This window comes from Pseudonocardia charpentierae (assembly GCF_031845345.1).
GTDB classification, from domain to species: domain Bacteria; phylum Actinomycetota; class Actinomycetes; order Mycobacteriales; family Pseudonocardiaceae; genus Pseudonocardia; species Pseudonocardia charpentierae.
In genome coordinates, this window is record NZ_JAVREJ010000031.1 from 1 (window position 1) to 49,167 (window position 49,167).

At 70.6% G+C, this 49,167-nt stretch carries 41 protein-coding genes, 1 other RNA gene and 2 pseudogenes; 18 read left to right on the top strand and 26 right to left on the bottom strand.

The window, feature by feature from the left end:
• From RM445_RS28125 to RM445_RS28135, 3 genes and pseudogenes are all read right to left on the bottom strand, one after another.
• A pseudogene (locus RM445_RS28125) lies at nucleotides 1–298 on the bottom strand (alanine dehydrogenase); the annotation flags it as partial.
• Nucleotides 299–351: 53 nt separating this feature from the next.
• Nucleotides 352–1,746 (bottom strand): aspartate aminotransferase family protein, encoded by a 1,395-nt coding sequence (locus RM445_RS28130; protein ID WP_311559894.1) that lies wholly within the window; start codon nucleotides 1,744–1,746, stop codon nucleotides 352–354.
• 36 nt (nucleotides 1,747–1,782) lie between these two features.
• A complete protein-coding gene (locus tag RM445_RS28135; RefSeq protein ID WP_311559895.1) occupies nucleotides 1,783–3,315 on the bottom strand; it encodes a CoA-acylating methylmalonate-semialdehyde dehydrogenase in 1,533 nt (510 codons plus the stop codon).
• 90 nt (nucleotides 3,316–3,405) lie between these two features.
• Between RM445_RS28135 and RM445_RS28140 the strand changes: the two genes are divergently transcribed.
• Nucleotides 3,406–5,019 (top strand): PucR family transcriptional regulator, encoded by a 1,614-nt coding sequence (locus RM445_RS28140; protein ID WP_311559896.1) that lies wholly within the window; start codon nucleotides 3,406–3,408, stop codon nucleotides 5,017–5,019.
• On the opposite strand, the gene RM445_RS28145 is transcribed toward RM445_RS28140, so the two are convergent.
• The 3 genes from RM445_RS28145 to RM445_RS28155 form a co-directional block, all read right to left on the bottom strand.
• Nucleotides 5,012–5,689: a GntR family transcriptional regulator gene (locus tag RM445_RS28145; RefSeq protein WP_311559897.1), complete on the bottom strand. Its 678-nt coding sequence runs from the start codon at nucleotides 5,687–5,689 to the stop codon at nucleotides 5,012–5,014. The genes RM445_RS28140 and RM445_RS28145 overlap by 8 nt on opposite strands.
• A 119-nt stretch (nucleotides 5,690–5,808) precedes the next feature.
• Nucleotides 5,809–6,495 (bottom strand): short chain dehydrogenase, encoded by a 687-nt coding sequence (locus RM445_RS28150; RefSeq protein WP_311559898.1) that lies wholly within the window; start codon nucleotides 6,493–6,495, stop codon nucleotides 5,809–5,811.
• Between the two features lie 595 nt (nucleotides 6,496–7,090).
• Nucleotides 7,091–7,705 carry a class I SAM-dependent methyltransferase gene (locus RM445_RS28155; RefSeq protein ID WP_311559899.1) on the bottom strand — a complete coding sequence of 205 codons (615 nt, stop codon included), beginning with the start codon at nucleotides 7,703–7,705 and terminating at the stop codon, nucleotides 7,091–7,093.
• 79 nt (nucleotides 7,706–7,784) lie between these two features.
• On the opposite strand from RM445_RS28155, the gene RM445_RS28160 reads away from it, so the two are divergent.
• Complete coding sequence (locus RM445_RS28160; RefSeq protein ID WP_311559900.1) at nucleotides 7,785–9,023, top strand: PP2C family protein-serine/threonine phosphatase; 1,239 nt, start codon at nucleotides 7,785–7,787, stop codon at nucleotides 9,021–9,023.
• Nucleotides 9,024–9,515: 492 nt separating this feature from the next.
• Nucleotides 9,516–9,980, top strand: coding sequence for an SRPBCC family protein (locus tag RM445_RS28165; protein ID WP_311559901.1), 465 nt, complete (start codon nucleotides 9,516–9,518; stop codon nucleotides 9,978–9,980).
• Between the two features lie 318 nt (nucleotides 9,981–10,298).
• On the opposite strand, the gene RM445_RS28170 is transcribed toward RM445_RS28165, so the two are convergent.
• Nucleotides 10,299–11,264 (bottom strand): GlxA family transcriptional regulator, encoded by a 966-nt coding sequence (locus RM445_RS28170; RefSeq protein WP_311559902.1) that lies wholly within the window; start codon nucleotides 11,262–11,264, stop codon nucleotides 10,299–10,301.
• A 185-nt stretch (nucleotides 11,265–11,449) separates the two neighbouring features.
• On the opposite strand from RM445_RS28170, the gene RM445_RS28175 reads away from it, so the two are divergent.
• The 5 genes from RM445_RS28175 to RM445_RS28195 all read left to right on the top strand — a co-directional run bounded on the left by RM445_RS28175 (nucleotide 11,450) and on the right by RM445_RS28195 (nucleotide 14,888).
• Nucleotides 11,450–12,856 (top strand): DJ-1/PfpI family protein, encoded by a 1,407-nt coding sequence (locus RM445_RS28175; protein WP_311559903.1) that lies wholly within the window; start codon nucleotides 11,450–11,452, stop codon nucleotides 12,854–12,856.
• Entirely contained in the window at nucleotides 12,853–13,290 is a 438-nt protein-coding gene (locus RM445_RS28180; protein WP_311559904.1) for a hypothetical protein, read from the top strand. Before RM445_RS28175 ends, RM445_RS28180 begins: the two co-directional genes overlap by 4 nt.
• Before the next feature lie 12 nt (nucleotides 13,291–13,302).
• Nucleotides 13,303–13,791, top strand: coding sequence for a hypothetical protein (locus tag RM445_RS28185; RefSeq protein ID WP_311559905.1), 489 nt, complete (start codon nucleotides 13,303–13,305; stop codon nucleotides 13,789–13,791).
• A gap of 102 nt (nucleotides 13,792–13,893) precedes the next feature.
• On the top strand, nucleotides 13,894–14,202 hold the full coding sequence (locus RM445_RS28190; protein ID WP_311559906.1) for a hypothetical protein: 309 nt from the start codon (nucleotides 13,894–13,896) through the stop codon (nucleotides 14,200–14,202).
• A 161-nt stretch (nucleotides 14,203–14,363) separates the two neighbouring features.
• Nucleotides 14,364–14,888 carry a pyridoxamine 5'-phosphate oxidase family protein gene (locus tag RM445_RS28195; RefSeq protein ID WP_311559907.1) on the top strand — a complete coding sequence of 175 codons (525 nt, stop codon included), beginning with the start codon at nucleotides 14,364–14,366 and terminating at the stop codon, nucleotides 14,886–14,888.
• Between the two features lie 144 nt (nucleotides 14,889–15,032).
• On the opposite strand, the gene RM445_RS28200 is transcribed toward RM445_RS28195, so the two are convergent.
• Together RM445_RS28200 and RM445_RS28205 are read right to left on the bottom strand one after the other, a co-directional pair.
• Entirely contained in the window at nucleotides 15,033–15,398 is a 366-nt protein-coding gene (locus tag RM445_RS28200) for a DoxX family protein (RefSeq protein ID WP_311559908.1), read from the bottom strand.
• A gap of 275 nt (nucleotides 15,399–15,673) precedes the next feature.
• Entirely contained in the window at nucleotides 15,674–16,339 is a 666-nt protein-coding gene (locus RM445_RS28205; protein ID WP_311559909.1) for a PPOX class F420-dependent oxidoreductase, read from the bottom strand.
• 486 nt (nucleotides 16,340–16,825) lie between these two features.
• Between RM445_RS28205 and RM445_RS28210 the strand changes: the two genes are divergently transcribed.
• Entirely contained in the window at nucleotides 16,826–16,981 is a 156-nt protein-coding gene (locus RM445_RS28210; protein ID WP_311559910.1) for a hypothetical protein, read from the top strand.
• Between the two features lie 36 nt (nucleotides 16,982–17,017).
• Complete coding sequence (locus tag RM445_RS32575; RefSeq protein ID WP_397469414.1) at nucleotides 17,018–17,383, top strand: DJ-1/PfpI family protein; 366 nt, start codon at nucleotides 17,018–17,020, stop codon at nucleotides 17,381–17,383.
• On the opposite strand, the gene RM445_RS28215 is transcribed toward RM445_RS32575, so the two are convergent.
• The 6 genes from RM445_RS28215 to RM445_RS28240 all read right to left on the bottom strand — a co-directional run bounded on the left by RM445_RS28215 (nucleotide 17,357) and on the right by RM445_RS28240 (nucleotide 25,075).
• Nucleotides 17,357–18,262 (bottom strand): MOSC domain-containing protein, encoded by a 906-nt coding sequence (locus tag RM445_RS28215; protein ID WP_311559911.1) that lies wholly within the window; start codon nucleotides 18,260–18,262, stop codon nucleotides 17,357–17,359. The genes RM445_RS32575 and RM445_RS28215 overlap by 27 nt on opposite strands.
• A 300-nt stretch (nucleotides 18,263–18,562) precedes the next feature.
• A complete protein-coding gene (locus RM445_RS28220; RefSeq protein WP_311559912.1) occupies nucleotides 18,563–19,687 on the bottom strand; it encodes an epoxide hydrolase family protein in 1,125 nt (374 codons plus the stop codon).
• Nucleotides 19,688–20,342: 655 nt separating this feature from the next.
• A complete protein-coding gene (locus RM445_RS28225) occupies nucleotides 20,343–21,272 on the bottom strand; it encodes an NAD-dependent epimerase/dehydratase family protein (protein ID WP_311559913.1) in 930 nt (309 codons plus the stop codon).
• Nucleotides 21,273–21,451: 179 nt separating this feature from the next.
• A complete protein-coding gene (locus tag RM445_RS28230) occupies nucleotides 21,452–21,982 on the bottom strand; it encodes a hypothetical protein (RefSeq protein ID WP_311559914.1) in 531 nt (176 codons plus the stop codon).
• A 65-nt stretch (nucleotides 21,983–22,047) separates the two neighbouring features.
• The gene (locus RM445_RS28235) at nucleotides 22,048–24,894 is read right to left on the bottom strand and encodes an ATP-binding protein (RefSeq protein WP_311559915.1); all 2,847 of its coding nucleotides are present in this window, start codon (nucleotides 24,892–24,894) and stop codon (nucleotides 22,048–22,050) included.
• A gap of 10 nt (nucleotides 24,895–24,904) precedes the next feature.
• On the bottom strand, nucleotides 24,905–25,075 hold the full coding sequence (locus RM445_RS28240) for a hypothetical protein (RefSeq protein ID WP_311559916.1): 171 nt from the start codon (nucleotides 25,073–25,075) through the stop codon (nucleotides 24,905–24,907).
• A 154-nt stretch (nucleotides 25,076–25,229) separates the two neighbouring features.
• On the opposite strand from RM445_RS28240, the gene shbA reads away from it, so the two are divergent.
• The gene (shbA, locus tag RM445_RS28245; protein WP_311559917.1) at nucleotides 25,230–25,859 is read left to right on the top strand and encodes an RNA polymerase sigma factor ShbA; all 630 of its coding nucleotides are present in this window, start codon (nucleotides 25,230–25,232) and stop codon (nucleotides 25,857–25,859) included.
• Nucleotides 25,860–26,360: 501 nt separating this feature from the next.
• Nucleotides 26,361–27,125, top strand: coding sequence for an alpha/beta fold hydrolase (locus RM445_RS28250; RefSeq protein WP_311559918.1), 765 nt, complete (start codon nucleotides 26,361–26,363; stop codon nucleotides 27,123–27,125).
• A gap of 253 nt (nucleotides 27,126–27,378) precedes the next feature.
• Here RM445_RS28250 and RM445_RS28255 read toward each other — a convergent pair whose 3' ends face one another.
• Nucleotides 27,379–27,888, bottom strand: coding sequence for a DinB family protein (locus RM445_RS28255; protein ID WP_311559919.1), 510 nt, complete (start codon nucleotides 27,886–27,888; stop codon nucleotides 27,379–27,381).
• A gap of 39 nt (nucleotides 27,889–27,927) precedes the next feature.
• Nucleotides 27,928–28,024: signal recognition particle sRNA small type (gene ffs / locus RM445_RS28260), an RNA gene on the bottom strand.
• A 302-nt stretch (nucleotides 28,025–28,326) separates the two neighbouring features.
• Between ffs and RM445_RS28265 the strand changes: the two genes are divergently transcribed.
• Together RM445_RS28265 and RM445_RS28270 are read left to right on the top strand one after the other, a co-directional pair.
• Nucleotides 28,327–29,475 (top strand): cytochrome P450, encoded by a 1,149-nt coding sequence (locus RM445_RS28265; protein ID WP_311559920.1) that lies wholly within the window; start codon nucleotides 28,327–28,329, stop codon nucleotides 29,473–29,475.
• 577 nt (nucleotides 29,476–30,052) lie between these two features.
• Nucleotides 30,053–32,866 carry an AfsR/SARP family transcriptional regulator gene (locus RM445_RS28270; RefSeq protein WP_311559921.1) on the top strand — a complete coding sequence of 938 codons (2,814 nt, stop codon included), beginning with the start codon at nucleotides 30,053–30,055 and terminating at the stop codon, nucleotides 32,864–32,866.
• A 37-nt stretch (nucleotides 32,867–32,903) separates the two neighbouring features.
• On the opposite strand, the gene RM445_RS28275 is transcribed toward RM445_RS28270, so the two are convergent.
• Nucleotides 32,904–33,401 (bottom strand): DUF1269 domain-containing protein, encoded by a 498-nt coding sequence (locus RM445_RS28275; protein WP_311559922.1) that lies wholly within the window; start codon nucleotides 33,399–33,401, stop codon nucleotides 32,904–32,906.
• A gap of 171 nt (nucleotides 33,402–33,572) precedes the next feature.
• On the opposite strand from RM445_RS28275, the gene RM445_RS28280 reads away from it, so the two are divergent.
• The 3 genes from RM445_RS28280 (at nucleotide 33,573) to RM445_RS28290 (ending at nucleotide 36,462) form a co-directional block, all read left to right on the top strand.
• The gene (locus RM445_RS28280) at nucleotides 33,573–34,199 is read left to right on the top strand and encodes a hypothetical protein (RefSeq protein WP_311559923.1); all 627 of its coding nucleotides are present in this window, start codon (nucleotides 33,573–33,575) and stop codon (nucleotides 34,197–34,199) included.
• A 430-nt stretch (nucleotides 34,200–34,629) separates the two neighbouring features.
• The gene (locus tag RM445_RS28285; protein ID WP_311559924.1) at nucleotides 34,630–35,376 is read left to right on the top strand and encodes a hypothetical protein; all 747 of its coding nucleotides are present in this window, start codon (nucleotides 34,630–34,632) and stop codon (nucleotides 35,374–35,376) included.
• A gap of 483 nt (nucleotides 35,377–35,859) precedes the next feature.
• Entirely contained in the window at nucleotides 35,860–36,462 is a 603-nt protein-coding gene (locus RM445_RS28290) for a DJ-1/PfpI family protein (protein WP_311559925.1), read from the top strand.
• A gap of 321 nt (nucleotides 36,463–36,783) precedes the next feature.
• Here RM445_RS28290 and RM445_RS28295 read toward each other — a convergent pair whose 3' ends face one another.
• From RM445_RS28295 to RM445_RS28310, 4 genes are all read right to left on the bottom strand, one after another.
• Complete coding sequence (locus RM445_RS28295; RefSeq protein ID WP_311559926.1) at nucleotides 36,784–37,944, bottom strand: acyl-CoA dehydrogenase family protein; 1,161 nt, start codon at nucleotides 37,942–37,944, stop codon at nucleotides 36,784–36,786.
• 423 nt (nucleotides 37,945–38,367) lie between these two features.
• A complete protein-coding gene (locus RM445_RS28300; RefSeq protein ID WP_311559927.1) occupies nucleotides 38,368–39,378 on the bottom strand; it encodes an amidohydrolase family protein in 1,011 nt (336 codons plus the stop codon).
• Nucleotides 39,375–39,773: a metal-sulfur cluster assembly factor gene (locus tag RM445_RS28305; protein ID WP_311559928.1), complete on the bottom strand. Its 399-nt coding sequence runs from the start codon at nucleotides 39,771–39,773 to the stop codon at nucleotides 39,375–39,377. The genes RM445_RS28300 and RM445_RS28305 overlap by 4 nt, the downstream gene beginning before the upstream one ends.
• Nucleotides 39,774–39,851: 78 nt before the next feature.
• Nucleotides 39,852–40,595, bottom strand: coding sequence for an IclR family transcriptional regulator (locus RM445_RS28310; RefSeq protein ID WP_311559929.1), 744 nt, complete (start codon nucleotides 40,593–40,595; stop codon nucleotides 39,852–39,854).
• 974 nt (nucleotides 40,596–41,569) lie between these two features.
• Here RM445_RS28310 and RM445_RS28315 point away from each other — a divergent pair.
• Nucleotides 41,570–42,100 (top strand): annotated as a pseudogene (locus tag RM445_RS28315) (magnesium chelatase domain-containing protein); the annotation flags it as partial.
• Here the strand turns inward: RM445_RS28315 and RM445_RS28320 are convergent.
• From RM445_RS28320 to RM445_RS28335, 4 genes are all read right to left on the bottom strand, one after another.
• Complete coding sequence (locus RM445_RS28320; RefSeq protein ID WP_311559930.1) at nucleotides 42,101–42,967, bottom strand: alpha/beta fold hydrolase; 867 nt, start codon at nucleotides 42,965–42,967, stop codon at nucleotides 42,101–42,103.
• 67 nt (nucleotides 42,968–43,034) lie between these two features.
• Nucleotides 43,035–45,785: an ATP-binding protein gene (locus RM445_RS28325; RefSeq protein ID WP_311559931.1), complete on the bottom strand. Its 2,751-nt coding sequence runs from the start codon at nucleotides 45,783–45,785 to the stop codon at nucleotides 43,035–43,037.
• Nucleotides 45,786–46,133: 348 nt separating this feature from the next.
• Nucleotides 46,134–47,036, bottom strand: coding sequence for a hypothetical protein (locus RM445_RS28330; RefSeq protein ID WP_311559932.1), 903 nt, complete (start codon nucleotides 47,034–47,036; stop codon nucleotides 46,134–46,136).
• A 45-nt stretch (nucleotides 47,037–47,081) separates the two neighbouring features.
• Nucleotides 47,082–48,803 (bottom strand): protein kinase domain-containing protein, encoded by a 1,722-nt coding sequence (locus RM445_RS28335; RefSeq protein WP_311559933.1) that lies wholly within the window; start codon nucleotides 48,801–48,803, stop codon nucleotides 47,082–47,084.
• Nucleotides 48,804–49,167: the final 364 nt, after the last annotated feature.

The following is a 49,167-nucleotide window of genomic DNA, read 5'->3' on the forward strand; positions in this document are numbered from 1 at the left end:
GGTGGAGGTAGGTGAAGAGCTGCTGGCCGGGGCGGAAGCGGTGGTACTCGGCGGGCACCGGCTCCTTGACCTTGACGATCAGGTCGGCCGCGGCGAACACGTCGTCGGCGGTGGGGAGGATCTTGGCGCCGGCGGTGGCGTACTCGTCGTCGGGGAACCGGGATCCGATGCCGGCTCCGGTCTGCACGACGACCTGGTGGCCGTTGTGCACCAGCTCCGTGACGCCGTCCGGGGTGAGTGCCACCCTCTTCTCGTTGTCCTTGATCTCGCTCGGAACTCCGACGACGAGCGTGCTCATGATGTGTCTCCTACCGTTCGCAAGTGTGTGCCCAGGTCCGACTAACCCGGGCGTCAGAGCAGTCCCTGCGCCTCGGTCAGGGTGTGGCGCAGGATCTGCTCCATCTCGTCGAACTCGGCCTGGCCGCAGATCAGCGGCGGCGCGACCTGCACGACCACGTCGCCGCGGTCGTCGGGCCGGCAGTACAGGCCGTTGTCGAACAGCGCCCCGGGCAGGAACCCCCGGACCAGTCGCTCGCGTTCGGCGGCGTCGAAGGTCTCGCGGGTGGTCTTGTCCTTGACCAGCTCGACGGCCCAGAAGTAGCCGTCGCCGCGGACGTCACCGACGATCGGCAGGTCCAGCAGCTTGCCCAGGGTCGCGCCGAACGCCGCCTCGTTGTCCAGCACACGCTGGTTGAGCCGCTCGTTCTCCATGATGTCCAGGTTCGCCAGCGACAGCGCCGCGGCTACTGGGTGCCCGCCGAAGGTGTAGCCGTGCGGGAACGCCACGCCGGGGCGCAGGAACGGCTCGATCACCTTCTCCGAGGCGATCATCGCCCCGATCGCGCCGTAGCCCGAGCTCATGCCCTTCGCGCAGGTGATGATGTCCGGGGTGTAGCCGAACTTCTCGCACGCGAAGGTCGCGCCATGCCGGCCGAAGGCGCAGATGACCTCGTCGGAGACCAGCAGCACGTCGTGGCGGTCGCAGATCTCGCGGACGCGTTCGAAGTAGCCGGGCGGCGGGGTGAAGCAGCCGCCGGAGTTCTGCACCGGCTCGAGGAACACCGCGGCAACGGTGTCCGGGCCTTCGAACAGGATCGCCTCCTCGATCCGGTCCGCGGCCCACTGACCGAAGGCCTTGGGATCGTCGGCGAACTCCGGGTGGCGGTAGAGGTTCGTGTTGGGTGCCCGGAATCCGCCTGGTGCGACCGGCTCGAAGTCCTTCTTCATGTTCGGCAGGCCGGTGATGGCCATGGCCCCGTGAGTGGTGCCATGGTAGGCGACCGCCCGGCTGATGACCTTGTGCTTGAGCGGCTTGCCGATCAGCTTGAAGTACTGCTTCGCGGCCTTCCATGCCGACTCGACGGCTTCGCCGCCGCCGGTGGTGAAGAAGACCCGGTTCAGGTCGCCGGGGGCCAGGGTCGCCAGCCGCTCGGCGAGCTCGGCCTGCACGGGGGTGGTGTAGCCCCACACGGGGAAGTAGGCCAGCTCGGCGGTCTGCTTCGCGGCGACCTCGGCCAGTTCGCGGCGGCCGTGCCCGACCTGCACGACGAACAGGCCGGACAGGCCGTCGAGGATCTTGCGGCCGCGGTTGTCCCAGATGTAGGCGCCCTCGCCGCGGGTCACGACAGGTACGGGAACCTCGGGGTGGCGGCCCTGGCGGGCGAAGTGCATCCACAGGTGGTCGGCGGCCCTGGATGTGGTCTCGTCCGGGACACCGGCCGGGTACTCCTCGATGGCGGTGGTCATCTTCAGCTCCTCGTTCGGCTCGGTGGGGGAGGGTGGTCAGACGTTCTGGGGGAAGCCCAGGTTGATGCCGCCGTGGCTGGGGTCGAGCCAGCGTGAGGTGACAACCTTGCCGCGGGTGAAGAAGTGAACGCCCTCGGTGCCGTGGGCATGGGTGTCGCCGAACAGGGAGTTCTTCCAGCCGCCGAAGGAGTAGTAGGCCATCGGCACCGGAACGGGCACGTTCACGCCGACCATGCCGACCTCGACCTCGTTCTGGAACCGCCGCGCGGCGCCGCCGTCGTTAGTGAAGATCGCGGTGCCGTTGCCATACGGGTTGGCGTTGATCAACTCGAGGGCGTCGTCGTAGGTCGCGACGCGCAGGACCGACAGCACCGGGCCGAAGATCTCGTCGGTGTAGATCGACATGTCCGTGGTGACGTTGTCGAACAGGGTCGGGCCGACGAAGTAGCCCTCGCCGTCGGCGTCCGCGGTGATCCCGCGGCCGTCGACCACCAGGGTCGCACCCTCGGCCTCACCGGCGTCGACGTAGCCGGCGACCCGGTCGCGTGCCGCGGCCGTGACCAGCGGGCCCATGTCGCAGCTGCGCCGGCCGTCGCCGGTGCGCAGGCTGACCGCTCGCTTGGCGATGCGGTCCACCAGGTCGTCGGCGATTTCGCCGACGGCGACCACGGCCGAGATGGCCATGCAGCGCTCGCCTGCGGAGCCGAACCCGGCGTTGATCGCCTGGTCGGCCGCCAGGTCCAGATCGGCGTCGGGCAGCACCACCATGTGGTTCTTCGCCCCGCCCAGCGCCTGCACGCGCTTGCCGTGCGCGGTGCCGGTCTCGTAGACGTAGCGGGCGATCGGGGTCGAGCCGACGAACGACACCGACTTGATGTCGGGGTGGGTGAGCAGACCGTCGACGGCCACCTTGTCGCCGTTGAGCACGTTGAACACCCCGTCGGGCAGGCCTGCCTCGGTCCAGAGCCGGGCCAGCCACAGGGCCGCCGACGGCACCTTCTCACTCGGCTTGAGCACCACGGTGTTGCCGGCGGCGATGGCGATGGGGAAGAACCACATCGGCACCATGGCCGGGAAGTTGAACGGGCTGATGATCGCCACCGGACCCAGCGGCTGCCGGATGGACGACACGTCGACCTTGGTCGAGGCGTTCTCGGTGAAGCCGCCCTTGACCAGGTGCGCGATGCCGCAGGCGAACTCGACGACCTCCTGGCCGCGTGCGACCTCGCCGCGCGCGTCGCTCAGGACCTTGCCGTGCTCGGCCGTGATCAGCTCGGCGAGCTCGCCGGCCCGAGCGTTGAGCAGTTCGCGGAACCGGAACACGATCTGCGTCCGCCTTGCGAGGGAGGTGTCGCGCCAGCCCGGGAACGCCGACTTCGCTGCAGCGACGGCCGCCTCGACATCCGCCTCGGACGCCAGCGCAAGACGCGCAGTGACCTCGCCCGTCGCCGGATTCGTCACGTCGGAGAAGCGGCCACCCGAGCTCTCGCGGTCGGAACCCGCCACCCAGTGATGCAGGGTGCGCAGGCCGGAGCCGTTCGTGGTCGCTGCGGTGGTAATCGTCGCCATGGAAATGAGTGTGCGGATACGCCACCGCGGAGTCACGCTACGATGTGTATCGCCGTTCACCTCCAGCTTGACAATCCGTTAAGGTTCGACATGTACCCCACGCTGGCCGAGGTACTGGATCTGCCCGTGCTGAGGCAGGCAGCTCCCCGGGTGCGCGCCGGGTCGGCGGGCTTGGACGTGCCCGTGCGATGGGTACATGTCAGCGAGCAGCGCAACCCGGCCGGGACCCTGTCGGGCGGCGAGCTCGTTCTGTCGATCGGCGTGGCCGTGGCCGACCCGGGCACCGACCAGGCAGCCTACGTCGCCGCGCTACGGGACGCGGGCGCGGTCGGACTGGTCATCGAGTTGGGCCAGCACATCCGCTCGCTGCCGACCGGACTCGTCCAGGCGGCCCGCGCCGAGAGGTTTCCGCTGGTCGAGCTCGCCCGGGCAGTGCGCTTCGTCGAGGTCACTGAGATCGTCCACGCCCAGATCGTGAACAGCCAGTACGCCCGGATGCAGTTCATCCAGCGGGTCCATGAAGCCTTCCGGACGCTGACGGTGGAGAGCGGCGAGGTGAGCCGCGTGCTGGCGGAGGCGGCTGCGCTGACCGGGTTCCCGGTCGTGCTCGAAGATCTCGCGCACCGTGCGCTGTCGTTCGCCGGCGACTTCCCGGCTGCGACGCTGCTCAAGGACTGGACCGCCCGGTCGCGCCAGGTGTCCGCCGCGGCAGAACCGTCGGCGACCGGGCCGGAGGGATGGACGACCGCTCCGGTGGGGCCCCGGAGCCGCCGCTGGGGACGGCTCGTGGTGCCCCGGCGGGTGGTGGGCGACGACGTGGCCGAGGACGTGGCGATGGTGCTCGGGCATGCCGCCGACGCGCTGACCATCGGCCGCCTGCTGGGTGACGATTCACTCGGGCTGGAGCTGGAGGCGCAAGGTGAGCTTCTGCAGGACCTGCTGCACAGCACGAGGCTCGACGAGCCGGCCCTGCGCGCCCGCGCCCGGGCGCTCGGGCTGCCCACCGGCAGCACCCTGACCGCGGTGGTGGTGGGCGGCGCCGCCGCGGACCCGCACGACCGGGAGCTGTTGGAAGCCGCGGTCGCCGCGGCCCGCACACTGCAGACACCGGTGATCGTCGGTCGGCTCGCGTCCGGCCGCGTGGGACTGGTCCTGGGCCTGCGGTCACGGACAGCCGCAGCAGGAGTGCCCGAGCGGATCCTCGAACTGCTGCCTCGCGAGTTCGTCACGACGGCCGGCGCGGCCGCGCCGGTGACGGCCTTCTCGGACCTGTCGGCCGCCCTGGCCGAGGCCGCGTTCGTCGTCGATGTGGCGGCGGCGACGGGACCGCCGACGCCCACGCGGGTGTGGCGCAGCTCCGACCTCGGCGTGCGGGGGCTGCTGTGGCAGCTGCGTTCGGATCCGCGGCTGTTGTCCTACATCGACGCCCAGTTGGGCCCCCTGCTGCGGCTGGACGACCGGATGCGCGGACAGATGCTCGACACCCTGTCCGCATACCTGGAGGCCGGGGGCCGGATGACGGCCTTCGCCGAGATGATCAATCTGAGCAGGCCTGCGGCCTACGCACGCCTCACCCGGCTGCGGGACGTTCTGGAGTGCGATCTGGAGCAGCCGCGGATCCGCTTGTCGCTTCACCTGGCGATGCTCGCCCTGCAGCAGGGCCGGAACGCAATGGCGACGGACGGTGCACCACGGGTCACGTGAGGCGGCGCAGCACCTCGTCCACGCTGCGTCTGATGTGCTCCTCGACCTCAGCGACGATCGTCGCCTCGTCGCCCTCCTCGATGACCTGCACCAGCCGACGATGCAGCACGGCGTCGCGTTCCGGATCGTGCCGCACCGCCTGGTCCAGAGTCAGCGCGATCTGGACCTGGGTACCGACCAGCGGCCAGATCTTGCGCAGCGTCGGGCTTTCCGCGAAATCCCAGATCGCCTGGTGCAACGCGAGGTGGGTGACGTGAGCCTGGAGGTCGTCCCCGGAGTCGATCGCGGCGAGGTGCACGTCCAACGCCTCCCGGACTCCGCGCATGGCCGGCCCGTGCGGGTCACGTGCCAGGCGCAACGCCGCCATCGTCTCAAGCGGCATCCGGACCTCGGAGACGTCGCGGAGCTCCTCGGCGGTGGGCTGTGCGACGTGAACGCCCTTGTAGGGCACCTGGACGAGAGATCCCTCGTGGATCAACTGCTGGAGCGACTCCCGGAGGGTGGGACGGCTGACGCCGAGCGCCTCGGCAAGGTGGACCTCCTTGATGCGCTGGCCCGGTCGCAGCTCGCCGGTGAGCAGAGCGCGCCGGATCCGCGACGACACCTCCTCACGCCTCGTGGACGTGACGACCGCGCCACCACTCAACGTCACGGCCGCTGTGTCCGGCATGCCCACTGACACCACTCCTGCAGATTGCCTGGCGATCTACAGCAGTGTCCCACAGTTGCTGCTCCATGCGGCGCGCACAACGATCTTCGAGCCGGAGTCGACCCGAGGTGGCAGCGGGCTTACACGGGCAGACGGAAGATCTTGCCGGTCTCGCCGCCCTCGACAGAACGCACGTACGCCTGGGCCGCTTCGGCGAGCGGCACCGGTGGGTACCCGGGGAAGAAGTCGCCGTACTGGTCGAGACTCTCGGTGAAGACGGTGGGGCTCACGGCGTTGATCCGCTGCGGCGCGATCTCCAGCGCGGCGGCGAGGACGAACGACTCGACTGCGCCGTTCGCCAGGGCGGCAGCGCTTCCCGTCACGATCGGTTCACGGCTCAGCACCCCGGTGATCAAAGTGAACGAGCCCCGCGCAGCGATGCGCGAGGTGCCCTGACGGACCAGCTCGATCTGGCCGGCCACCTTGCCGCGATAGGCGCTGAGGTAGTCCTCCGGCGTCATCTCGGTGAGGCGCTTGTAGGGCACGCTGCCCGCAGCCGACACCACGGCGTCCAGCGGGCCGGCCTCGTCGAAGACGCGACCGACCTCAGTGGGATCGGTCATGTCGGCCTGAAAGTCTCCGGACTTGCGACCCACGGTCAGGAGCTCGTGACCGCGCGCGCGAAGTGTCTCGCCCACGGCCGTGCCCAAGGTGCCGGTCCCGCCAACCGAGAGAATCCGCATGTTGTCTGACAATAGACACTTTCTGACCTGAGGTGAAGGTCGAAGGGCATCGTGCTCAGGAGAAGCCTGGGCGCGGCGAGGCATTGGTTCCGCCCTCGCTCGGCAAGCGCGGCTACATAGCGAGGGCGGCGACGCCGATGAGAGGCTGCATAGGCCTTCGAGGTCCGGAGCTCCGGACGGGCAGGATCCGCCAGATCGTCGAGACCGCTTCAGACACCTCGGGATAGTCTGCGGCGCGACGGTTGACGTGGCCGGAACCGCGACTGGGACGACCGCGATGGCTGCGATCCTTCGCTAGTACGGAAGGCGATGCGGGCGGACTCGGTGTTGGTCGTCGTGAAGGCGATCGCAGCACAGTCAGGCCACCTCGATGCCGAACGTCGCGTGTCCGAGCGCGCAAGCCCGCCGCGGCCGCCTGCTGCGGCGTGCACGCCTGCTGTACCGCCGACGAGCGGGCCGTCGACCCGGACACGACCGCCGTCAAGGCCAAGGCGGCCAGCGGCTGCGGGTGTGTCTCGTGATCGGCTACGCCTGTTGTCGGCGAGCGCGAAGATCGGTCAGCCGGCGCTGACCGCTCCGGCGAGTTCGAGTCGGCGACGTTTGTCGAGAACCGCAGATGTCAGGCGACCGCACGTCGCCCACGGCGAACGGGCCCGTCTCGATCTGGGATACGGCCAGTTCAGCGGCTCGCATCACCCTGCTCGGCGGCAGCCGGCCGCCGTCGGCCCGGTGGAGGAAGTCCCGCGCGACCTCCGGGTGGCCGCATCAGGGTGTCGACGTCGACGCAGCCGACCCCGTCGACATCGACAGGCCGCTCGACGCGGCGCGCGGCGACGATGCGAAGCCCGGCGAGGTCCGCGGCCACGACATCGGGGGCGTAGAGCACCGCGGGTTCGAACGGGCCGCTGTGCCCCTCGGTGAGGTGGCACAGGTCGTGACCGACGACGAGGACCGTCCTCCCGGGGGCGACGGCCTCGGCTGCCCGCCGAAGCAGCGCCGATCGCTGCGGGGGAGGCAGGTGCAGGTAGGTCACGAGGACGAGGTCGAACGCCCGGTGGTCGAGAGGGTGGTCGACGACGTCCGCGACGACCCACCGCGCGTGGGCTCCTCTGTTCTCGGCAACCGCGTGGGCATTCGCGATCGCGGTGGCGGAGGGGTCGATTCCTGTGACCTGCCAGCCGTGTGTGATGCGGTCGCCTTGTGCACACAGCGCCGGCGACCGAGAACAGCGGATCCTCCTGCTGGAGGGTCTCGGCGGACTCGGCGCCTGAGCCCATCCCGACGGAGGTTTCATTGCGGTCACCTCAGTCCGGCGTGGTGACGCATGTACTGCCGTGGATGGCAGGGTGAGCGAAGTGACTCAGGAGATTGCGGTGGCTCGCCCAGGAGTCGGGGCGCTGCTGCGGGAGCTGGATCAGGCGCCCCCCAGCGAACTGGTCGATGTCTGCTCAGGCTGGTTGGCCCGGCACGTGTCGGCGCAGGCCTGTGTTCTGCTGCTGGCCGACTACGCCGAAGCCAGCCTGGAACCGGTCGTGAGTGGTCCGGCCCTGGCACACGTTCGTCCGCAGGATCTGATGGACAGCGCGGCGGGGGAGGCCTACCGCGAGCAACGCCGGGTCACCGTCGCACTCGACCATCCCGGGGACGCGGCAGCGGTCGGGGCTTCCGCCGGCGGCGTGGGCGGACCGACGCTGGTGGTGTATCTGCCGGTGTCGATCCGCGCCGAGCGCCTCGGAGTCCTCGCCGTCACCCTGAGTGGCCATGACCTGGATCCTCAGATGGGGGAGCTCCTCGACGACGTCGTCCGAATCGTGGGGTACGTGTTGACCGGGGCGCGTCGTTACACCGATCGGTTCGAGATGTTGCGGCGCCGTCGTGAACTCGGGCTCGCGGCGGAGATCCAGTGGGAGCTGCTGCCCAGCCTGGCCTTTGAGTTGCCGGCGTTCTCCATCGCCGGCACGGTCGAGCCCGCGTACGACATCGGCGGGGACAACTTCGACTACGCCATCAGTGCGCACCGGCTGACGGTGTCGGTCAGCGACGCGGTCGGCCATGGTATCCGTGCGGCACTGCTGGCCAGCCTGGCTGTCACGGCCATGCGCAACGCCCGCCGCGCGCACTGGCCGATCGAGGAGCAGGCCGCCGCGGCGAACCGGCACCTGGTCGAGCAGTTCCCCGGTACCGACTTCGTCACCGCGCTGATTCTCGAGCTCGACGTCGACAACGGAGCCGCGACGATCCTCAACGCAGGACACCCACCGCCGCTGCTGCTTCGCGACGGTGGGGTCAGCGAACTCCTCGTCCCACCCGGACTGCCCCTCGGGCTCGTGGACGCGGCGCAGCACCCGCTCCATTCGATCCAGCTCCATCCCGGTGACCGGCTGCTGTTGTTCACCGACGGGATCACCGAGGCTCACCGACGCGGTGAGCGGGAGTTCGGCTACCGCCGAGTGGCCGCCATACTCGCCGAACAGTCCGGCCTTGAGCCCCCCGAACTCGTCCGGCACCTCACCCGCGCGGTCACCGAGTCCTGCAACGGCGAACTCAACGACGACGCCACCGCGGTCTGCCTCGACTGGCACCCACCCCAGGCGACCAGCCCCACGAGCTGACCGAAGCGAGAGTCCGGACAGTTGGGACTGCCCGCCAACAGCGGCGAAGCCATCAGCCGTCGCAGTAATCCACACTTGCAAGGCGGGGTTCGGCCCTCGACCTCCCCGAGGGGCTTGCGGTTGGATCTAGGGCTGCGGCCCCCGAACCGCCGCGCGGTCGGGTTGCGCCAGGCCGACGCGATGTCACGCGAGTGTCGGCACCCTAGGTGGTCCGCGCGTGACGGCCTCGACCGCGGCCGGCCGGCCAGACGAGGCGGTCGCTGATCTCCTCGGCAGTGAAATGCTCCCATCGCCGCGGTGAGAACTCGGCGCGGCGGGGAGTGACGGCCGGCGAGCGACGGCCGCCGTAACGCAGCGGCGGCCCTGCCGCTCGAAGATGCGCGATGTCCGATTCCCGCTAGCACTACCGACGAACAGGACTCAGGCTGGAGGGAGTTCCGGTGCGGCGGGCCTCCGACTCATCGCACCCCGACCCGAGGAGGAGATGCCGCGATGCCTAAGGCCTACTACAGCACTGTGCTCGAACAGCCAGCGTCGATGGTCTGGGCCGCGATCCGAGCTTTCGACGAATACGCCTGGGCCGGGGCAGGCGCCGATGCCGAGATGGAGGACGGACGGCCCGGCGACGCCGTCGGCGGGATCCGCCGCGTCACCACACCGGAGCGACCGATCCGGCAACGTCTGCTCGCCCACTCCGACCTCGACCGCAGCTACACCTATCAGCTCTGCGATCCGGTCCCATATCCCATCCACGACTACCGGGCCACGCTGCGCGTCACCCCGGTCGTCGACGGGAACCGGGCGTTCGTGGAGTGGTGCGCCACCTTCGACTGCGCTCTCGACGAGCGGGAGCACTGGATTGAGCACTTCGTGCACGCCGGCTTCGCCACTTGGCTCAGCTCACTACGCACCCAGCTGCTCGTCGCCGCACAGCTCGGCGGGACGTTCAACCGGTGACCGGCAGCGGGCGCATGCGGGCAGATATAACGACGCCGTTCGGGTCAGCAAACGCCAGGAAGGTCACACCGACCACGCGGGGGTCGGTCAAAAGAATGGCTCTTGCTCAGATGAGGTGGTGTCGGCGGTCAGGTGAGCAGAATCCGCTGGCGGAGCAGGGCGAAGCCTGCGCGTCCGTACATCAGTCGCTTCAGGAGTTTGATCTTGGTGCCTGCGACTCATCGAGGCTTGTTCGTGTGGCGGCGCGGTGGGTCTCGATCCGCTGGCTGTCCATCGGATGGCGGTCACCGGCACCCCGAACGATGCTGGGCCTGAGGCTCATGCGTGCGCGGCGTGCGCGACCCGGAATCGTGATGGCGGGATGCCGAACTGCGCCACGAATGCTTGACGGAGCGCCTCGGCGGAGGAGAAGCCGCAGCGGCGGGCGATGGCCGTCAGCGGTTCGCGTGTGTCGGCCAGAAGCCGCGTGGCGGCCTCCAGCCGGGCGTCGCGCACCATCCTCGCGGGGGTGCGGCCGAGGTGCTGGGCGAACAGCCGGCTCAGGTGTCGTTCGCTGACGCCGACGAGCGCGCCCAGATTGGCCGCGCCGAGGTCGGCGTCGAGGTGGCTGACCACGTGGTCGACGACGCGGCGGACGAGGACCTGATCGGGTCGCGGGATGCTGGTGAACATGCTCATCTGCGCCTGGTTTCCGGGGCGCTGCAGGTAGGTGACCATGCCCATCGCCACCCACCGGGCCAGTTCGGGGCCGTGATCCTCTTCGACGAAGGCCAGCGTGAGGTCGAGGGCGGCCGTAACGCCACCGGAGGTCGCCACCGTCCCGTCGCGGATGTAGATCGGCGCGGCGTCGACGTGCACCCGCGGGAAGCGCTCGGCCAGCCGGGCAGCGTGATACCAGTGGGTGGTGGCGCGGCGGCCGTCGAGCAGGCCCGCGGCAGCTAGCACCGTCGCCCCGGTGCACACCGACGCCACCCGCCGGGACGTCGCAGCCAGGCGCTTGACCTGCCCGAGCAGGCGGGTGTTGGCGGCGGCGTCCTCGTGGCCGAGTCCACCGGAGACGACCAGGGTGTCGATCTGACCGGTGATGGTGTCGAGACGGCCTTGACCGCGCAGCTCGAGTCCGGTGTCGCTGCGAACCGGCCGCCCCACCGGCGTCGCAAGCACCACCTCGTACACCGGTTCCGCGCCCAGCCGGTTCGCGTGCTCGAACCCGCTGGTCACGCAGGCGACATCGATCATCTCGATCCCGTCGTACCCAACCACGACGACGCGCCGACCGCCCACGGCACCACGGTAGTGCCGGCCGACGACGACTGGCAGACAGGAAACCCAGAAAACCGGACGCGCTGACGCGCCGGCGGGTCCGCCGAGCCCGCGTCTCGCGAACATCGCAGCGAAGCGGCAATACCGGTCGGCCGGGCAGGTCGACCAGCTGGTCGCCGGGACACGAGCTCAGAGGTCGGGTGGTCATGCGGTTGCGGGCGGTAGGGCGGGTCACCGTCGCGGTACTTGTCGGGTCGCTGGCTGTGGTCGTGGTGGGCGCAATCGGGGTCGCCGACGCCGCGGGTGAGGTCTACACGTTCCGCGGCGGCGACGCGCCGCTGGTCCCGCGCGATGCTGCCGCCGCGCCGGCACACGACCTGGCCAGGCCGACGGCGGTGATCGTGCTCGGGTCGTGGGGAGCGAACGTCGCGGATGCGCTGGCTCCCTACGAGGTGCTGGCCCGCACGGAGGCGTTCAACGTCTACACCGTCGCCCCGCAACGCCGTCCGCTGCCCATGACCGGCGGCTTGGACATCCTCCCCGACCTCACATTCGACGAGCTCGAGCAGCGACTGGGTGGAGCACCGGACGTCATCGTGATTCCGCAGTTGCCCGACAGCGGCGAGCCGAGCTCTGTTCCGATCGAACGGTGGCTGCTGCGCCAGCGCGCAATGGGCGAGCCGCTGCTGGTCAGCGTGTGCGTCGGCGCCGAGGTGCTGGCGTCGGCCGGCGTGCTCGACGGCCGACCCGCCACCTCGAATTGGTTGGGTCTGATCGGGCTCCGTCGGAGTTACCCGGGCGTGCAGTGGCAGGACGGCGTCCGCTTCGTCGACGACGGCGAGGTGATCACCACCGCCGCTGTCCTATCCGGAATCGATGGCGCCCTGCGGGTCGTCGAACGGATGCAGGGCCCGGACATGGCAGCTCGAGTGGCGCGGGAGGTGAACTGGCCTGATTACGTGCCCGACCGGCCGGCACTGATCCCACGGGTACGGCCGGCACCGCCTGATGTCGTCGGGCTGCTTAGCGCCGCCTACCGGTGGGACCGGCCGACCACCGGTGTCCTGCTCACCGACGGCGTCGGGGAGATCGAGCTGGCCTCGGTGTTCCGGTCCTACACCGAGCTCTCCTACCTCGCTCGGCCACTCGCGGTATCCGTCGACGGACGGCCGATCCGCTCCCGGCACGGGCTGACCTTCGTCCCACGCGCCGACCTTGTCACGGCTGCACCACGGCTGGATAACCTCATAGTGCCCGGCGCCGACGCGGCGCGGCGGACCGTCACCACCGGGCTGCCCCTGCCCGGGCACCTCGCGCCGGTGTACCTGCACGACCGGCCGGGCTTCGCCTTCGACGCCGCCCTCGACGACATCGCGCACACCCGCGACGTCGCCACCGCCCGCTGGGTGGCGAAGACCTTGGAATACCCCACGACGAACCCGGAGCTGTCCGGACCGGCCTGGCCCTGGGACCTGACGCTGCGCCCGATCCTGGTCGCCGTGGCCGCCATCAGCGCCGTTCTGGCCATCCAGATCCTGCTCGGAAACCGGCGTGCACTGTCCCGTACCACAGCCGACGGTCGTTCTGATCCCGCTAAAGGAGACGCGCCATGACGACCCCCCGCTCCCCCTGGACCTACCCGGCCGTGTGGCGCTTCGTACGCCACTTCCTGGAAATGGTCCTGGTGATGCTGCTCGGGATGATGATCCTGGGCCCCGCGGAGTCCGTGGCGTTGGACCCGCTGGGCTGGCAGGCCGTGCTCGCCGTTCCTGAGCTCGGGGCGCTGGTCATGGCCACCAACATGACTGTTCCGATGGCAGCGTGGATGCGCTACCGGCGGCACGGCTGGGCGGCGACCGGCGCCATGGCTGCGGCGATGTACCTGCCCTTCGTCGTGCTGTTCCTGCCGCTCCGGCTGGGCATGCTGACCCCCGCGGAGATGCTCGTCGGGGGGCATCTGCTGATGCTGCCCGCGATGGCGGTGGCGATGCTCCTGCACCGCGCCGAGTACCTCGGCCACCCGGCACACAACGACCGTTGTCCTTGAGGAGACCGAACAATGGACACCACGTCGCTGCGGGACGCCTACCGCACGCTTCTCGACGCTGCGACGACCGTGGCCGACGCCGCCGACCCGCCTCCCATACCGCCAGCCGGCGAGTGGAACGCCGCTCAGATCCTGGCGCACGTCTCCCTCGTCACCGCCACCACCATCGCCGCCGCCGCCCGCATCGCCTCGGGCGCAAACACCACGTACGACAACCGCATAGCTCTCGACATCTGGACCATCGACCGAGTCATCGCGCTCGCCGGCGGCGAGGCAAGGCTTCGGGAACGCATCCGCACCCAAGGAGAGGCGCTCTGCGGCCTCGGCGGGCCAGTGCTGAGCGACGCCGAGCTCGACACACCGGTGCCCACCCTGCTCCTGTCCAACGGAGCGGTTCTCGTCGACCAGCCCTTGCCGCTGAGGGACATTCTCGCCGGCCTCGCCAAGGTGGAGCTGCCCGGCCACGCCACGCAGCTCCTGGCCCTGCTCGGCCGACGATGAATGCGCAAGAACGGTCGGGCGACCGGCCTCGGCGATCCGTCACGCTGTTGCCCGTGACCGAGACGACGCCCGGAAGACGCCACAAGAAACGACGGGCAAACCGTGTACTACACCACGACCACGCTGGACGGGTTCATCGCCGACCCCGCGGACTCGCTGGACTGGCTGCTCGTCCAGGACGTCGACCGGGACGGCCCCCTGCACTACGACACCTTCATCGCCGGCGGCGGCGCCCTGGCCATGAGCGCAACCACCTACGAGTGGATCCGGGCCCGGGTCGCCGTCGGCCGGGACAAGTGGGGCCTACACCGCGCCCACCTGGGTGTTCACCCACCGAACCTGCCGACGATTAAGGGTGCTGACGTGCGGTTCGTCGCGGGGAGACCGCCGCTGCGCATCCCGAGCTGGTGACCGAGGCAACCGGCCGAGTCGTGTGGGTGGTCGGCGGTGGCGGGCCCGACAAACGACGGCGACCCGATCGAGTGGCAACGCCGGCACGCGCCGTAGCCGCACACGACCTCGCCGTGCCAACGGCACGACATCGCAATCGAAGGTCGAGACCGAAGGAAGCGATGGCCGAGCAGCGCCCACCACAACTACCACCACGATTCGACGACATCGCCGAGGAGTTCCTGCGGATCGTTGCTGACACCGTCATCTGCACGACGAGCACGGTCGACCGCCGAGGCAGACCACGCAGCCGAATGCTCCACCCCGTCTTCACCGTCAACGCGGGGCAGCCGGTCGGTTGGGCCCTGACCAGCCGGGCGTCGGCGAAGGCCCGTGACCTCGCGCAGCAGCCGTATGCCTGTTGCTCGTACTGGAACCCTCACCAGGACGTCGCGATCGTGGACTGCCGGACGGCATGGGTGACCGACGAAGCTGAGAAGGCGACCGTCTGGGACCTCTTCCGGGACACCCCGACACCGCTCGGATGGGGCCCGGAGGCCATGACCGCCTACGGCACGTCGCGCTGGCACAACCCCCTGTTCACACCGCTGCGCCTCGACCCCTGGCGGATTCGGATCGTCGCCGGCACCGAGTACCCCCGCGGCGACCTCGCCGGACAAGTCTGGCAGAGAAGCGCGACCCCATGAGCCGACCCGACACAGACAGGAGCGGAACTCCATGAAGACACCCCGATCGTCTCCCCGCAGGAATGGCAGGCCGCCCACCGGCACCTCAACGCAGGTGTTTGGCAGCGACGACTCGGGTAGCGCGCTGATGATCGCACGTCCTGCTCATCGGGCGGCGTTGTGGTCCATCGCGTAGAGGCCGCTGGTGTGCACGAGGACCCACGCGCCCACCATGTTCGCCGCCATCAGGACGCCGACGATGGGCACCCCGAGACCGAGGATCATGGCGAGGCCACCGACCGACTCCAGGAGGACATTGGCTGGCCCGCTGATTGCGGGCAGCGGAACGTCAGACTGCTCGAAGAGCGTCCCCACGCCGGCCAGGCTGCCGCCGCCGAAGTCGTATTCGAGCTTGGCGTGCGCCAGCATCAGCACGCCGAGTCCCACTCGACTGATCAAGAGGACGACGTCGCGGGTGGTCCGGACCACGGTCGAGCTCGGGCGGATCACGCTAGTGTCCTCCGTGGTCATGATCTTGGCTCCTTTCGGACGTATGAGCAAGTGTGTGGCCGAGAAGTCGAGGCAGGTCGCTTGGCGGTGAGGACGGCGGCGCCGTGCAGATTCGTCCTCGCTCGGCTGCAACAACGACGGTCCGGGGGCGTCCGCAGCGCAGAATTCGGTTGTCGGGATTTCGCCCCGCCGTCCTAATCCGCCCGTCCCTGCAATTAGAGGTGATGGTCCTCGAACTTCCGCAGCAGCGGCCGCGCACCGTCGTCGGTGCTCACCCGCGTGCGGCGATTCACGCTCTAGGTGTTCGGCCAGCTCGTGGCGACCTTGTCAGGCGTGATTCTCGCGGTGACCCACTGCGGGTTCGGTCCGGCGTAACCGGGATACGGGCCGCCGGTGTACTTGTGTGACAGCTGATCGATCAACACGCCGTCCGGGTCGTCCTGGAGGGACGCTGTGCCCTGTACCTGGGCGCTCTCGTAGGGACGAGCAGCATCGAAGATCACCACAGCTACTCGTGGGTCTCGGTACAAATTTGCCGTCTTGCGGCGGCTCTTGGGCAACGCGAACAGGATGTCATCTCCGTCGCGCTTGACCCAAACCACCGTCGAATGCGGCTTGCCGTCCGGTTCGAGCGTTGAAAGGACAGCGAAGTTCTTGCCGTCGAACAGCGTGCGTACTTCGTCACTGAGTAGCGCCATCAGCTTTTCCCTCCTGCTCGACGAAGAGCGCCACGAAGGTCGGGCCATGACCGTCTTGACTGCATGACGCTTTTCCGGCGAGGTCACTACCGGTTGGTAGGGCAATACATTGCGCCACTTAGGCCGCTGAGCGTCTCTGGTTCGGGAGCTGTCGTGCATCGCCCCCGAGGAGACAGTCCGCGTAACCCGAGGGGAGTACGTCGGCCGCGCGGCAATGACCACGAGCTGGTCGAGCTCGACCAGCAGACCGGCGAACACGACCACGAACGACAAGGGGACCCACGCCCATGCTGTCCAGGGCAGCGAGGATGCCGCCGCGACCACGTATCAGGTCGCGGCGATCGCGAGCACGAGCGCGACCGACGCGCGGTCCGCCCCCTGCGAGGAGCCCTAAGGCGGTGCGCCATCGCGGCAAGCCGAACGGCGGGACGGGTCGAATTGCTGTGTGGTCATGGCCGGGAGCATGGCTCGGACATGTACGCGGAGGGCGGTATGTGTGGGCGTCTGGTCCGGAATCCTGGGAGACCGGTCCGGTCGGACACCTGCGCCGTATGGTCCACGTCATTGCCGTCGCCACCGCCGGTTGTCGGGTACGACGACGCCGAGCTTCTCGACATCGCCTGCTCACCGCGACGCTGGCTACCGCCACCAGCTTCCTGGCCGGGCAGTACACCACCCACTCCGATTCCCCGCCCGACACCGCGTCGCCCGACACTGCATCCGCCGGCACCCGATCCCGGCGGACGGCCGGTGACCGCGCGGCCGGGGCTGCGGCTCGAGGCACACGGCGCGTTGGAGCGCGACAAGGGCCCGGTCGACACGCTCGTCGTGGTCTGCGGTTACGGCCACCCGCGCGCGGCGCACGACGACCTGCTCGTCGCTCACGTGCGGCGCCTTGCCCGGTGAGCCCGCTGAATCGCGTCAGTGTGTACCGGGGCGAGCGTGCTCGCCGCCGCCGGCTTGCTGGACGGGCGGCGCGCCACCACGCACTGGGCGTTCGCCGACGGCCTCGCGCGACCATCCGGCGGTCACCGTGGACCCCCAACCGATCTCATTCGTGACGGCCGGGTTGCGACGTCGGTGGGCGTGACCAGCGCGCTGGACCTGATTCTCTCGTTCGTCGAGGAGGACCACGGCCCCGAGATCGGCCGCCGGCTGGCGCGCGCTGGTCACCTACCTGCAGCGGCCGGGCACGCAGTCTTGTCCGCTAGTAGAGGACGTCGGAAGGGTTACCTGCCGCGGCGCGCCTTGACGTCCATGAGCTGGCCGCAGGAGAGCAGCTCACACCGGCTGGATGGGCGCTCCTAGCCGGAGTTCGCCGTCGGTGAGGATGTCGGCGCGCAGGCCGCCCTTGTGGATGAGTGGGCGGAGTAAGCCGGGACCGCTGAGCCGGTCGAGGTGTACGCACGGTTCGCACAGGCGGCGCCCTTGGCAGAGCACGTCGCCGATGCGGAAGGTGCGCCCGACGAGGGCGTTGACCTCGATGCCACGGGTCAGGACGTTGCGCCGGGTGGCGGCGAAGTCGACGGTGTGGCCGGCGGCGCTGAGCTCGTCGAGCACTTCGGCGGCGATCAGGGTGAGGTCGTAGCCGGGTCGGCGTTCGGCGCGGGGGCTGAAGGTGCCGGCACCGGCGGCGTACCGGTCGCCGTCGAGGCCGCGGCCGACGCGCGCTGAGGCGACCTTGAGCAGCCGCATGTCGGCCTCGGCGGCGGGTGCGACGGCGAGGCCTTCGATGGTGCCGTGCAGGTCTGGCGTGGCCGGCGCTGGCCGGAGCACCGGGTCGAGGGAGGCGACGGCGTAGGCGGCGGTGATCGGCAGGTCGGCGGTGGCCCGGCCGAGGAGCGCGGGGACCTGCGGGCTGAGCACGACACCGGGAGGCGTGCCAAAGGCCAGCGTGGCGGCCTCGGTGACGTCGGCCTGTTCTGCGCCGTTTCGGTCGCTCCCGGAGGTCCGCACGATCGCGATCCACCAGCCGGCCCATTGGAAGCTTGCGGGGTCGGCGATGGGTACCAGACCCGAGCCGTGTTCGGCCAGCCAGGACCGCCACGCGCCGAGGGCTTGGTGCAGGTCTCCGGAGGGCAGCGGCAGCTCGGTCACCGCCCTCTCGACGACCGAGGCCAGGCAGGCAGCGAATCCACGGGCCAGAGGGCTGGCCGACGGGGTCGTGGGAAGTTCGGTGTCGATCATGGGTGTCTCCGGGGTCGGCGTTCGGACCGGTGGCAGGGGCTGCGGCAGCGTCGAACGCGGTGGTGAGGTCGGCCCACAGATCCTCGACGTGCTTGCAGCCGACGTTCAGGCACAGCAGGTGAGGTTCCCCCGCTTTGCCGGAGTCCGGGTTGTCTGTGGGGGTCGTGCTGGGCGCGATGGTAGGCGTCCTCGTACTCGTCGGGAGACAGTCCGCCGAGGCCGAGGCCGCGGTGGACCGGGAGCAGTCGGGTGAGGGCGGCGATCAGGGCGCGAGCGGCCGCACGCGCATGCCGCCTCTGCTCAGCTCGGCGGCAGCAGGAAGGCCCGGAGGTCGGCGGCGAGCAGCTCGGGCTCCTCCCACGCCGCGAAGTGGCCCCCGCGGGGCATGGCGGTCCACCGGCGCAGGTCGAACCACCGCTCCGCGAACTCCCGTGGCGCCGTGACGATGTCGGCCGGGAAGATCGCCACCGCGGTGGGCACGGTGACCGGGGCGTTCGGCGTGTCGCTCCCGCCGATTGCGCTCATCATCTCCTGGTAGAGGCGGGCCGCCGAGCCGGCGGTCTCGGTGACCCAGTAGAGGGTGAGGTTGGTCAGTAGCCGGTCCGGGGTGAACCGGGACCAGACGTCGCCCCCGCAGTCGCTCCAGGCGCGGAACTTCTCCAGGAACCAGGCCGCCAGCCCGGCCGGGGAGTCGTTGAGCGCCGTTGCCAGCGTCTGCGGCTTGGTGCCCTGCACCATGACGTAGGCACCTTCCTGCTGCGACCACTGCTGGCCGCGCCGGAGGAAGTCCTGCTCGGCAGGGGACAGCGTCGCGGGATCGGCGCCGAACAGGTGCCAGTAGGGCACGTCGGTGAGGTGCAGGGCGGTCAGGCGTTCGGGGTGGCGGAACGCCAGCTGCTCGCCGATCCAGCTGCCGAGGTCGCCGCCGTGGAAGGCGAATCGGTCGTGGCCGAGGGTGCTCATCAGGGCCGCGAAGAGGTCGGCGATCCGCGCGGGGTTCGTCCCCGGCTGAGTGGGACGGTCGGACAGCCCGTAGCCGGGGATGCTGGGGATCACGAGCTCGAAGTCGTCGGCCAGTAGGGGGATCAGATCCTCGAACCGGAGGAACGAGTCGGGCCAGCCGTGCACGAGCAGCAGCGGCGGGCGTCCCGGCGTTCCGGCTCGCAGGTGGTGCAGCCCGACCCCGTCGACCGTCGTGCGGTGGTGATCGAGCGCGTTGATCCGGGCCTCGGCGGCGCGCCAGTCGTACCCGGTGCTCCAGTGCTCGACGAGCTTCCGGAGCGCACTGGGTGCGGTACCCCGCTGCCAGTCGTCGGCGACGGCATCGGGGAAGCGGGTCCGGGCCAGCCGCTGGTGCAGTTCGTCGAGGACGTCCTGGGGAACGTCGAGGACGAAGGTGGTGTCGTTCGGCAGATCGATGGTCATGGCGTCCCTCCACAGCGTCGGCGGCCCACATTCGTGCGGCCATTCAGCCCTTGAGCCCTTGAGCCCTTCCACTTTGATCAGCCAGCCAGGATCAGGGTCTGAACGGCCTTGACCAGGGTCGTGGCGCGGCTGGAACTGGAGCGGATGTTGCGCAGGATCTTCCAGCGCGGGACCGGACGCCGGGCTTGGTGTTGATCGGGTGAAGTGCAAGTGGACGGTCTTGACCGACGGCATCATCTCGGTCGCCACTTCCCGTTGGTCCTCCCCGTGGCCAGGAGCGCCGCGACGGTGCGTTCGTGGTCAATGCGCGGGTCCGCGCGCTCCGGGCCGGTCTTGAGCGCGCGGTCCCCAGGACGAGCCGGACCACGATGACCGCTCTGGCCGAGCTACTTCGCGTCCTCGCCAGCGAGTTCGTGAACGATTCGCTGGGACGACTGGTGATCCAGGGCCGGACGCCCGGCTCGTCGAGATCCCCGCGGCCACGACCGCCCCGTGTCTGCTGCGGTGAGCGTGGCGGCGCACTGCACCTTGCGACGGTCGGTCTAAGCGCTCAGCGCGGGGTGCGGAGTCGGCTCGGATCGGTGCCCGGGCGAGAGGCGACCGAGGCCCAGCAGGGCCGGGGGCTCGTCCGGCCGTTGCCCTGCGCCGCGGTCGCTTACGCGAACAATCCCTGTCGCCAGCTCGGGTGCGCCGGGCGCCACCCCAGCTCACGCTTCGCCTTGGCGTTGGAGGCACCGCGCAGCTCGGTCATCATCACCACGCCCGCCTCGCCGGCGAACAGCCGACCGAGGAGGCGCGGCACGTGCACCGGCCTTCTGGCGCCCAGTGCCTGTGCCATCGTCGGCAGCCACTCCGCGACCGGCGCCGGGTCGTCGTCGACGACGTTGTAGACCCCGCGCCTACCGCGCTCGATCGCGGCCACCGTCGCCTCCGCGGCATCGGCGACGTGGACGAACGACCACACACCGCCACCGTCGCCGACCAGCGGGAACTTGCGCTTGCGGATCAACTCGGGCATCTGCTCGCCCGGCGCCATCGAGGTGCCCGGCCCGTAGAACCCGCCGTAGCGCAGGACGATCCCTTCCGTCCAGTCGGCACCCAGCACCGCCTCCTCCAGATGGCGGATCGCGGCCACCGAGCGGCGCATCTCCCGCGCCGGCGAGGGGTCGAGCGGGTCCTCTTCGGTCTTCACCGGCCCGCCGGTTCGTGCGTACGGCATCGTGACGCTCTGCGCCACGAACCGGCGCACCCCTACGGCCCGCCCGGCCGAAAGCAGATGATCCGTACCCTCGGTGCGCAGGCGGTTGGTGTGCGCGAAGGCACGATCGAAGTGACGCATGTCCGGCTCACCGATCGCGGTCAGCTCATGGACGATGACCTCGGGCTGCGCCCTGCCGACCGCCTCGGCGACCCGATCGCGGTCGAGTGCGTCCGCCACCACCGGCACCGCGCCCAACTCGTGCAGCATGGCATGCTTCGCCTCGCTGCGGGTCATGCCGTGAACCTCATGGCCCGCCGCGACCAGACGCGGCACCAGCTGCTGCCCGATCGCTCCGGTCGCTCCTGCCACGAACACTCTCATCATCAACTCCCTCGGTCGGGGACACCCTGTTCACCTGAAGACGACGCAGCAGCCCTGGCTGTGACACCTCCGCGCACCGGAGCACGAGGCGCCGACCCCCCGGCGACGCCGGCGTGACCGGTCCGCAGAGCGGACATTGGCATGTGCGCACATCCCGCGGACGTCGGCGCGCAGCGAACGCGTCACGTCCACGGTCGGCTTCCGTCACGCGAGCGGCCGAGCGACAGGCCTGCGGCGAGTGCACAGCACAGGCCAGCGGTCTTGACCGCACTGATCGCGATGTGGCCGGCTTCCCACCGGTGGCGCACGGCTGCGAAGTCGTCCGGAATCGGCCCCGGCACCCACTGCGCCAGAATCGCGTTCACTGGCGCGACAACGGAGATCCAGATGGCCAGGCTCACCGCGAACAGGACGGTCCCGGCCATCGCCAGCCGGAAGGCCGGACGTCGGCGGCGAACCACCACGGTCATGATCGCGCCGAGGGCGATCGCGCCCACGTCGAGTGGCGCGCCGACGATGGCGAAGTAGGCGAACTGACCGTGGAACACCGTCGCCTCGCGCCAGAGCTCCGGTGGCCACGCGGTCAGTCGCGGCGGGGCTTCGAGCAGATGGGCGAAGGACGGACCGAGGCTCAGCGCCATGACGAGTATGGCGAAGAAGCTCGAGACGACAGCGGAGCGCGAGGAAGCCTCCCGCCGCAGGTTCTCCGCCATTCCTCCAGCGTGTGCTCGGACCCCTCGGGAGACATCCGCCAGCCGGCCGACATCGAGCTCCCGGGTTAGCGCTGCGGATGGGCCGCGCGGCGGGCGGCCTCGGCGGCGAGCTCGGCTCGCGAGGCGACGTCGAGCTTGCCGAACACGTGGGCGAGGTGGGTTTGGACGGTCCGGCGTGACAGGAACATGCGTCCGGCGACCTGCGGGTTCGACAACCCCTCGGCGACCAGATCCACCACCGTGCGCTCGGTCGGGGTGAGGCTCGCCCAGCCGCTGCGCGGGCGGACCCGGGGGCCCCGCACACCGCGCCGGACACCCAGCGCGCGCATCCGCGCCTCGATTCTGGCCACGTCGCGAGCGGCGCCGATGCCCTCGAACGTCACCAGTGCCCGATCAAGAAACGGGCGCGCGCCGCCGACGTCGCCGGTCCGGGCGAGCTCGGTCGCGGCGTCCTCCGCCGCCAGCGCGACCATCGGGAGACGGGACGCGCGGGTGTAGTCGTCGACGGCGGCGATCAGCGGCTCCGGATCGCCGTCGAGCAGGCCCTGGCAACGACGCGCGGCACCACGGTGCGAGGCCACGTCGTCGGCTTTCGCCAGCCGAGCGACCTCGTCGGTCACCTGTGCCGCACGGTCGCGGTCACCGGCCGCCAGCGCCATCCGGACGAGGTCCGGGCCGAGCACCGGAATCTCGATCTCCAGCCCGGCTTGCAGGCACTCGTCCCAGCAGGCGGCCATCGTGGTGAACGCCTCCTGCCAGGCGCCGCGCGCGTCGAGGAGGAGCGCGCGCACCCACGTGCTCCACTGGCTGCGGAAGCGCGGCCCCGACGCCTCCACCTCGCCGATGGCTAGGTCGACCGCCTCACCGGCGCGTCGGAGATCGCCCCGGTGCAGGGCGATCAGGCCAAGAATGCTGAACCCGAGCGTGGAGTTGGTGCGCTGCCCGGTCTCGGCCGCCAGCGCAACACCGGCCTCGAGCTCGGTCACCGCGTCGGCCCACTCGCCGGTGGCGAAGTGGCCGAAGCCCCGGTACACGTCCAGGTACGCCCGACGGGTGCCGAGCCGCTCGGTGATCCGGCTCGCCACCTCCAAGGCGGCCTCGGCGTCATCGAAGCGGTCGAGCTCCATGAGCATGCGGGCGCGGGCCGCATGCATCGGGTACCGGTGGCCTTCGCGGTCCGGGCTCCGGTCGGCCCGTTCGATGGCCTCGTCGATGAGCTGCAGCGCCTTGTGCGGCCGGCCTCGAAGCTCCACGGCCGTCGCCCGCAACCCCAGAGCGATGCAGGTGGCGAGGTGGCCACCGTCGTGAGGCGCTACCGACAGGGCTCGCCCGGCGGCGGCATCGGCCCCGTCGAGATCGCCGAGCGCCAAGCGCGCCATGCTCGTCCATGCCCAGGCTAGGGCCCGCTCCGCGTCGGCGAGCATGGTGGACCGGAGCAGCCGCTCCAGCTCGCGCAGCCCGTCGGACGTCCGGCCCTGGGCGATGAGAGCCTGCGCCAGGCAGTTTCGCAGCGACTCCTCGACCGCCGCGTCGGGCGTGCGATCGAGCGCCACTCGACAGCGGGCCTCGGCGTCACGGAGCCTCCCCGCGGACAGCAGGCTGCTCGCCTCCTCGACGACCAGCCGGTCGGCGTCGGACCGTTCGGCCAGCTCGACGGCCCGGCCGAACAGCTCCGCCGCCGCCCCGGGAGACCGCGACACGGTCTCCCGGGCCGCTCGCGTCATCCAGGCGACGGCTCCGGCGTCGCCCGCTACGGCACCACGCGCCAGGTGCTCGGCCACCCGCAACGCCGGAGCGCCCGCGTCGGCCAACCGCAGGCCCGCCTCCCGGTGCAGCCCCATCCGGATGCCACGCGGCATGTCCTCGTAGACGGCGTCGCGGATGAGGTCGTGACGGAACCGCAGCCGGTCGCCGTCCTCGACGAGGATGCTCGCCGAGATCGCCGGGTCCAGCGTGGCGGCGAGGTCGAGCGCCGAACGTCTCGTGGTCGTCGTCAGGTCCAGGACGGAGAAGCTCGACCCCAGCACCGAGGCCGGGCGCAGGACCTGCAGGGTGTCGTCGGGCAGGAAGCTCAGATGACGCAGGATCGTCAGGCGCAGGCTCGGTGGCAGCGCCTCGTCGGACACCTCCGCCCGCGCGTCGACGGCATGCAGGCATCCCTCGCGCACCAGCGCACCGAGCAGCTCGGTGACGAACAGCGGGTTCCCGCCTGCTCCCGCCACCTGTGACAGCAGCCGGGGTCCGGGAGGGGCCCCGAGGACGTCGGCCACCAACCCGGCCACGGCCCGGTCCGGCAGGGGTCCGAGCCGCAGTTCCCATGCGCCCGCGGTACCCAGGACCGCAAGCGCGCGGGTCAGCTCGGAGCTGCGCGGTGTCGGGCGCAGGCATCCCACGATCAGCACCGGCGCGTCGGGAAGCTGGTGAGTGAGAGCCGCCAAGGTGAGGACGCTCGCCGGGTCGGCCCACTGGAGGTCGTCGAGGCCGAGCACGAGCGGCCGCCGGTGCGCCAGCTCGTCGACGAGGTCGACCACGCCGTCCACCGCCTGGAACTGCAGGCCGGGATCACTGCTGACCGTGATCGGCTCGTGGCCGTCGGGCCGGGGCGCCAACAGCCCGCCCAGGGCGGCACGGCGCGGGTCCGGCGACGACGGCACGCAACCGAGAGCGTCGGTCCAGAGACCGAACGGGCGGTTGCGTTCCAGCTCCTCGGATCGGCCGGTCATCATGTGCAGGCCGCGGCCCCGGGCGACGTCGGAGGCCGCCGCGAGCAGGCGGCTCTTGCCGATGCCCGCCTCGCCTTCGACGACGACGATCGTCAGGTGCCGAGCGGTTGCCCGGGCCATGGCGTCGCGCAACACCTCGAGCTGCGCGTCGCGGCCCTGGAATGTGGGCATCGCGCGCCGTACGGGCACATACCCGACGTTACCCATCTACACGGTGCGGTGCCGGGCCCTCGTCGGGTTCTGCGATCAGTCGTTCCAGCGCACGGATCAGGTCGAGCCAGCCGGAGAACGGAATGGGCTCGCCGGCTCCGACCCGACGAACCTGGCCCGCCGGGGGTGTGCGCTCGTCCACATAGACGCGGATCTCCACAGCACACATCGTGGGGCCGCCGGCAGGCGTGGACATCGGCACACTGGCCGATGTCTTGGCCGAAGGGCCTCCGCAGGCTGGACAGATGCACAACACCGACGTCGTGCGCGACGGCCGAGGAACTTCGAGGGCACCGCACGGGCCACGGTGGCCGGTGCATCGGACGGTGCTGCGCTCCTCCGAGGTCCCGGACGAGCTGGTGAGGGCGGCGATCTCCGGCGATCGGACGGCAGTCACCCGGCTGCTCGCGACGATCCGCCCACTGGTGGTCCAGTACTGCCGGGGTCGACTCGGATCCGCGGACCGAACGTCCCTTTCCGCGGACGACGTCGCCCAGGAGGTGTGCCTGGCCGTCCTGAAGGCGCTGCCCACCTACCAGCCGCAAGGCAGGCCCTTCTTGGCGTTCGTCTACCGCGTCACGGCAAACAAGCTCGTCGACGCGCATCGAGCCGCGAGCCGCGCTCGGTCCGAGCCCGTCCCGGAGGTGCCCGACGCCATCACGTCCGCTGCCGGGCCCGAGCAGCAGGCGCTACAGGGCGAGCTCTCGGCACAGCTCCACTCCCTGCTCGAGGAGCTGTCGGACAAGCAGCGGCGGATCCTCGTCCTTCGCGTGGTCGTGGGCCTGTCCGCGGAGGAGACCGGGGAGATCGTGGGCGCGACTCCAGGCGCGGTTCGGCTCGCCCAGCACCGAGCGTCGACGCGGATGCGTCAGCTCGCCGTGCCCGGGCTTCAGCAGGCCTACGACTCACGGTCGGTGTTCCCCGTTCAATCCTCGCCCAACTGAGGGGAACACGCGCGCGGCTCCCGGATCCGCGGCGTGCCACGTCATAGCGGGTCGGCCGGGAGGAGCGGGCTTGGTCCGAAGGCATCCTGCGCGGGTTCGACACCCGCGTCATGGCCGTCACCCACCAGGGCGCCGTCGACACCATGATCGCCTACCTGAACGCCCACGCGGACGCGGACCCGACTACCACGCCGGCGAGCTCGCCGCCCTGCTCGTAGCGGCCATGCGGGCCGCAGGGTGACCGGCACACGGCGCCGCGGCGCGCTGACCGTGGTTGCAGCTCATCGAGGGTGAACGCCCGCGCCGGTCGGGGAGCGCGGTCGCGCCCTGCGCTCAGGTAGCGGCAGATCGGGCCCGGCAACGCTCCGAATGCACGTCATCGGCCTGCTCACGCCGGTCGGGGTCACAGCCGGGGAGGCCCGCGCCGACGCCCTCCGCCGTTCTCGGGCACGGGCGGGTGACCACGCGGAGCTGCGCGACCTCCTCGACCGCGCTCCGCCCTTGCCGGGCAGCGACGAGCGCAACCCGAGAGCCCTGGTCGGTCGGTCGCGACATTCATCCAATACGTGCGGGGATCGGCCCACGGAAGTGACGCTCATGCAGAAGAATCCGTTGCGGCATCTTGGCGCACGACGGCGGCGCACGGTCGTGGCCGCCGCCCTCTCCATCGCCGCGCTGTTGTTGATCAACACGGTGTTGGTGGACCAGCAGGACGCTCCGGCCAAGGGGCAACCGACCCTGCCGGTCGACGGCAACCAAATCCACTTCACCGACGACGGTCCACGGGACGCCCCGGCCCTCGTCTTGATCTATGGCTTCACCGGGTCGACCAGGTCGTGGGACCTGCTGGTTCCGAGCTTGGCGAGGAGCTATCGCGTCATCCGGATCGACCTGCTCGGGCACGGCCGCTCGGCCAAACCGACGGGCAGTGGTTATGCGATCGCCGACCAGGGCCGCCGGGTGGGCGAGGCTCTGGACCGGTTGGGAGTGAGCCGCGCCCTGGTGGTGGGGCACTCCACGGGAGGGTCGGTTGCGACGGCGGTCGCCGAGCAACGGCGCGACCTGGTGACGGCACTGGCCTTCATCGACACCGGACCACACAGGGAGGCCTTCATCCCCCAGGGGCCGATCACCGGGCTCTTGGAGACGCCGGTCGTCGGGCAGCTGCTGTGGCGGCTGCGCACCGATTCTCTGATCCGCAAGCGACCGCCGTCACCCGTGATGTCAGCATTCCCCAGGCGGTCGTCGACCACGTGCGCGGCATGACGGCTGCGCCATCACGAGCGCGTCCCTGCCGGCCAACTACACCTGCTCGACCAGGTGCTGACCGTGGGCGTGCTGCTGACACCTCGCTCCGACGGCGTTCGGGACTGGGACACGACCCTCATCGCGGTGCGCGGCGACCCGCAGCTGAGCGAGGAGGAGCTGACTGCCAGCCGGGCGCTCTGGACTCGCCGGGCGGAACCAGGGTGATGCATGCCGAGGCCCGACCCGGGCCTGGCCCGGTTCGCGTGCCCCGTCAGGCTCGACGGACCTCATCGGTCGCGGCGTCCACGAGCTGGCGGACGATGTCGGCGTGCCCGAGGTGCCGCTGGGTCTCGGCGATCATGTGCACGAGCGCGCGGTGCAGCGTGATCCCGCTCGGCTCCGCCGGCGAGTGCGGGATGCGGCCGTGCGCGTCGAGGGGCAGGGCCTCGACGGTCATGTCCGCGTGCGCGCATGCCCGCAGGTAGAGCGCGATGATTTCCTCGCGCGTCTGGTCTGCGGTGGCCCACATGTCCACGTTCGGGTCGGACTCGACCGCGGCGTCGTCGTAGCGGAGCAGCGGCTCGTCCGCAGGACGGCCGAAACACGTGCCGAGATAGCCGACCTCGACGCCCGCGAGGTGCTTGACCAACCCCAGCAGGTTCGTGCCCGTCGGCGTGAGCGGGCGCCGGGCGTCGTACTCCGACAGCCCGTCGAGCTTCCACAGGAGGCCGTCGCGGGCGAGCTGCAGGTAGTGCCGCAGGTCCGCCTTCGGGTCGTCCACACGGGCCAGCCTGCCACCGCGCAGTCCGGCGGTCGCCCGGAAAGGCAAGGGTACCGCGTGCCCGCCAGAGCCTGCGCACCCTTGCTGCCTTCCGGCCCTGGGGGCTTAACAGGGTGACGCCACGCGGTACCCGGCAGGGAGCATAGCCCGTGCACGTGGTGGGTCAGGCGGCCACGGCGGCCGGGCGCACGGTCTGGGCCCGGAAGGAGCGCGTACTCCGATCGCCCCCGGCCGGTCGGGTACTGGCGCCCGCCAGCGCCGTGAACTCCCTGCGTCAAGCCGGCGAACGGCAGCGGCTCGTCCGCGGCGATGGTCGCTTCGTTCCGCCTCGTGCGCTCGCCCTCGTGACTGAAGGGGCAATGGCCGTCACTCGGGTCCTGACCCAGGGTCCCGCCGCGGCGTAGCCTCGGTTCCGGCCGCGCCCCAAGGGGAGACTGCATGACCAGCGCCGACACCGGGATTCGCCGCGTGAGGACCCTGGCCGGGGATCCGGCGTGGTTGGTCACCCGCTACGACGACGTCAAGGCGTTGCTCGCCGATCAGCGTCTCGGTCGCTCGCACCCGGACCCCACGCACGCCCCTCGCGTGTCCGGCTCGGCGATCTTCGGCGGGCCGACCGGCGCCGACCCCGCTGCGGAAGACGTCGACCGCGTGCGGATGCGCCGGCTGCTCGCGCCGGTGTTCTCCGCCCGGCGGATGGCCGCGTTGCGCCCGCGGATCGAGACGATCGTCGACGAGCTGCTGGACGCGATGTTCGCCCGGACCCCACCGGTCGACCTGCACGAGGCCGTGTCCTTCCCCCTGCCCGCACTGGTCATCTCCGAGCTGCTCGGCGTGCCCTACGCCGACCGCGACGACTTCCGCCGCTGGTCTGACGATGCGGCCAACCTGGTCGACCCCGACCGCGCCGAGCTCGGGCTGTTCTCCTTGTGGCAGTACATGCGGGGGCTGGTCGAGGCCAAGCGCGCCCAGCCCGCCGACGACGTGCTGAGCCTGCTGCTCACCACTCCGCACGAGGGCACCGTGATGGGCCCGGACGAGGCGGCGATGCTCGGTGCCGGGCTGCTGTTCGCCGGCCACGAGACCACCGTGACCGCGATCGACGGGGGAGTGCTCCGGCTGCTCACCAACCCCGACCAGCGCGCCGCCCTGGCTGCCGACCCCGCCCTGCTCGCCCCCGCGGTGGAGGAGATCCTGCGCTGCGCGCTGCCCCCGCCCCGCGATGACGACGAGCAGCGCACCGGGCTGATGCGCTACGCGCGGGAGGCCATCGAGTTCGACGGTGCCCAGATCGTGGCGGGCGAGCTGGTGCTGCTGGGTCTGCGGACGGCCAACCAGGACACCGTCTACTTCCCGGACCCGGCACGGTTCGACATCACCCGCATGCCCAACCCGCACCTGAGTTTCGGATTTGGTCCCCGGTTCTGCCTCGGTGCGCCTCTTGCGCGCCTGGAGCTGCGGGCGCTGTTCGCGGCCCTGCTCCACCGCCCGGATCTGCGGCTCGCCGTGCCGCCCGAGGAGCTGCGGCCGCGGCGGGACATCCTCACCGGCGGCCTGCAGACACTACCGGTGACCTGGTCGAACTGACCGCCACGAACCTGCAGCGGTGGCTAGCCAACGTTGATGACGCTCGGGACCGACCACCAGCGCGACAGCGTCGAGCCTTCACGGCTGTCCATCCGGCCCGCCGACGGGGGTGAGGACTACCTGGCCGTTGGTGTAGACCGCGCCACCGCTCTGCGCGTTGCAAGTGACGACGGTGTCGGTCATGCCCTGCGTCGTCGGGGAGCCCGCGCGCCGCCCCGGAGGTGCCGGATGCACCGGTGCCGAGGCCGCAGCCGTTTACGCCCCCTTACCGCCGGCGTTTCCCCCGTCCCCACCGGTGCAGCTCGTGGTGTGGTTCGGGTTGCCGGAGTTCGTGCGGCCTGCAGGTCCTCTGGAGCCGCGGTCCTGGTTGAGGCCCACGACGAGCGACGGACCACCGACCGCTGCTACCTCGGCGAAGCCACCATGGCCCTGCTCATTACACCGGCTCCTCGGGAAGGAGTGGCCACTGCGGAGCTGGTGACGGCATGATTTGAACCGCAGAGCGTCACCCGAACCGAGTTACACCACTCGGTGGGATCCGACCGCGGTGGCTCTCCGAGGCTAGGGAGGAGGCCTTTTGACGGCCCAGACGGGTGCGGGGCCGCGTCTGCGGTTGCGAGACCTCGGCCCGTTGGAGGTCGAGCTGGGCGGGGTGACCCGGCCCGTTGCGGCTGCCCGTCTGGAGTCCGCGTTGTCGTTGCTGCTGGTGAACGCGGGCCGGCCCGTCGGTGTCGACGCCCTGTACGAGGCCATGTGGGGTGAACAGGGTGTTGCCCGTTCGGTCTCGACCCTCGACTCGCACATCTGGCGGCTGCGGCGCGTGCTGGAACCGGACCGGGAGCGGGGCGAGCCGTCCACGGTCCTGGTCCGCGAGCTCGGCAGCTATCGCCTGGTCGTCGACCCGGACCAGGCCGACTCGACACGCTTCGCCCGGCTGGCCGCCACCGCTGCCGAGCTCCTTGCCGGCGACCCGGGGCAGGCGCTGCGCATCGCCGACGAAGCGTTGGGACTGTGGCGGGGCCGCCCGTACGGCACGGCCGCCGACCAGCACTGGGCCCGGGCTGCGGTCGCCCGCCTCGAGGAGATCCACGGCCAGTTGCGCGAGACCCATATCGGCGCCCTGCTCGCCACCGGCGGCGTCGACCGGGCCCTCGCGGAGCTGGAGACCGCGCTAGTCGAGGAACCGCTGCGCGAACGGCTGTGGGCCTATCGCGTGAACGCCTACCGGCAGACCGGTCGACGCTCCCAGGCCTTGCAGGCCTACGCCCAGGCCCGGGCGGTGCTGAACACCGAGCTGGGCGTCGAACCCGGCGCGGACCTGCAAGCCCTGCACGCCCTGCTGCTCCACGACGAGCCCCCGGCATCTCCGGGTCCGCGTCGGGAGCCGGCGATCGGCACGCTTCCTGCGCCGCGCAGTCGCCTGATCGGTCGCGAACACGAGGTGATCGACGTACTCGAGCTGCTCGACGCCGTGTCGCTGGTCACCGTGGTCGGTGCCGCCGGGTGTGGGAAGACCCGACTGGCGGTCGAGGTGGCCCGACGGGGCGCAGCCGGATACCCCGACGGGGCGTGGTTCGTCGATCTCACCGCCGCCTCCCCGGGCCGGGTCCTGGAGACGGTGGCTTCGACACTCGAGCTGCCGGCCACCGGGCCGGCCGAGCCCGCGGAGGGCCTGCGTCGGTTCGTCGGGGCGCGCCGCATGCTGGTGGTGCTCGACAACTGCGAACACGTGCTCGACGACACCGCCGAGCTCGTTGACGGGCTGCTCGTCGAGGGTTCGACGCTCACGGTGCTCGCCACGAGCCGCGAACCCCTCGCGGTCGACGACGAGGCCGTCTTCCCGCTTGAACCGTTGGCGGTCTCCGCGGCGGTGGAGCTGTTCCTGGACCGGCTCGAGGCCTCGACCCCCGGGGGCTTGCGCGACACCGAGACGCTGTCGAGCGTGCGGTCGATCGCCGCCGCGGTCGACGGCCTGCCCCTGGCTCTGGAGCTGGCCGCTGGTCGGGCCCGCGCCTACACCCTCGCCGAGATCGCCTCCCAGGTTCGGGTCGACGCCAGCACGCTGAGCCGGGTCGGCCGCAGCCGAGGTGCCACCCAGCACCGCACCGTCCGCGACGCGATCGACACCAGCTACCGCGACCTCCCTACCCCGCTGGCCGCACTGCACCGCGCGGTCGGGGCCGTGCCCGGACCGTTCACCGCCGAACTGGCCGCAGGACTGGTCGACGGCGCGGCGACCGACGTCGTCGACACCATCTCCGGCCTGGTCCACCGCTCCTTGCTGACCGCCCTCGGCCCCGTCAGACCCGACGGCACATCACGGTTCGCTCAGTTCGCCATCGTCCGCGGACACGCGAAGCACCTCGCCGAGCGGGCAGGGGAAAACCCGGCCGATGCGCGGGACGCCTGGGTCGAGCGGCTGATCCGGGATCGGCCACCGCTGGGCTCGGTCGCCCAGGCCCGCTGGTATCAGGCTCTCGACGACGACCTGGCCGCGCTCCGCACGACCCTCCAGCACCTGCTGATCGACGGCCCGTCCGCGGTCGGGGTGGCGCTGGCGGCCCGGCTCGGCCTGTACTGGGCCTTCAACGGGATGACCGCCGAGGGCACGCACTGGTCGCAGACGGCCATGGCGGTCTGTGACGCGCTCCCCGGGCCGATCCGCCCGCTCGACCGGTCGATGCTGCACCTTAGGCTCGGATCCTCCCTCATCGTGCAGGGCCGAACCGACGCCGGACGCGACCACATCCGCCTCGGCATCGCCGAGGCGGCCTCCGTCGCCGACGAGGAGAGACCGCTGGTGTGCGCGGAGCTGGTGGTCGCGACCGGACCGCTGCGGATTATCGCCGACGGCGCGCGACTGGCCGACGTCGCCGCTACGACGCGGCAGATCGCCGGGGGTTCGCGTGCGTTCGACGTCCTGGTTCGGCACGTCGAGCTGACCCGCGCCTTCGTCGTCGACCCGCGCCTGGAGCTCATCGCACGGTTCACCACCCTGCATGACGACGCCTGCGCCGAGGACAACTTCTACACCGCCTGGAGCGCCGCAAGTGGCGCCGCACGGCTGCTGCTCACCAACGACCGGCCGGCCGAGGCCGTCGTCTGGGCCCGGACGGCGCTGCGCGCCTCGCTCACCGCAGGCCTGCGGGACAACCCGTTCGTCCTCGAGCTCTACGGCACAGCCCTGGGCATGGCCGGCGAACACGCCGCCGCGCTGCGCGTTCTCGCCGCCGCCGAAGCGCGCTACCGCGACGGCCAGATGCCCTGGCCGCGCAGTGCAGCGCTCGCCGCACTCGTGACCTCGATGACGGCCCAGCTCGGCAGCGCCGCCGCCGAGCGGGCCCGCGCGCAGGGCGCCCGGACCACGCTAGCGGAGTTCGCCGGCGCCTGACCGTGTCCCGACCGGGGTAGGGCGCGGCTCAACCCGATCAGGCGTGCCGATCGAGTTCGGTGCCGTCGTCGGTACCGGCGTCGAACGCACGTCGCAGCGCGGTCTCGTGCTGCTGGTCGATGGTGCAGACCAGAAGGTCGGCGCCGATCAGGGTCTCGCGGAGGCGGTCGACAGCGGCGCGGTCGGTGACCAGGAAAAGTGCCGAAACCCCAGGGGTGATCCGGTCGCGGGCCTGGGCGAGGAACCGGTCGGACAGACCGACCCGGGCGAGGACGGCGAGGTCCTCGGCCGCGCCGGCGAGGGGAAGCAGGAACAGCAATCCGAACAACAGCCCCCAGAAGGCGCCGGACAACGCACTGACCCCGTTGGCGGAGCCGACCTGGTAACCGTACGGCCGGCGCTCGCCCGCACCCCAGACGAGGACGGCGGCGTCCTCGATCACGACGACCCGCCGCTCCTGCAGCCGCTCAAGTGCACGCAGCGCGGCCTCGGCGCCGTCGGAAGTCTCGAACCGCCAGATGCTGACTGTGCTCACCGCAGGTACTCCGTCCCAGCAGGCGGTGGGTCCGCCCGCCGACGCACCATGGCTGCCCGGGTTTCAAGCGCCCTCCAACCGGGATCGGGGTGTCAGCTCGGCCTGGTGCGCCGGGTGGTGCTCGAGGACGGGTTGGACCGACTTTGGAACTGACACCGCGACCCTCTCGGCATGTCGATGCTCAAAGTCCTCACCGGCTTCATCCCCTGGATCGTGTTCAGCCTCGTCGCCACCCGAGAGGGAGCGGGAGCGGTCACCACGGCCGCGCTACTGGCCTTCTTCGTCGCCGCGGCGTTCCTGATCGTGTCAAGGGTGCGCGGCCGGTCACCCAAGCTGCTGGAGGTGACCGGGGCCGTGGTGTTCGCCGCCTTCGGGATCGTCGGCGCCGTCAACCCGGCCGTGGACGCGTTCCTCGCCGACTACGGCCGCGCGCTGGCCACGCTCATCCTCGCCGTAGCCATCTTCGCGCTGTTGCCGGTGCTGCCCTTCACCGAGCAGTACGCCCGCGAGACCGTGCCGCAGCAGTACTGGCACTCGCCGGTGTTCCGGTCGGTCAACCGCCGGATCAGCGCCGCGTGGGGTGCCGTGATCGCCGGGCACGCGGTGAGTACCGCACTGGCCAGTGTGCTGACCGAGCCGGCCACGACCCTCCCCAGCCGACCCGTCGACCTGCTGTTCAACTGGGTGATCCCCGTCCTGCTGACCTGGTGGGCGTGGCGCTACACGGCGCGGATCAGCGCGCACGCCCACGACGCGGCGACCGCGCGCACCGCTCACCAGACGGCGACCCAGGTCTGACCGACGTTGCCACCCGCCGGTGCCATCGGACAACCACGGGACTCCATCTCGAGGCCACCGCGAACACGCGCAATCACCGCGCTTTGATCTTCACTGGCCTCGATCGTCGTCGTCGTAGTTACTGCCGCCGCTACCGTCACCACCGCCATCTGATGTCTGGAGACATCGGCATCGCCCCGAGCCGTCCTTCGGTTCGGGGCTTCTGCTTTCGAGGGCCAGATCGGCGGCCCGTAATTGATGGTCACGGCTGGGGGTCGGAAGTGAGTTCGCGCAGTGAAGCGCCTTCCATCGTCAGGTGCTCGCCTGCCCGTGAGGCATTCGGGTTCCAAGTCAGTTCCAACCGCGCGTGGAGCCTGGTTGGGGGAGCGTTGTGCAGGTTCTGGGCTGTGGCGCCGCCCGGCGCCCGGACTGCAGCCCAGGGAGCCACGCCATGGCCAGGAGTCGACACCCCCGCACCCGCCGCACCGCCGGCGCCGGGCTGATCGCACTGCTGTGCGCCGGCGTCACGACCGCCTGCACGGGCGCCACCGCGGGCGCCACCGCGGACGACATCGATGCTGCGGTGGCCGTGCCGGCACCCCAGCCGGTGCCGTTCAGCGGAGGGCCCGTCACGATCGCTGTTCCCCAGGGCGTCAGCTCCGTCGTGATCACCGCCATCGGCGGGAGCGGCGGTGCGGGCGTGAGCGGCAGCAACAACTGCATGATCTCCGGCGGCATGGGCGCGACGATCACCGGGACGCTCGAGGTCACTCCCGAGCAGAGTCTGAAGGTCGCCGTCGGGGGCGCCGGACACACCGACTCCTGCGCGGGAGCGACCGACTCGAACGGCGGGCGGGGCGATCCGGAGCAGGGCACCAGCGCGGGCGGTGCGGGGCTCACCGCGTACTCCGGCCGGGACACCGCCAGCGGCGGGGGCGGTGGGGCGACTCTCGTCAGTGTCAACGGCGGCGCCTTCGTCCTGTCGGCCGGCGGCGGGGGCGACGGGGGAGCCGGCGGCAACGGCGGGCAGATCGTGGGCCCCGGAATGGGCGGCTCGGGCGACGGTGCGGGCGGCGGGGCCGGCGGTCAGAACAGCGGCAACCCGGCCGGCACGGGCGGTCACGGTGGCTGGTCCGGCGGTGAGGGCGGCGGAGGCGGCGGAGGGACCTCTGCCGGCGCCGGCGGGGGCGGTGGCTAGTTCGGCGGCGGTGGCGGCGGTGCCGGCTCGGCGGACGTCAGCTCCTCCGTGCTGACCGGCGTGACGATCGAGACAGCCACCAAGGCGGGCAACGGTTCGGTGCTCCTGACCTGGCAGGCGTGACCGACTGGCTCGCCACCGAGGCCGGCGCGCCGCGGCCGCTCGCCTTCCAAGCTGGCTCCATCGAGGGTGGGGGCTTGTCCGCAGCGTTCTGGGGCCTGCTATTCGGGACCCAATGCCTCGCCCCCCTTGCCGGTCTGGCCCGGCCACCGGACAGGCGCCCGTTATGGGCTTCCCCGAGTTCTTGCTGCGGGAGGTCCGCGAGCGGATAGGTCCCCCGAACCTCGGCGCTGTTCATCCTGAGCACGGACGAGACGGCCGCCCGGCCGCGCGATGTCGTGCCCGACGGCGGGCTCATGGCCCACCGCTTGACCACCGAGCAGAAGGCGCCCCGGACCGCGCCTTCGGAACTAGGGTTGCGCCATGAACATGATCGGGGTGTTGGCCTTCGACGGAGCCGAGGAGCTCGATGTCGTCGGCCCCTGGGAGGTCCTCACCGCCTCATCAGCCCTGCTCGAGCGCGACGGCGCCCCGCCCGATCAGGTATTGCTGGTGGCGGCGGGGCTGGAGCCGGTGCGCTGCCGTAAGGGCATGCGCCTGCTCCCGGACGCGACGTTCGCCGACCATCCCCGGCTCGACGTCGTCGTCGTGCCTGGGGGAGACGGCACCCTCCTCGCCTCAGCGGACCGGCTCCTGCTCGACTGGCTCGCCCGGGTCGGAGCCGAGGCGTCCTGGGTCGCGAGCGTGTGCACCGGGGCACTATTGCTGCACGCCTCCGGGCTGGCCGCCGGCAAGCGCCTCGCCACCCACCGGGTGTTCGAGGACCGCCTGACCGAGCTCGGCGCCGACGTCGTGCGGGACGCGCGCTGGGTGGCGGACGGGAACGTGGTGAGCAGCCAGGGTGTGTCGGCCGGGATCGACATGGCGTTGTGGCTGGTGGGGCAGCTGCACTCGCCCCGCCACGCTCGGGCGACCCAGCGCTACATCCAGTACGACCCGGCTCCGCCGTATCAGGCGGACGTCTAGCGCTACGCCGGCCGCCATCACCGGGACGCGATCGCCAAAGCCTCCGCGACCGTCAGGTCAGGACAAGGCGTGGCCGGAAGTAGTCGGTAGATCCACCTCGTGGTCAAGCACGATCTCATCGTCGGCGTAGAAGAGATCCACCAGCTCCCACGGTCTGTGCGAGTGGCACTGGACTGAGATCGGACCGGACATCACGTCGCCGAGACCTGTCTCGCCTCTTGCCATACCGATGACTCCCGTGTGCGTGTGCGGAGCCGCGGGTATTCCCTGATCGAGACCAGCCGAGCACCGGTGCGAGACCGGGTTGCCCTGTCGCCATGTTCAGAAGACGGGCACCGTGACGTCCTGGCCGGCGAGCACGGCGCCTGCGGTGGTCAGCGTGTCCGGTTTGACCGCGAAGTGCTGGGTCACGGCGTGGACGTCACGCAGCCGCCGTTGCAGCGGGCAGTCGGCGTAGATCGAGCTGCCGCCGCCGGACCGGTAGGCGGTCTCCACGACCGCGGCCGAGCGGGTGGTGACCCAGACCCCAGCGGCGCGGATCCGAGCCCGCTGTTCCAGGGTGAGCTCGCCGCCGGTTGTGACGGTCTTCCACGCCGACTCGGCCGACTCGTAGAGCAGGGCGCGCGCGGCGCGCAGCTCGGTGTCCGCGGTGGCGAGCTCGAACTGGAAGTGTGGGTTGGCGGCCAGCGGCGCGCCGGCTAGCAGCGGCACCTTGCGGGCGGCGATTGCATGGATGTCGTCCAGCGCGCCCTGGGCCAGTCCGAGTGGCACGCTGGCGGTAATCAGGGAGATCAGCGCGAGTGGTGGGATGCGCACGATCGGCTCGTCGACACAGCGCGGGTCAGTCAGGGGCCGCCACGTCCGCTCGGCGGGGACGACGATGCTGTCGGCCCGGAAGTGGTGGCTGCCGGTGCCGCACAGGCCGGACACCGTCCAGGTGTCCTCGATCACGACCTGCTCGGGTGCAAGCACGGCCATCCGCATCTGCGGCACGCCGTCCACGACGCCCTCGATGCAGTTGCCGAACAGCCAGTCTGCGTGCTGGCATCCGCTGGCGAAGCTCCAGCGGCCGCTGACCTGGTAGCCCCCGGGCGTGACAGCGATCGACCCGGTCGGGTTGAAGACGCCGGCGGTGATGACGTCGGGTGTGGCGAACAGCGCATCGAACGTGGCCCGGGGCAGCCCGGCCATGTCGATCCACGTGGCGGCTCCGATCATGACCGTCCAGGCCACGGACGCGTCGGCCCGGGCGAGGGACTCGATGATCCGCATCGCTTCGGGCAGGTCGGCTCCCAGCCCGCCGTGGGTGCGGGGGCGTAGCACCCGGAAGCAGCCGATCCTGCGCAATTCGTCGAGCAGGTCGGGAGGCAGGCGGCGGGCCGTCTCGATCTCGGCGGCCCGGGCCGCGATCGTCGGCGCCAGCTCACGGGTCGCGTCGAGCACGTCCGCGGCGGTCGCGGCGGGCTGCTCACCAGTGGCCATGGTGGTTCCTTCGTGGGTCAGGGCCGTCGTTGTGGTCGATGCGCGCATTGAGTCCGCGGACCTGGCGTAAACCTCGCGGCGCGGTCAGGCCGGGGCGAATCCTCGCCCCCTGCGGCCGGCCGGGGAAGCGGGCCGTGCAAGCAGCCAAAGCAAACGGGAACCGCGGGACCACGGGGTTGGCGCTTGGCGCTCGAGGTGGACGCTGGGGACGCGGACCGCGGCTGCCTTGAACAGCGGTGGCTCCCGGCCGGGCAGATCCGGTGGGCGGGCAGGCGACGCCGATGGGCGCTCGCCCGTACGCGGCGGCGCCGGTCCTGGCACGGCTCGCAGAAGCGGCCGACCTCGTCTTCGCCGGGATCGAGGAGATCGCCCTCGTCCTCGGCCGAAAGGCGTCCAGCTGCGGTCACATCAGGTCGCGGCAGCCTAGTGTGTCGATGGGCGGCCCAGACGGTCGCGTGTCGCGTCGACGTCCATCCCGTGCAGCCGGAGCAGGTTCTCGCCGAGGATCTTCCGCTTGGCCTGGTCGGTCAGCTGCGGGTAGCCGTAGCCCTCGCACAGGTCCTGCGGGATCGAGAAGTCCCGGAAGGCGTTGAGCGCCCACTGCGGTTGCCAGATCGGTGCCTCCGATCCGTAGACGATCTTGTCCTCCCCACACCAGAAGAGCAGCTTCCCGAGGATCTCGGCGAACATCCTGGGGGATCGGACGATGAAGTTGAGCGTCGCGGCGATCGAGGCGTAGAGGTTCGGATGCCGGATCAGCTGCCAGCACGTCTCGTCGAGGAACGGCAGCCCGACGTGGAAGATCACGAAGTTGAGGTCGGGGAACGCGGCCGCCGCGCCGTCCATGTCCCAAGTCTGGGTGGCCTCGACGGGCTGAGGGCCCAGTGGCACTCCCTTGTGCACCCCGATGAGGTTGATGCCCAGTTCCTGGGCCTTCTCGAACACGGGGAACGCGATGCGGGGGTCGTCCATCCGCCACGGGAAGGGGGCGCCGTAGTCGTAGCGGACGTTGTAGAACTTGAACGCCTTGGCGCCGAACTCCCCGACCTGACGCTCCATGAGGTCGAGCGCCCTGCGGCCCTCGAGGGGGTTGACCGAACCCCAGAAGACGATCCGCTCCGGGTCCCGTGAGGCGAGTTCCGCACAGTCCTCCCACGGTGACAACCCGTCGCGGAAGAGGTCCGTGAGCGGCAACGGCATCGCGACGAGCATGTCGGTGTCGGAGTGGTCGAAGACCATCTCGTGGATGTCGGCGGGAGTCCAGTCCTTGAGGTACTGCTCCGCCGAGAGCTTCGGCTCGGTGTCTGGGGTCAGGACCTGGTGGAAGGCGTAGAGGTGTTGCCGGAACATCTCCCCGGCCCGGTCGTAGACGTTCTTCTCCGTGAAGTTGAAGGGATGGGCGACCCCGTCGAAGACGAACGCGTCACCGATCATTGGTCGACCTCCTCGGTCTGCGGACGGAGTGCGGCGACGAACGCGTCGCGGTCGGGAACGGCGGCGGGATCGGGGAGGAAGCGCAGCTTGCCGACGGCGGACTCGGAGAGGCGGTCGGTCGTCCACGCCTCGTCCCAGACAACCTCGACGTCGCAGGTGTCCACGTCCGGTCGGGCGAGGACGACGTCCTCGATCTCGCCGAGCAGGTGGGTCGCGAACGGGCACCAGCCCGAGGTGAGCATCAGTTCGATACGGGCGTGTGTGCCGTTCACGGTGGCGGACCGGAGCAGGCCCATGTCGACGACGGAGATGCCCTTCTCGCGGCAGCACGGGTCGTAGACATCGGACAGGGCGTCGAGAACCCATCGGGGTGCGCCGACGTCGCTCGTCGCCATTGGGCCATGGTCGGACTCGGTACCCCGTTTCGACCAGGGTGCGGGTTTCAGATGGTGACGATCGGGCTGAGGCAAGCCTCAGCGCATGACGAGCGCACGGGACACCCTCCTGGCGCCGATGACCAGCGCCTCGCGGGACCGGCTGCGCGCGCGCGTGGCGGGCGGCACCACCACCCCGACCGCCGCCAGGTGCCCCGGCTCGACGACGGGCGCAGCCAGGCAGTGGATCCCGAGCGCGTACTCCTCCTCGTCGACGGCGACCTGGTCTGCTGCAGGCAGTGTCAGCCGACGTCGGTCCACGACGGTGTGCCGGGTGAGGTCGTGCATCGGATGCCGGGACAGGTAGTCGTCGCGCTCCGCCGTCGTGAACTGGCCGAGGATGCACTTGCCCAGCGCCGTGGCGTGCGCTGCGTCGTGCACCCCGACGCAGAGGTCGATGCGCGGGGACCTGGGACTGTCGACGATCTCGACGACGACGATCTCACCGTCGACGCACCGGGCCAGGTAGACCGGGCCTCCCGCCGCATCCCGCAACCATTCGAGCGCCGGGCGGGCCACGGCAATCCCGGCGGCGTCCCGTCCTCGCCGGTGCACGGTGTCGAGGCGGTGGCCGAGGACGTACGTCCCGTCGTCCAGGCGCTGCAGCCAGCCCTCATAGGTACAGGTGCGCAGGAGGTGGTAGGCCGTCGCGAGGGGAAGCCCCGTGGCCCGGGCGATCTCCTTCGCCGTGGCGCGGCCCTCGCCCTCACCCACGACCTCGATGAGGCGCAGCGCACGCTGCACCGAGCGGATCAACGTCGGCCGGCCGCGCTCCACCGCCATGGCTCGCTCCCTCGCATGCACGTCCAGCCTCGCAGGAGAGCGAGGGCCGGGGAAGGGCAGACGCAGTCTGCGACCGTCCGTACCGCACCACCGGAGCCGGAAGTGGGTGCCGGGGAAGGTCGAAATGACAGCTTTCGCCACAGCAGGGTGGCTTCATCGGGTACGGGAGGAGTCGGCGTCGAGGCCTGCGCTGCCCAGCAGTGCTGCCGGATCGACGGCGGTCCCGGTGCCCCGCGGTGATGGCATAGTCGGCGAACGGCGGCACGTGCTCGATCACGCCAGGCGCAACCCGCGTCTTCTCGACGGCCACGGTCATCGGGACGACAACGGCTGTGGTAGCACCGCGCGCAACGACGGGACGTGGTCGACACCGTCGAGCAACGGCACGAGGCCGCTTTATGCAGGAACGGTGATGGAGCTCAGATCAGTGCAGCGAGCAGGTCCGGCGTCTTCACCGTCATGAACAGGACGTCGACCGGTGCGGTGAGCCACGGTCGAGCCGGGAGCCGGACCTGCAGCTCGCCGTACCGCTGCTGTGCAGGGTCAGCCCGTTGACGTGATCGCGGTGCTCGTGCGATGAGACGCCAACAGCGTCACGTCGTGGCCAGCCTCCGCGAGCAGCACGCCGCCCAGCATCCGCCGACCGCGCCCACTCCGAGGATTGCGATCTTCGCCGGCACAACCACTCCTTCAAGGAGTGGATCACATCGTCCTTTGGACAACCACGCCCGTGGTCGCACGGTGGTCGCAAGACACCCAGCAGTGACCGAGATCAGATAGCACGGGCTGGACGCCACGCAAGCGTGACCTGCTGAAATAGTAGTCGAGAACATCAGGCGGACGCTGATAAGTCATCTGGGGGTCAAGGGGGCGCAGATTTAAGTCCTGTCGTCCCGACGCGGCGAACAAGGGAGGTACTCGATCTTCGAGTGCCGCCCTTGCTGCTTCTGACCCGGCCCATGCCCTCGCAGCGCGACCCGTCGGGGCTGTTCCTGGCTCGGTTCGGCGACCCGCCGGTGCCCGGGACGGCTGTGACGGTCGTGATGGACGGTCGACGCCCGCTGTCGGCTGAGGTGCAGGCGCTGGTCGCCGGCAAGGACATCCCGAACCCGCGCCGGGCCGTCAGCGGCCTGGACAATGCGCGGGTCGCGATGCTGCTGGCCGTGCTCGAGCGGCGCGCGGGGGTGCGGCTGCACGACGCCGAGGTGTACGCGGCGACGGTCGGCGGCATGCGGATCACCGAACCCGCCGCGGACCTCGCCCTGGCGATGGCGATCACCTCCGCGCGGCGGGACGTCGCGCTGCCCCCGGACCTGGTGGTGCTGGGCGAGATCGGCCTGGCGGGCAAGATCCGCCGCGTGGCCGACGTCGGGCGCCGGCTCGCCGAGGCGGCCCGGCTGGGCTTCGCCCGGGCGCTGGTGCCGCCGGACAGCGGGGTGCAGCGTCCCGACCTGCGGGTGCAGGAGGTCGGCGACGTGGCGCTGGTGCTCGACAACCTCCGCTAGTCAGCCCGACACGGCAGCGGCGACCAGCCTGGCGACGCCGGACGGGTCCTGCAGCGGCATGCTGTGGCTGACGCCGGGCAGGACGTCGCGGCGTGCGGCGGGCAGCATCCCCGCGAGAAGCGTCGCCGTCTGGTCGTACACCTGCGTGACGCCGGCGCTGTCGCCGCCGGTCACAATCAGGGTCGGCGCGTTGATCCGCAATGCTTGCTCGATATCGAAGTTCCATTCGTGGGTGGCGCGCATCTCGTCGGTGAAGAAGAAGGACGCGTCACGCTCGATGCGGGCGAAGGCGTCGTCGCCTAGCCGGGCCGCGATCGCGTCGCGGTAGCCGGGACCGTCGACGCCGCGCAGGAAGGTGTCCGTCGCCAGCGCGAAGTCGGCGGCACCGACCGCCGCCATGGTGGGACCGATCACCTCGCGTCCCAGGACCTCGGCGGCCGGACCTGCCGGCTTCGGTGCGGGCTCGAGAAGGACGAGCCCCGCGACGAGGTCGGGCTCGTCGAGCGCCGCCTGGAGTCCGATACAGCCGCTGGAGGAGTGCCCGATCCAGTGGACTCGCTCGATGCCGAGTTCGCGCAGCAGCCGGCAGCACTGGCGGGCGTGGTCGGCCAGGGTGACGTGGGTTCGGGGACGCGAGCTCGCGCCGTACCCGGCTCGGTGCACCCGGACGAGCCGGAACCCGTCGAGGGCCGGCTCGTCGAACATCGGGCGAAACCACTCACCGAAGACGCCGCCGTGGACGAGGAGGACGGGGGGCGCGTCGCGTGGTCCGCGTTCCCAGTACTCGAGCTGGGCGTCGCCGACGTCGACGCGGCCGTGGACGGTTGCGGTGCTGCTGGTGGTGCTGGTGGTGCTGGTGGTCGTCATGCCCGGCACGTTGCCGCGGGCCGGCCGTGGGGGAATCCGTGTGGCACACGGGCCTGGCCCGCCCGGCTCACGGAGCCGGCAGGTCATCCCGCGATGTCGCGCCGGTCTTGAGCAGAAGGCTGCTTACGTGCGTCTCGACGGTACGCCGCGACAGCTGCAGCCGATGGGCGATCTCGACGTTGCCGAGGCCCTGGGCGACGAGTGCCAGGACCTGGAGCTCGCGGCCGGTCACGCCGAGGGCCCGCAGCCGAGGGGGCACGGGCTCGATGTACCGGCCGGGTCGGGGAACCGGGAGGCCGAGGCGGCGGAGGTGGGCCTCGCAGAGCCGGGCCATGCGCACCTCCTGGTGGGCCAGCAGCCAGGCGTGGGCTTCGCGCAACAGCGCGGGGTCCCCGGGTCCGTCGACCGCGCGCGGCACGAGCATGACCCGGAACCGGTAGCGGAGGAACGGGTGGGGTGCCAGCAGCCGGTCGCCTTCGGCCAGCAGCGCGGCAGCGTCGGCGCGTCCCGTGGCCGCGACGGCGTCGGCGTAGGCGAGGGCCGCGCGGTTGACCGCCTGCACGAGGACGTCGGAGTCGCGCAGCTCTGCCCGGGGCGCGTCGTCACCGGGGTCGTGCACGGTGCGCAGCAGCGCCCACTCGCCCCACACCGGCGCCGGAGGTGCGGCGGGCAGGTCCCGCAGCACGGCGATGCAGCTGTCGAGCTCGCGCACGGCCCGGTCGTCGTCGCCCTGCAGCCAGGCGTCGGTGGCCTGGTTGTGGGAGCGCTCGGAGCGGTACAGCGGGCTCGGGACGAGTCGGTCGACCTCATCGAGGAGCGGGTCCGCCTCGGCCGTCCGGCCCTCGTGCACGCGGCCGCGGGCGATCCACATCAACGCGTGCGCGCGGATGCCTGTGAGCCCCAGCCGCCCGGCCCGGTAGGCACACCGCCCGGCTCGGGGCAGGATGCCGACCATCCCCTCGGCGCCCACGGTCATGGCGATGGCCTGCAGGTCGAGTGCCGTCGCGGTGCCGAGCATGCCGGCGTCGAGCGCCAGCGCCCGCGCCTCGGCGATGCGGCCGGTCGGTGCCGACCCGAACAGCTCGGCGGCACCGAGCTCGGCGAGCGCCCTGATCCGCCACGGCGTGAGGTGGTGGTGGGCCGCGACCCGCTCGGCCCGCTCGAAGGCCGCGGTCGACGCCGCCGGGTCGCGGCGTCGCAACGCCCGCCCGACGACCTCGAGGGCTTCGCACACGACGTCCGGCGGCCCGGCCTGCTCGGCGGCCCAGGTGGCCGAGGCCAGCGCCCGCTCGAGGTCACCGGCGTCGAGCGCGATGTGGGCGGCGAGCGCCGCGACCCGCGGGTCGTTGGGATCGCCCGCGAGTGCGAGGTAGTGGCCGGCCCGGTCAAAGCGCTGACCGGCCACGCAGGCCCGCGCAGCGGCGACGGCCAGTGCCGACCGGTCCGGCCCCGCCGCCGCGGGCAGCGCGGCGGCGGCCGCCGCGATCGCGTCGTCGGTGCGGGTGGCCAGGGCGAACGCCTGGATCCGTTCGACGGTGATCGCCACGAGCAGGCTCGCGTCCCCCACGGCCAGCACCGCGGCACGTCCGAGGATCTCGTGCGCGGTGGACAGGGCGCCGACGGCGACCGCGTCGCGCGCTTCCTCCAGCAGCAGTCCCGCGGCTCGGACGGGGCGGCCGCCGCGCGCGTACAGGTTCGCGACGAGGGACCGGGGCACGTCCGCGGCACCGTCGAGCATCGCAGCGGCTCGTGCCGCGACGGCCGCCTGCCCCGGTGCGGTGAGCCCGGCGAGCACGGCACTGCAGGTCAACGCGTGCCGCCACCGCAGTTCACCGGCCGGGCCGCGGATCAGCAGGCCGGCGTCCACCGCGGCCGGCAGCTCTTCGACGACGTCGCCGGCGACCCGCGCAAGCAGCTGCGGGTCGAGCTCGGGGCCCAGCACCGCGGCGGTACGCACCAGCTCGCGGACGCGAGGGGTCAGCCCGGCGACCCGACCGTCGACCAGGGCTGAGTGCGACGGCGGCGGCCCACCGCTGAGCGCCCTCGTCGTCCGCCACGCCGGCCCGTCGCGGACCAGCACCCCGCTGTCCACGAGCCCGGTCGTCACCTCGGTGACCATCAGCGGGACACCCTCGCTCACCCGCGTCACGTACTCCTCGGCCTCCGGCGGGAGCTCGCCCCCGACGGTCCGTCGAGCGAGTACGGCGACCTCGGCGGGCCGCAACGGCTCCAGCACGACCGTGCGCACCCGGGGGTGCCGGCGCAGCGCGGCGAGGCCGTCCGGACCGGCCTGGTCGTCGCGCATCGCGACGACGATGCTCGACGCTACGTCGTGCAGACCTCCCGCCAGGTACTCCAGCAGGGCGAGGGTGTCGCGATCCGCCCAATGCGCGTCGTCCAGCACCAGCACGGTCCGGCGGTCGGCGGCCAGCACCCGCAGCAGCGCGAGCACCGCCTCGCCGAGGACGACGACCGGATCGACCAGGTGCACTCCCGACGCCGGCCCGGGTGGCCACGTCGGCAGGATGCGCGCGAGCACGGCGCGGAACGGGCACACCTGCTCGTCGTCGGCGAGCGACGGCGGCGCGAGCCGGACCAGGGCCTCGGCGACCGGGCGGAACGGACCCGCGCCGGGCACCGCGTGCCCGGACGCCGCGAGGGCGCCGGCGGCCGTCAGCCGCCTGGTCAGCTCTTCGAGCAGCGTCGTCTTGCCGCTGCCCGCGCATCCCGCCAGCAGGACGAGCTCACCCGACCCGTCGTGGCACGCCGCGAGCAGCGACGCCAACTCGGCAGAGCGACCGACGAGCGCCGAGGTCACTTAGGGAGTATCACTCACGGGGTACTCAGGAAGGGGGTCGGCGGGCTGATCACGTCGTCTAGCCGGACCATCAGGCGGTAGGAGCCCGCAGGCACGAAAGTCCGCGGCTGCGCGCAGCCCGGGGTGGTGGTGCGCTCGCCCCACGTCAGCGTGAACACGACCGGCCCGCCGGGCACGAGGATGCGCAGGTCGGTGGTCGGGTTGTTCAGGCAGTCGTTGCTCGACCAGAGGCGGGTGTTTGAACTCAGCCCGCAGTCAGCGGCGCCTCAACCTGCTCGCCAGCCCTGCGTGCGCGACACCGACGGGAACCTCGAATGGGACAGGCGTCTGCATCTGCCGGGTCTAGAATCAGAAGCCTTCCGATGCCAGCGAGTCGGATCCGATGACATCTCCCGACCCCGGATGCACATAGTTGATGCTGTGCGCGCCTTCAGTTGTCCGGCCGACGATCGTCTTGAGGGTCGAGCGCTCGTCCATGGATGGCATCTTCTCAGTTTCTAGAAACACTCTGCCCGCACGTCTGCCTAGATAGCTGACGTCGGCACCCGCTCCCGCGTTGAATTGGGACAGGTCGGACTCCATGATCGATCGAGTTTCGTCGTCGTTCGTCACCCTGCTGATGGCCGGCCGGCCTGCTGCCGTGGCGGTACCGGGCCCTCGTCCTGCAGGTTCAACTCTTTCCGCGAGTGCTGCCATCTTGGCCAGCAACAGGTCGAGCTTGGCATCCTCCGGGTTGCCTGCATCGGTTTGTTGTGCAGTGACCTGGATTCCTGCGAACTTCCAGAGCTCGTTCTGGTCATGCTTGCCGGCTGCTGCGATGTGTTCGCTGAGCTTCGGTATCTCGGCTGTGAGACACCAAGGATCCATTCGGTGGTCGTACTCGTAGCAGTGAATCGGCGTGTTGTCGAAGGGGACGGTGTCGGTGAGCCTGTCTCTCACGAGTGCCACGGGCTTGTTGAGGGCGACGCGTATGCCCAACTCGAAGAAGACGTTGGCGTTCCAGAGGCTGGTGTCGCACAAGACGACATCGGCGCGGGCGAGGTTGTCGATGATGGCGGCTTGGATGACCTTAGAACTATCGACCGAGGCGGGGACGAACCGATATCCGGCCAACTCGGCTGCCGGCTTGAAGATGAACTGCGCGACGTGGAGGAAGTGTTCGCGATCACCGCCATACTGGGACACCGCCTCGTCAGGTGTCGTAATCGGCATGATGGCGAAACACAACGGCTTAACCTCGCGAAGTGCCATGGAGCGAATCCTTCTCAAGCAATCACCCGATGGTCCGGGGACCAGTCAGGGTCCGAGGACGGTGGAGATCCCGGTGAGGCGATCAGCGCGTATCGGTTGGCCGTCGTCGACAGCTTGAAGGGTGATCGGGTCGAGCGGAGGGGCTGCGCTGCGTTCGCCACCGTTGTTGCGAATGCCGACTTGTGTCCCGTCCGGGAGGACGATCCAGCCGATCCGGGTGGTGATGCCTTGGACTGTACGGCGGCTCTCGTAGAGGCCGTCCGCGCCGACCGCGATCTGAGCGGCAAAAGGTCTCATGGTTCCTCCAGCGGTGACATTGCCGAGAAGGGAGCGTTGGCTGACGGTCGCGGTGATGCCGGTATCGGCGTTGCGGCCGCGCAAGGTGAGCTGATCACCGCTCAGCGTGCCTTCCAGCCAAGCCTCGACCTTGTTCCCGTCGCAGAGGTAGCCGGCTGCGCGGCCGTCCTTCACGCCGACGGCAACAGTGAGTTCGTTTCCGCTGGACCGACCGGTGAACACTGCCTCGGTCAAGGTCGGCCCGGCCGCTACGCTGGACGCCGCATCGGGCACGAGACGGGTTGAAGGCGGCAGAGCTGTCGCTGATGGGGTCGGGGCAATACCGGCGGCCGGGTCATCGATCCGGTCGGAGCTGTCGCGGCCGAACGAGAGTAACCCCGCTATCGCGATCACAGCGAGGACCGCGATCACCACTGCAACGGGAAGAAGCCGACCTCGATCTCGCAGACTGACGGTTTCGGGCATGGCCTTGATGTCGTCACTCGATCGGACTTCGGGTTCGGCCTGTTCGGGCGCGTCAGGTAGCTGAGGCGTGCTTGGCTCGGGACTGCAGTCTGGGACACGATCGAGGTCCTCGGAGGCCGCTGTGTGGTCGGTGGCCCTCGCCGCCCGCACGGGAAACTCCGGCGCCGGTACCTCGCTTACGGAGGAGATGGTGGGAGTGGAGCTGCCGGTCCGCAGGGCGCTGCGTGCCGCGCGGGCGAGTTCGCCGGCAGTGGCATATCGAGCGACAGCGTCCTTGGCCATTCCGGTGGCGACGAGCTCGTCGAAGATCGCGGCAGCGGGGTTGGAGGCGGATGGCCGTGGCGGAGGGATATCCATGTGCGAATGCATGAGCGCGGGCAGGCCTTCGCCGGCGTAGGGACGGTGACCGGTGATCATCTCGAAGAACACGCAGGTGAGGGAGTACACGTCCGACCGGATGGTCATCGCGCCGTCGAACTGCTCGGGCGCCATGTAGGCAAGGCTGCCGAGCAGAGCGCCGGTTCGAGTCAGCGAGTTGCCGCTGGTCGCGCTCGTGGCGGCTGCTCGGGTGATGCCGAAGTCCCCGAGGTAGCAGAAATCCGTGACGCCACGGTCGAGCAGGATGTTCGACGGCTTGACGTCCCGATGGACGAGCCCGTTGGCATGGGCGTCGTCGAGGGCGTGCGCTACCTGTTCGAGCATGTTGACCGCCCGGTCCGGTGCGAGCGCGCCGGAGGCCTGCACGAGTTCGTGGAGGTCTCCGCCCTCAACGAAGCGCATGTCGATGTAGAGCTGGTCGTGGATCGTGCCGTAGCGGTGGATTGGGATCACATGCGGACTTCGCAGCCCCGCGGCGAGTCGTGCCTCCCTGCCGAATCGCAGTTGGAACTCCGGGTCGTCCGCCAGATGTGGCGCCAGCCGCTTGACTGCCACTGTCCGATGGTGCTCAGTGTCGAAGGCCCGGTACACCTCGCCCATTCCGCCGCGACCGAGCAGCTTGTCCATACGATAGGAACCGAAGGTTGGTGCGTCACTGCTCAAGATCCGTCCAAGGACGTGTCAGTGGTGCGGGCTGAGGTTGACCGATGCGTCGTCGCAACTCCTTAGTACCTCGTCAGCTCGGCATATTCTGGCGGCTCATCAATATTGATGAACACGACGGTGGCGCCCTCGGCCGGCCTTGGCGTTGCAGCCTCTTCCGCGATATTGCAGAATTCGCCGAGCGTGACTGTACCGACGTCGGCTAGGACGCTCCTGAACAATCGTCTTGTGGGGCCTGGTGGGATGAGCAGGGCCTCTCAAGGCGGTCGATCCGGCGGTCAACGCCCTCGCGGGGGACAGCGAGTTCGCCTGCCTGTCGCGGCCGTGA

Bases quoted from the DNA above. Each gene is read 5' to 3' on its own strand.
- RM445_RS28130 (WP_311559894.1), bottom strand. From the start codon at position 1,746: ATGACCACCGCCATCGAGGAGTACCCGGCCGGTGTCCCGGACGAGACC.
- RM445_RS28135 (WP_311559895.1), bottom strand. From the start codon at position 3,315: ATGGCGACGATTACCACCGCAGCGACCACGAACGGCTCCGGCCTGCGC.
- RM445_RS28140 (WP_311559896.1), top strand. From the start codon at position 3,406: ATGTACCCCACGCTGGCCGAGGTACTGGATCTGCCCGTGCTGAGGCAG.
- RM445_RS28145 (WP_311559897.1), bottom strand. From the start codon at position 5,689: ATGCCGGACACAGCGGCCGTGACGTTGAGTGGTGGCGCGGTCGTCACG.
- RM445_RS28150 (WP_311559898.1), bottom strand. From the start codon at position 6,495: ATGCCTCGCCGCGCCCAGGCTTCTCCTGAGCACGATGCCCTTCGACCT.
- RM445_RS28155 (WP_311559899.1), bottom strand. From the start codon at position 7,705: ATGAAACCTCCGTCGGGATGGGCTCAGGCGCCGAGTCCGCCGAGACCC.
- RM445_RS28165 (WP_311559901.1), top strand. From the start codon at position 9,516: ATGCCTAAGGCCTACTACAGCACTGTGCTCGAACAGCCAGCGTCGATG.
- RM445_RS28175 (WP_311559903.1), top strand. From the start codon at position 11,450: ATGCGGTTGCGGGCGGTAGGGCGGGTCACCGTCGCGGTACTTGTCGGG.
- RM445_RS28180 (WP_311559904.1), top strand. From the start codon at position 12,853: ATGACGACCCCCCGCTCCCCCTGGACCTACCCGGCCGTGTGGCGCTTC.
- RM445_RS28185 (WP_311559905.1), top strand. From the start codon at position 13,303: ATGGACACCACGTCGCTGCGGGACGCCTACCGCACGCTTCTCGACGCT.
- RM445_RS28195 (WP_311559907.1), top strand. From the start codon at position 14,364: ATGGCCGAGCAGCGCCCACCACAACTACCACCACGATTCGACGACATC.
- RM445_RS28200 (WP_311559908.1), bottom strand. From the start codon at position 15,398: ATGACCACGGAGGACACTAGCGTGATCCGCCCGAGCTCGACCGTGGTC.
- RM445_RS28215 (WP_311559911.1), bottom strand. From the start codon at position 18,262: ATGATCGACACCGAACTTCCCACGACCCCGTCGGCCAGCCCTCTGGCC.
- RM445_RS28220 (WP_311559912.1), bottom strand. From the start codon at position 19,687: ATGACCATCGATCTGCCGAACGACACCACCTTCGTCCTCGACGTTCCC.
- RM445_RS28225 (WP_311559913.1), bottom strand. From the start codon at position 21,272: ATGATGAGAGTGTTCGTGGCAGGAGCGACCGGAGCGATCGGGCAGCAG.
- RM445_RS28230 (WP_311559914.1), bottom strand. From the start codon at position 21,982: ATGGCGGAGAACCTGCGGCGGGAGGCTTCCTCGCGCTCCGCTGTCGTC.
- RM445_RS28265 (WP_311559920.1), top strand. From the start codon at position 28,327: ATGACCAGCGCCGACACCGGGATTCGCCGCGTGAGGACCCTGGCCGGG.
- RM445_RS28280 (WP_311559923.1), top strand. From the start codon at position 33,573: ATGTCGATGCTCAAAGTCCTCACCGGCTTCATCCCCTGGATCGTGTTC.
- RM445_RS28285 (WP_311559924.1), top strand. From the start codon at position 34,630: ATGGCCAGGAGTCGACACCCCCGCACCCGCCGCACCGCCGGCGCCGGG.
- RM445_RS28290 (WP_311559925.1), top strand. From the start codon at position 35,860: ATGAACATGATCGGGGTGTTGGCCTTCGACGGAGCCGAGGAGCTCGAT.
- RM445_RS28295 (WP_311559926.1), bottom strand. From the start codon at position 37,944: ATGGCCACTGGTGAGCAGCCCGCCGCGACCGCCGCGGACGTGCTCGAC.
- RM445_RS28300 (WP_311559927.1), bottom strand. From the start codon at position 39,378: ATGATCGGTGACGCGTTCGTCTTCGACGGGGTCGCCCATCCCTTCAAC.
- RM445_RS28305 (WP_311559928.1), bottom strand. From the start codon at position 39,773: ATGGCGACGAGCGACGTCGGCGCACCCCGATGGGTTCTCGACGCCCTG.
- RM445_RS28310 (WP_311559929.1), bottom strand. From the start codon at position 40,595: ATGGCGGTGGAGCGCGGCCGGCCGACGTTGATCCGCTCGGTGCAGCGT.
- RM445_RS28320 (WP_311559930.1), bottom strand. From the start codon at position 42,967: ATGACGACCACCAGCACCACCAGCACCACCAGCAGCACCGCAACCGTC.
- RM445_RS28330 (WP_311559932.1), bottom strand. From the start codon at position 47,036: ATGGCACTTCGCGAGGTTAAGCCGTTGTGTTTCGCCATCATGCCGATT.
- RM445_RS28335 (WP_311559933.1), bottom strand. From the start codon at position 48,803: ATGGACAAGCTGCTCGGTCGCGGCGGAATGGGCGAGGTGTACCGGGCC.